A 56,339-nucleotide genomic window follows, 5' to 3' on the forward strand; every position below is an offset into this window, starting at 1 on the left:
GAGGGGAAATAGTCCGCCGGCCGGCCCGGCCGCTCGAACATGTCCCCCGCATCGTTCGGGCCGTCTTTGACCTTGTACTCGGATGCAAACGCCGCGGCTTGCGCCACCGAATAGCCGGGCCCGCCGGGCTCGGCGAGGTTACGGAAGGCGACGAAGGACAGGCCGTGGCAACTGGCGCAGACCTCCTTGTAGACCTTGAGGCCGCGCTGCAGCGCGCCGCGATCGAACTTACCGAAAGGGCCCGAGAACGACCATGTGTTGCCTGGCGGCTTATCGCTGCCTTCGGCTGCTTTCGCGCTGTCGATCGAGCCCGCGAACAGCGAGCCGGCGAGCGCCAGCACGATCGCGGTCGAGACCATCGGCGTCGACCGGCTGCCGGTCTTGGCCAGCACGGCATCCGAGATCGAGTTCGGCACCGGCCGCGGCTTCTCGATGCGCGCGAGCAGCGGCAGCACGATCAGGAAGTAGGCGAAATAGCAGAACGTCAGGATGCGGCCGGCGATGACGTAGATGCCTTCCGGCGGCTGTGCGCCGAGATAGCCGAGCAGGATGCAGACCGCGACGAAGATCCAGAAGAACTGCTTGGCGAGCGGTCGGTACTTCGAGGACCTGGTCTTGGCGGTGTCGAGCCAGGGCAGGAAGCACAGGATGATGATCGCCCCGAACATCGCGATGACGCCCGCGAGCTTGTCGGGAATCGAGCGCAGGATCGCGTAGAACGGCAGGTAATACCATTCCGGCACGATGTGCGGCGGCGTCACGCCCGGGTTCGCGGGAATGTAGTTGTCGGCGTCGCCGAGATAGTTCGGCATGTAGAAGATGAACCAAGCGTACAGCAGCAGGAAGCAGGCGACGCCGAACATGTCCTTGATGGTCGCATGCGGCGTGAACGGCACCGTGTCCTTTTCCGTCTTCGGCTCGACGCCATCAGGGTTGTTCTGGCCAGCGACGTGCAGCGCCCAGACGTGGAGCACGACGACGCCTGCGATCACGAACGGCAAGAGATAGTGCAGCGAGAAGAAGCGGTTCAGCGTCGGGTTGCCGACTGCATAGCCGCCCCAGAGCAGCGTCACGATGCTCTCGCCGACATAGGGAACGGCCGAGAACAAATTGGTGATGACGGTGGCGCCCCAGAAGCTCATCTGGCCCCAGGGCAGCACGTAGCCCATGAAGCCGGTCGCCATCATCAGGAGGTAGATGATGACGCCGAGGATCCACAGCACCTCACGCGGCTCCTTGTACGACCCGTAGTACAGACCGCGGAACATGTGGACGTAGACGGCGACGAAGAACATCGAGGCGCCGACCGCGTGCATGTTGCGCAGCAGCCAGCCGTAGTTCACGTCACGGACGATCAGCTCGACCGACTTGAAGGCGAGATCGGCGTTTGGCGTGTAGTGCATCGCCAGGATCACGCCGGTCAGGATCTGCATTCCGAGCATGAAGGAAAGAATGGCGCCGAAGGTCCACCAATAGTTCAGGTTGCGCGGGGTGGGATAGGCGACGAAGGAGGAATGGATGAGACCAAAAATCGGCAGGCGCCGCTCGATCCATTGCAGGGCCGGATTGCTCGGCTGGTAGTCGGATGGTCCGCTCATGATGCGATCCTGAGGAAATAGTACGACGAGACGGCGCGAAGCTTCGGACTTGAGTCCGAAGCTCAGCCGATCTGGATTTTGGTGTCGGAAACGAACTGGTACGGCGGCACGGCCAGGTTCGTGGGCGCTGGGCCCTGGCGGATGCGGCCGGACGTATCGTAGACCGAACCATGGCAGGGGCAGAAGAACCCGTCGTAGCTGCCTTCATGAGCGATCGGGATACAGCCGAGATGGGTGCAGATGCCGATCACGACCAGCCACTGCTCGTGGCCCGACTTGACCCGGGCCTCGTCGGTCTGGGGATCCGGCAGGCTCGCCACGTTGACGGCGCGCGCCTCGTCGATCTGCTTCTTGGTGCGGTGACTGATGTAGATCGGCTTGCCGCGCCAGAACACCTTGATGTCCTGGCCTTCCGCGATCGGGCTGAGATCGACCTCGATCGGCGCACCGGCGGCGATGGTCGAGGCATCCGGATTCATTTGGGAGATGAAGGGCCAGAGCGCAGCCGCGCCCCCTACTGCTGCAAATGCCCCTGTTGCAACGAATAAGAAATCACGGCGTGTCGGATGGTCCGCCGAAGACGCTGTCGTCACGATTCCAACCCTTTCTTCTTGCGCTACCGGTGGAACCGCTCCGAGGGGCGCCCAAGAGGTCCCCGGAAAGGCTGCCGGCACCCGCGGCCCCCCGCGGCGGCAGAACTTGGCTTGTTCACCTCTAAACGGGTGAAACAGCAGTCCAGAATCGTTCTATTGGCACCCTTGCCGGGCGAGCGCAAGCCCGCTAACGGCGTGAGAGCGTGCAATGCACGAATTCCCGGGCGGGCGATGTTTTATTGAGACATTTTGCGCCCGCAAGCCAACTCGCCGCCGCCCATGCAGATCGCACTTTTCCAGCCCGACATCCCCCAGAACACCGGCACGATTCTTCGCCTCTGCGCCTGCCTGGGGCTCGATGCCCATATCATCGAACCGGCGGGCTTCCCCATCTCGGACCGCCTGTTCCGCCGGGCGGGAATGGACTACCTCGACCATGTCAGGCTGGCCCGCCACGTCTCCTGGGCGACATTCGAGGACTGGCGTGCAAGCCAGGGCCACCGGCTGCTGCTGTTCACCACCAAGGCCGCCACCGACTACCTCGATTTTCATTACCAGAGCTCGGACATCCTGCTATTCGGGCGCGAGAGCGCCGGCGTCACCGACGCAGTGGTCGAGGCGGCCGATGCGCGTCTGGTGATCCCGATCAAGGCGGGGCTGCGGTCGCTCAATGTGGCCATGAGCGTAGCCATGGCCGCCGGCGAGGCGCTGCGGCAGACCCGGAACCCGCAAGATTTGACAGGTTGAGGAGAGAGGCTTGAGTTACGCGGTCAAGGAGATCTTCCTGACCCTGCAAGGCGAAGGCGCCCATGCCGGGCGCGCGTCGGTGTTCTGCCGCTTTGCCGGCTGCAACCTCTGGAGCGGGCGGGAGGCCGACCGCGCGGATGCGACCTGCAAGTTCTGCGACACGGATTTCGTTGGCACCGACGGCACGCTCGGCGGGCGCTATGGCTCGGCTGCGGAACTCGCCGATACCATCGCCGCGCAATGGACGGCGGCTGCCGCCAATCGCTACGTCGTGCTGACCGGCGGGGAGCCGCTGCTCCAGGTCGACGCCGCGCTGATCGAGGCGCTGCACGAAAGAGGCTTCGATATCGGCGTCGAGACCAACGGCACGATCGCAGCTCCTGATGGGCTCGACTGGATCTGCGTCAGCCCCAAGGGCGGCAGCGAGCTGGTCCTGCGCCAGGGCCACGAGCTGAAGCTGGTCTATCCCCAGGCCTTGGCGATGCCCGAAGCATTTGAGGATCTCGCCTTCGAGCGCTTCTCGCTGCAGCCGATGGACGGGCCTGAGGTCATCGAGAACACCGCGCGCGCGATCGATTATTGCCTGCACCATCCGCAATGGCGGCTCAGCGTGCAGACCCACAAATCGCTCGGCATCAGATAGGACGCGACCCGCGAATGCAGATGGACGTGACGACGATCGAAGCCCGCAAGGCCCGCGCCCGCGCCTGGTTCGAGCGCTTGCGCGACGACATCTGCGCGAGCTTCGAGCGGCTGGAGGATGACGCGCCGCAAAGCCTCTATCCGGGCGAGGTCGGCCGCTTCAAGCGCACGCTTTGGCAGCGCACCGACCATTCCGGCGCGGCCGGCGGCGGCGGCGTGATGTCGATGATGCATGGCCGGCTGTTCGAGAAGGTCGGCGTGCACTGTTCGACGGTGCACGGCGAGTTCGCACCCGAATTCCGGGCCCAGATCCCCGGCGCGGCGGAGGATCCAAAATTCTGGGCCTCCGGCATCTCGCTGATCGCGCATATGCGCAATCCGAACGTCCCCGCCGTGCACATGAACACGCGCTTCGTCGTCACCACGAAGACCTGGTTCGGCGGTGGCGCCGACCTGACGCCGGTGCTGGAGCGAAGGCGGACGCAGGACGATCCCGACAGCATCGCCTTCCATGCCGCGATGAAACAGGCCTGCGCGCAGCCGAGCGGCGTTGCCGACTACGACAAGTACAAGAAATGGTGCGACGAGTATTTCTACCTGCCGCACCGGAAAGAGGCACGCGGCATCGGCGGCATCTTCTACGACTGGCACGACAGCGGCGACTGGGACGCCGACCTCGCCTTCACCCAGGACGTCGGCCGCGCCTTCCTGAAGATCTATCCCGAGATCGTGCGGCGCAACTTCGCGAGCGCCTGGACGCCTGCTGACCGCGAGGAGCAATTGATCCGCCGCGGCCGCTACGTCGAGTTCAACCTGCTCTACGACCGCGGCACCATCTTCGGGCTGAAGACGGGCGGCAACGTGGACTCCATCCTGTCGTCGCTGCCGCCGGAGGTGAAGTGGCCATGAACGCCGTGCTGCCGCCGCTGCCCCGCGCCATGCTGATCGACATGGACGACACCATCCTGTCGGCCTATGGCCGGCCCGAGATCGCCTGGAACACGATCACGGCCGAATTCGCCGAAGAGCTCGCCCCGCTGCCGCCGCCGATGGTCGCCACCGCAGTGCTGGCCTTCGCGCGAAACTTCTGGGCCAATGCCGAACCGGCGTGGCGGATGAAGCTCGCCGAGGCGCGGCACCTGACCGTGAAGGGCGGCTTCGCCGCGCTTGCGGCCGCAGGCCACCGCGCCCTGCCCGATGACCTCGCCATTCGCCTCGCCGACCGCTTCACCGCCTATCGCGAGGAGGAGATGTTCGTCTTTCCCGGCGCGCACGAGGCGATCGACCAGTTCAAGGCGCTCGGCATCAAGCTCGCGCTGGTCACCAACGGCGCCGCCGACATGCAGCGCGCCAAGGTCGAACGCTTCGAGCTGGCGCATCGTTTCGACCACATCCAGATCGAAGGCGAGCACGGCTTCGGCAAGCCCGAGGAGCGCGCCTATCTTCATGCGATGCAGGCGCTCGGCGTCACCGCCGAGGATACCTGGATGATCGGCGACAATCTGGAATGGGAAGTGGTGACGCCGCAGCGCCTCGGCATCTATGCGATCTGGATGGACGTGCATGGCGAGGGCCTGCCCGAGGGCTCGACGGTCAGGCCCGACCGCATCATCCGCTCGCTCGGCGAACTGCTGCCGGACCGGGCATGATCGAGGGCCCAAAACAAAACCTCGAAAACAACCCCATGCACAGTAGCGCGCTGCTGTAAAATCAAGGACTTACCGATTTTACGAAAAATTTCTGACCCGTCGGGCAAAACAGGGGTATTGTGGCATCGTCGCGAGGGTTGCCATCGACCCTAGAGCGCGATGCGATGAGGATGAATCGGCATCGCGCTCTAGCTTATTGTTTGAGCATGATCTTTTCGGAAAACCGCTACGCACTTTTCCGGATCATGCTCTTGTCCCTCCCGCGAGAGGCTCGAGCACGCCCAAGGCAACCTATTCCACGGTGATATTGCCGGCCTCGATGACCCGCTTCCAGCGGGCCAACTCAGAGACCAGAAACTCCTGGAATTGCTCCGGGGTGTTAGCCACGATTTCGAGGCCGATATCCTCCATTCGTTTGCGTACGTCCGGTGCCTTCAGCGCCGCGACGATCTCGCCATGCAATTTTGCTTTCACGTCGGCAGGAAGGCCCTTCGGAGCAGCCACCGCCTGCCACGAAAAGACGTCGACACCTTCAATCCCAAGTTCCTTCAAGGTAGGCACTTCGGGCAAAAGAGGGGATCTGGCATCGCCGGTGATGGCGAGAACCTTGAGCTGCTTGGATTGAATTTGCCCGATGACGGCGTTGATGTTTTGAAACGATACGTTGACATGCCCCGCGAGGAGATCACTCACAGCGGGCGCCCCGCCGCGATACGGCACATGGAGACCGGTCGTCCCAGTGCGCTGCCAGAACAGCGCCGCCGTGAGATGATCGGACGAACCCGCACCCGAGCTTGCAAAAGTGATCTTGCCGGGGGCCTTCTTCAGTTGCTCCACCAATTCGGCGACGGTGTTTGCCGGAAAGTTCAAGTTGGCGACCAGGACGTTCGGTGCGCGCACGGCGACCGTCAAAAGGTCGAAGTCCTTCAGAGGATCATACTTCAGATTAGGCTGAAGAAATGGATTCGTCGCATAGACACCGATCGAGCCGACGAGAATGGTGTATCCGTCCGCTGGCGCCCGGGCCACCGCCGTTGCTCCAAGAGCGCCCGTTGCGCCGGAGCGGTTTTCGACGACCACCGGCTGCCCCAGCGTATCGGAGACCTTCTGTCCGATTGCGCGCGCGACCATGTCGGACGAGCCTCCCGCCGGGAATGGAACGATAAAGGTGATATTCCTTTCCGGCCAGGCCGCGTATGCCATCGAGGTTGCGGCAAGAAGCAGGATGCCAGCTGCACCAAATCGAATCTTCGATAAAAAAGTAGCATTGCCCTTTGTCGATCCTCCGTTGCGACATTTTTCTGAGGGCCTATTTTACGTGCTCATGCCATCCCGATTGATGCTCAGATTGTATTGATTGATCCACTATTTATCACGGGCGCTTTGTCGCTGTGAAATCGCCGATGTGCAAACCTGCCGAGGGGTGGCGCTTCGCTCTTCCAAGCGCTGTCGAGTTTTGCCTACGCGTTATCTCAACTCCCACGCTTCACCTTGAGCGTCAGCAGCGGCTTGCCTTTCTCGGCGATGTAGGTCGCGAGCTCCGCCGCGTTGCGGGCGCAAACGCGGTCTTTCACGCCCCAATCATTGCGCAGCGTATCTCGCGGTCAACGAATGACCGTGCAAGCTACCGGAGAAGACCACGATCGCCTTTGGCGACAGCTCGGCCTGCAGCTTTCCCGTCATCATGTTGGGATTGGCCGGCGCAAGCGGAACGGTGACCGTCTTGCCGCCATCCTGAACCGTTGCGCGTCCCCGCATATCCTTCGTCGACAGCGGCGATCCATCGTCGTCGCCAACGTAAAAGACGATGTCGGTCCCCTTGCTGACGAATTCGATCGGATGCCCCTGCGACTTGACGACGGGACCGCCGTTGCTGCCCTTCGTCTGCGCCGCGGCAACATCCAGCGTCGCGATCATCACAGCCGTCACGGCGAGGCCGATATAAGTTCTCATTGCAGGCTCCTCGGTGGTTGTCCGCGCGCATCAATAGGCTTCCGCGGGGGTGAACGTTGCGGCGTGTCCGGCCACCAGCCGCTGCAGCGGCTGCTGGCCGAACATCAGAAACAGAATCGGGGTCACGATTGTGTCGAGCACCGTGGCGCTGAGCAGGCCGCCGAAGATCGTCACGGCCACCGGGTGCAGGATTTCCCGGCCCGGCTCGTCCGCGCCGATCAAGAGCGGCGTGAGCGCTAGTCCTGCGCAAAGCGCCGTCATCAGCACCGGACTGAGGCGCTCCATGCTGCCGCGAATGACCAGCCCGGCCCCGAAACGCTCGCCTTCGTGGATGGCGAGATTGATGTAGTGCGAGATCTTCAAGATCCCGTTGCGCGCCGAGATGCCGGCCAGCGTGATGAAGCCGATCATCGATGCCACCGACAAGGGCTGCCCGGAGATCTTCAGCGCGGCGACGCTGCCGATCAGGGCGAGCGGAATACCACCCATGATGATCAGCGCCAGTGCGATCGACCGGTAGCGGCTGTAGAGGACCACGAAGATCATCGCCATCGAGGCCAGCGACAGAATGCCGATGCGCCAGATCGCCTCCTGCTGGGCCTGGAACGCGCCTTCGAGGCTGGTCGTGTAGCCTTGCGGGAAATCGAGCTCGCGAACCGACCTCTGAATGTCGGCCGCGATATCGGCGATGTCGCGGCGTCCGTCCCCGTTGCCGTACACGACGATCCTGCGCTGGGTCCCCTCCCGCTGAATCTGGTTCGGCCCGTCTGTCTCGACGATGTCGGCCAAAGCGCTCAGCGGGACGAACTCCGAGCCGGTCGGGATGAGCAAATTGTGCAGTCCCGTCGTCGAACGGTCTTGCTCCGACAGGCGCATCACGACGTCGAAACGGCGATTGCCGTCGACGATCTGGGAGACCTTCCGGCCATTGGACAGCGCGTCGAGTGCCTGGGTGACCGCAGCCGGCGTCAGGCCGTGAAGCGCGGCGCGGGCATGGTCGATTTGAACCCGCACTTGCGGAATCAATACTTGCTTCTCGACCTGGAGATCGACCAGACCCGGGATCGTCGATAGACGCTGGCGCACCGTTTCGGACAGCCGCCGCAACATCTCGATGTCCTGGCCGAAGATCTTGAGCACGATCTGGGCACGAATACCGGACTGGAGATGATCGAGGCGGTGGCTGATCGGCTGTCCGATGGCCACCGACGCCGGCAGCGCGGACAGGGCTTCCCGGATGCTCGCATAGATGTCCGCCTTCTGGCGCTTGGACGGTGTGAGATCGACATCGACCTCGCTGTAGTGCACGCCTTCGGCGTGTTCATCCAGCTCGGCGCGGCCGGTGCGGCGTCCAACCGATTTCACCTCGGGCACCTTTGCGAGCAACTGCTCCGCCAATAGGCCAAGACGGTTGGATTCCGCGAGTGAAATGCCTGGATTGTACTGCAGCGACAGGACCAGAGTCCCCTCGTTGAAAGGAGGAAGAAAGCTGCGGGGCATCTGGCTCGCGGCATAGCCTGCCACCGCGACCGCAGCGGCGACGAAGACCAGCACCAAACCCTGCCGCTGGAAGGCCCAGCCGAGCACCCGCCGATTGGCCTGCTTCAGCTTCGTGACGACAAAGCTCTCGCGGTCACCTGAATGAGCTCGTCCCGAAAGCAGATAATAGGACAGCACCGGCGTCACCGTGATCGAGGTCAGCAGCGAAGCCAGGATTGAGACCACATAGGCGACGCCAAGCGGCGTGAACAGCCGCCCTTCGATTCCCGGAAGGGCGAACAGCGGCACAAAGACGAGGACGATGATCATCGTTGCATAGACGATGCTGGAACGAACCTCCTGGCTCGCGCCGGAGGTCACGTCGAGAACAGGGCGCGGCGTGCTCGACGCGGCGTTCTCCCGCAGGCGCCGCAGGATGTTTTCGACGTCCACGACGGCATCGTCGACCAGCTCGCCGATCGCGATGGCGAGGCCGCCCAGCGTCATGGTGTTGATCGTGAGGCCGAAGGCGCGAAACACCAGGACCGTCACCAGGATCGATATTGGAATGGCCGTCAGCGACACGAACGCGGCGCGACCGTTCATCAGGAAGACGAACAGGACTATTGCGACGACGATCGCGGCCTCGATCAGGACGCGCTCGACATTGCCGATCGAGGTCTCGATGAAGGTGGCCTGCCGGAACTGCACGTTGGTGACGCTGATGCCCCCGCGCATAGTGCGTTGCAGCTCCCGCAGCGTTGATTCAACATTGCGCGTCAGTGCTACGGTATCCGCAGCCGGTTGCTTCATGACGCTGACGATGACGGCGGGCTTGCCGTTATATCCTGCGTCACCGCGCTTGGTCCGCGCGGCAAAATCCACAGAGGCAATCTGCTTCAGCAGGATCGGCTGCTCTCCGCGGTTGACGACGACGGTGTTGCGGAGGTCCTCGATACGCCTGGTGAGACCGACATTGCGGATCAGATATTCGCGGCCATGCTGGTCGACGAAGCCGCCGCCGCTGTTGGTGCCGAACCTTGCGACCGCCTGCTCGATCTGATCATGGGTGACGCCGAGTGCCTGCATGGTGGCGACGTTCGGCGTCACGCGATATTGGCGGACCTCGCCGCCGATGGGTATCACCTGGGCGACGCCGGGAATGGCGAGGAGTTGCGGTCGGACGACGAAGTCGGCGATCTCGCGCACGTCCATGGGTGAAGCCGTGCCATCGCTCGTCAGCGCGATCAGCATGATCTCGCCCATGATCGAGGTCACCGGGCCCATCTGGGGATTGACCGCGGACGGCAATTGCTCGCGGATCAGCGCCAGCCGCTCGGAGACGAATTGCCGGGCGCGGTAGACGTCGACGCCCCAGTCGAACTCGACATAGACGACCGACAGACCAACGCCCGAGACCGAGCGCACGCGAATGACGCCGGGCATGCCGTTCATCGACGTCTCGATCGGGAACGTCACCAGCTGTTCGACCTCCTGGGGCGCCAGTCCCTCTGCCTCGGTCAGGATGTTGACGGTCGGGCGGTTGATGTCAGGCAGGACGTCGACCGAAACGCTCGGCAGGATGAACAGGCCGTAGCCGACCAGGACGGCGGCGACCACCAGCACGAACAGGCGATTGCGCAAGCTTGTCTGGACGATGAGCTTGAACATGGTCGGCTACCGGATCTGGTTGATGAGGTCGGTGCCGCGAACGACGACATGTTCGCCTTCGTTGATACCGGCGGCCACGATCACGCGGGCTGCGTCTACCTGCACCACGCGAACCGGCCTCGGCTCGAAGCGCTCGGGCTCTGTGTGCAGCCAAACGATATTCTCACCGTTGCCGCTTCGAACGACGGCATTGCGCGGCACGACCAGGCCAGACACGGGCGCTCCGGCCTGGACCATCACATTCAACGGCTGACCGATGTTGAGACCTGCTGGTGGCTCCGGAATGGCGAACTGAACCACGGACGCATGCTGGCGCAGCGCCCGGCTCGTCCCGACGAAGCTCAGCGCAATCTGCTGCCCGTTCGGAGCCATTGCCGTTGCGGCTTCAGGCTGCTTCAAGCCGATTTCGTCATAGGCGAGCGCCTCGACCCAAAGACTGCTTGGGTCCGCGATCTGAAACAGGACGTCTTGGGGCTGTATGACCTGGCCCGGCGCGACCTTGGCTGCGGTGATGATGCCATCGGTCGATGCCCGCAGTTCCTCGAAGCCGGTGCGGGAATTGCGAACGGTCTCGCGGCGCGCCCGCAGACCCTCCAATTCGCTTTCGAGGTCGTTGACCTGCCCTTGCGGCACCGCGCCGCGTTCGGCCAGCGGCCGGAGACGCCGCAGCTTGTTGTCCGTGATCGCCATCAGCTGTTCGATCTCGCCGACCTTCTCGAGGATTGTCGTGCGGTCGGCGATTGGCAGATGCGGCTCGATCCGGATGAGCAGATCGCCCTTGCGGACGGTTTGCCCGATGCGGGGGATGCCGTCATCGCCGGGAACCACGCGGCCGCCGTAGATGCTCTGCACGATGCTGCTGCGGTTGGGGTCGGCCATGACACGGCCGATCAGGGTGACGGCGGGATGAATCGTCTGCGGCTCGGCTGCAGCGGTTCGTACCTCGAGCAGACGCTGCGTCGGCTTGGCCGCGAAGACGGTGCCGTCTTGCAGACGGCGCGGGGCATCGCTCAGCGCGGGAACATCAGGCGGACTTGGTTGCGTTGCATTGGTCCGGCCCTCGCCGAACATGACGGAGGCGAGAATGACGAAAGCCCCCGCAACCACCGCGGACATCGAGGCCGCCATGAAGCGGCCACGCCGCTTCCAATAGGCGAAGAGAAGGCCAAATCCCAAGGCGGCGAGCACGGACGCGGCGATGGCGGCTCGGGTCGAGAGAAGCCAGCCGGGCGCGTGCTTCTGCTGCGCGGGCCGGGCCTCTGCACGCGGTATGAACGAGTCGACCAGCAGATCATTTCCCCTGCTAGCGTTGATCGAGAAGATCACCTCGACCGATCCAGACGGCGTGCCGTTCGGAATCGGGGCGGTGTAGACGCCGTCCTCCCGGATTGACGCCTCGATCGGATCGGAATCGCCGACCGTGACTTGCAAGGCGGCGTCCGAAACCGGCTCGTTCGTCACTGCATCATCAATGAAGACGGACAGCCTGCCGTCTTTCAGGATGCCGACGACTTCGTAGAGTTCGGAACGCGCGGCAATCCTCGGATAGGCTGAGGACACGACCGCCGTCTTTTCGGCGTCGCCGTGATCGTGCCCTTCATGGCCAAAGGCGCCCGACAAGCCAAAGGCCAGGCTCGCCAACCAAAAAGCGCCAGCCAGCCCAAGAGCTGCGAGCCGCCCTTTCGGGCAGCGCTGATTCATCAACATCGAAAGATCCTTCAGACATGCGAAAAGGCGGCGGCCGAAGCGCCGCCGGGACTACGCGATGCTGAAGGTACTTGGTGGCCGGACGAGTCCGTCGGGGCGCACCCCGACAATGGCCCGCGCGAGCGGCAGGTCCATGGCGCCGAGCACGTCGAAGACGCTGAGCAGTTGACCGACCTGCGCTGAAGCGATCGAGGTGCCAAACATGTCCCAGGCCACGCCGGAAGCGCCGTCCTCGTCGTGATCCGGCCCGTCATGGACGTGGCCTTCCGCGTCGTCGCCGGCGTGGGAATGCACGTGGCCGGCCAACTGATCGTGGAAATGCAGGGAACCGCTGAGCGTGACGGACGGCATCGGCATGGCGCCAACAGCCGCCTTCACCTGCGAGACCGAAATCAGGGCCGCCTGAAGCACAAACGCAAAAATCGCCACGAACATGACCGTTCTGGCGAGTTGACGAAGATGGTGGCGGACACCGTGCGGCACGCCGAAAAACTAGGCGATGCCGACCGCGAATTCAAGGCGACGTTCGCATCGCGTGGGAGGTGGTCCAGACACCCTCCCCGCTCGATCGAGGAGCCACCGCCGCCCGATATCCGGCAGCCCGCCTGCCTTACTTGAAGTGAAATGCTTCACAAGCCGCAATCCGGGATTGCGGTAGCCTCGTGCCATGGGGCGTGGTGAGTTGGAGGCGACAATGGAGCAGGACCTTCCGAAGCAGACAGCGCGCACGCGATCCCCGGTGAAGGCGGCGGGTATCTGGCAGAGAATTCAATCCTGGGACAGCCGCCTCTCGGTCACCAAGGGACTGACGGCCGTGACCCTGCTGACCGGCTTCCTGGGCGGATATTTCCAGTACCTGAATTCCTATGAACAGAAGGTCGGCGAGCAGGCCAAGGCGGACATGCAGAAGGCGACCGACACCTTCCTCGAGATCTCGGACGCCTTCGCCGACGTGCAGATCCAGCAGGAGACCATGCTGCGCGAGCAGTTCGGCTCGCTGAAGGCGCAGGCAAGCCCCGCTTTCATTCCGGTGGACTCCAAGACATTCGGCTCGTTCTCGGACTATTGGAAGGCGCGCACGTCGCTGCGGCGGAACGGCGCCATCTTCGCGCGCAAGGCGGAGATCTACATCGACTGGCCCAGCGACCTCGGGCGCGACCCGGCCGCAGAGCACACGCTCGACCAGGATCCCCTGACGGCAACGCTGCTCACCAAGTACAATTTCGATTGCGATTCCGACGCCAACCTTCCGCAGTTCAAGGGTGCGATCTTCAATGGCGCCGATCCCGGACGCCCCAGCGACGAATTGTGCAACGACCCGACGGCCAATGGGCTCAAATCCTACGTCAACCTCTGTGCCAGGCGGGCGGATGGCGAGATCGATGCGTTGCAGAAGGTCGTGACCATCAACTGGTGGAGCGCCAAGCACCACGTCCTGGTGATGCACCATTGCTTCGAGGTGCTCCGCGGCGGACCGAATGCGTTGCAAGCTCCGGCCTCCGGCAACGACGTGCCGAACGATCGCAAGCTCGACAAACCACGCGACAGCAATGAGCACAGGCTACAGCTTCAGGCCCGCCGGCTGGACGCGTTCATGACGCTGACCATGGCGCAGCTGGATCGTATCAGGGTGCGATACCGCCCCACCGGCTTCTTCTGCCATGTTCCGCTCGCGCGCGATGCCATCGGCTATTTCAGCAACCAGTGCCTGCCGAACCAGCCGGTCACGAGCGAGCGCAGCTGAGTCGTACCGCGGAGACACCTTCCGGCGCCGGCAGCCGGCGTGATCGGCCTGTCATGACGGCCTGTTAGCGTCGGCCGTGTCGATCAACCCGAAAGGACAATCCATGGATCTGAAGGCCGGCGATGTCGTGATGCTGAAATCCGGCGGTCAGCCGCTGACCGTCGCGGAGGTGAAGGAGAACGAGGCGCTGTGCCTGTGGATGGGCATGGAAGGCGACCTGTTCCGCGAGACGCTGCCGCTCGCCGTGCTCGTGCAGGTGGAAGAAGACGACGAGGACGACGAAGACGAAGATGATGACGAGGAGTAGGCACTTCTCGGACTGCATTCTCGTGCGAGCCGAGTTCGGCTCCGGCGCGCCCGATGTCCGCTTCCCTGTCAACCACAGGGCGATAGCGGACATCGCTGGATGTCGCAGAAGCGCAAGCGATGGATTTCGCAAGCGAAGCTCGCCGCCAATGGCTCGACGGTGAAGGCGCTGTGCGTCGAGGGCCTCACCGCGGCCCCGATGACGGGCGCGGGTTGATCAGACGAGGATACGAGGCGCCGCCGTGGCCCTGTCTCCGGAATTCGGCGTCCCCGTCGGTTCGATCAAGAGGATGTGCACTTCCCCACGCGCCACCGGCCGGTGCTCGACGCCCTTCGGCACGACAAAAACCTCGCCGGGGTTGAGGGTGACCGTGCGGTCCCGCAGCTCGATGTCGAGCGTCCCGCTGAGCACGAGAAAGAAGTCGTCCGTGTCCTCGTGCTTGTGCCAATGAAACGGCCCCTCAAGCTTGGCCACCATGATGTCGTTGTCGTTATAGGTCGCCACCGTGCGCGGGGAGAAGCGATCAGTAAAGGTTGCGAGCTTCTCGGCGAGATTTGCGGGTGCTTTCATGGCGTCTCCCTGGACAAGCAGCAGTCTGGTCCGCGTTTGCAAGACGAGCTGCGCCGGTTAGCACGAGCTGAATCACAATACGAGACTGCTGCGACGCCGGGAGTGGCACAAGGATGGGTTTCGCAACGGCGAAACCCATCCCTACGAGCTGATGCCGATCGGATCAGAACCGATAGTTGATGCCGCCCTTGGCTGTATGAAGCTGAACCTCGGTGTCCGTGAAGGACGCTCCGGGGAATGCAAGAGCATTGCCGTTCGACTTTCCGAGATTGATGTAGATGTACTCGGCCTTGAACGTCCAGCGCGGGTCGAAAGCCCATTCAATGCCGCCACCCGCGGAGAAGCCGACCTGGACGTCGGACGATGACGCGCTTCGCGTCAGGGCCGGGAAGAAGCCGTTGAAATTGGCGATATTCGGCGTGGCGAGATTGGAGGTGAAGATGCTGTTCTTGACGTGGCCCCAGGCGAAGCCACCGGTACCGTAGATCAGCACATTGTTCGCCGCGTATCCGAGACGTCCGCGGATCGTGCCGAAGCCATCGATTTCCTGCTTGAGATTGAACACGCCGGTGAAGGCGCCATTGTCGCCGCCGATCGTTCCGGTGACGCTGAAGGGGCGGCTCGCCGTTTCCCTGATGGCAGCGCCGCTGACATCCGCTTCCAGACCATACACGAACGTGCCGGACTGCCAGTTATAGCCGATTTGGCCGCCGCCGAATCCGCCCTTGGGGCTCACATCCAGGGTGAACGGCCCAGTGCCACCCGTGACGACATAGCCGGGCACCGTCCCGGTTGCGAGCGCGCCGGGATCGAAGGTCGCCGTCGGATCGCTCCAGCCATAACCGCCATGCACGCCGGCGTAAAAACCGGTCCAGCTGAATGCGACCGGCGCGGGCGGCGCCTTGGTGTAGGCCCTGGCAAGATCGGCCGCGGAGGCGGCGTGGGAGAGACACACAGCCGAGGCCAGAAGGGCAGCAGAGACGATGGATTTGGAGACAATGGATTTCATGACTTCCCTCGAACGCTGTGCGCGTGACAAGGCGGCACCGCTTAAGCCAAGGTATAGAGGTGGTCTCGCAATATTGCTGTAGCGTCGGCGACACAGCGTGGAACTGCGGAACACGGTTTGTGCGCGCGAAGTTCGCCTGACGCGACGCCGCCAGATTTTCGCGACATCAGATGCTCCTCAGACGCCAAGAACGCCATTTCAGCCGGCGTCGTTAGACCACGAGCTGCCTCGCCGCTGCCGAGATCATCACCAGCCCGCCGGTGATCACGGCGGCATCGAGGATCGCGGTGCGGATGTGCACCGGCATCGACGAAGGCCTTGGCGAAGAACGCCGGGCACGGCCATACCGAAGTAGAAGCTGCAGAAGCGAGATATCGGCGAAGCCCGAGACGATGGTCAATCTTTCTGGTCGCCTCTGATGCGGGCCACGGCTTGATCGGCGAGCGTAGCGAGCGCGGCTTCTTCCAGCGGGAAATCCGCTGCGAGCCAGGCGTCTTCAGCGAGCGCCAACACATGGCCGAGCGCAGGTCCTTCGGCGAGACCGCGGGCGATGAAGTCGGCGGCCTTCAGCGGAAATTTCGGCGCGGTCCAGCGCTGCGGCAGCTCGGCAAGCGCGCGCCAGCGTATCGAGGTGACGTCGCCGCCGTTGCGTGCCCAGCCAAGCAATACGCGATCGTGATAGCTCTCGGGCCCGAGCCGGTACAGCAAGCGCCGTGCATTGGCTTCGTCCTTGGTGGCGAGGCGCCACCAGCGGTGCCCCATCGAATCCAGCGCCTTGGCCTCGGCATTGGAGAGCCGCAGGCGCACGGCGAGGCGCTTGGCGTCTTCGGTGACGGCGACCGAGAGCGCGGCCAGGCGCCGCGTGCTGCTGGGGCTGAGGCCGAGCTCGCGCTCGATCGCGATCATCGTGTCCAGGGGACCCGTATAGACGACGCCGCCAGTCAACGCCTGCAGCAATCCGCCCTCGGCCATGGCTCGCACGGCCGCAGCCGCACCACCGGCGACCAGCAGCTTGAGCATCTCCATGCGCACCCGCTCGGCCGACAGGCTGGCCAGGCCCGCGCGTCCGCGGATGCAGGCGAGATAGCCGTCGCGGTCGGGCTCGCCGACACCGAAGGCGGCGTGGATGCGGAAGAAGCGCAGGATGCGTAAGTAATCCTCGGCGATGCGCTGGTCGGGATCGCCGATGAAGCGCACGCGCCGCGCTTTGGCGTCGTTGATGCCGCCGACATGATCGTAAACCACACCGCGTACATCGACCGACAGGCCGTTCATCGTGAAGTCGCGCCGCTCGGCATCCTTCACCCAGTCGCGGCCGAACGCGACCTTGGCCTTGCGGCCGAAGGTCTCGGTGTCCTCGCGCAGCGTCGTGACTTCATAGGGGTGGGCATCGATCACCAGCGTGACCGTGCCGTGGTCGATGCCGGTCGGCACGCTCTTGATGCCGGCAGCCTTGGCCCGCCGTATCACCTCGTCGGGCAGCGCCGTGGTCGCGATGTCGATGTCACCCGGCGCAAGGCCGAGCAGCGCGTTGCGCACGGCGCCGCCGACCACACGCGCCTCCTCGCCATCGGTGCCGAGCAGCGCCAGGACGCGCGCGGTGCCGCCTGCGGTCAGCCAGGGCGCATCGGCGAGTAAAGGCTCCGCGCTCATGGACCCGCCCCTACTTTTCCGTGCCCGGCACGAGCTTGCCGTCCTCGATATGGGCGGGGACGTAGGTCGAATCCGGCGGCGCGCCGGAGAACTCCGCCAAGCCGATGAGGCCCGCGATGACCAGCACGATCGCCACCAGCGCAAGACGCGCGACGATCGCGACCGGCCATGAGGAGCGTGCGAACACACCGGACCGCGTCGCCGCCAGGAACAGCGCATAGACGGCAAAGGGGATGAGGAAGATTCCGATCTCGGTCAGAACCGTCCGGATCATGACGAATAGATCCGCTCATACAGCACACGCAGCATGCCCGCCGTCGCCCCCCAGATGTAGCGTTCCGCGAACGGCATCGCGTAGTAGGACCGCGGCGTGCCGCGGAATTCCTTGCTGTGCACCTGGTGGTTCACCGGATTCATCAGGAAGGATAGCGGCACCTCGAAGGCATCATCAACCTCGGAATGGTTGATGCTGAGCGAAAAGCCCGGCCTGACCCTGGCAACCGTCGGCAGGATGCGGAAGCCGAAAGCGGTGCCGTAGAGATCGAGATAGCCGAGCGGCTCGACGAAGTCGCGTGCCAGCCCGACCTCCTCCTCGGCCTCGCGCAGCGCCGCATCGAGCGGCGAGGCATCGATCGCGTCGATCTTGCCGCCGGGAAAGGCGATCTGGCCGGCATGGTCGTTGAGATGCGCCGAGCGCTGCGTCAGCAGGATGGTGGGCTCGGGATGGTCGACCACCGCGATCAGGACCGCTGCGGGACGCACCGGCTGCTCGCGCGCGATGATCTCGAGCATCTTGTCGGTGCCGGGATCGCCCGAGGCGGGGATGATGTTGGGATCATAGAGGCCGGGCGGCACGTCGAAGCCGAGCCTCGCCTTGGAGCGGGCGAAGAAATCCGCAGCGCCAAGCGCGACCGGCTCGTTCGTCAGGATAGGGTTGTTCAAATTCAAAGCGCCGCCCTCACCTGCTCCGCATCGGCCATGGCGAAGAACTCGCCGGCCGACTCGACACCGAACATCGGCTGGCCATCGACCATCCGCTCCTCGCCCATGTCAACCAGATCGTAATAGAGCGCGCGCGTCACCTTGGCCCAGAGGTCCGCGCGGACGTGCAGATAGGGCGTCAGCCCGCCATCCTCCGCCTGCTCGAAGCGCAGCCGGTGCGCCGCGTCGCAGGTGACCCAGTCGTCGACATTGGTGCGGAAGTGCAGCACGCGATGGCTGCCCTCGCCGTCCTTCTGCATCTCGACCGCCATGAACGGCGCATCGTCGACGCGGATACCGACCTTCTCCACCGGCGTGACCAGGAAATGCTTGTCGCCCTCGCGCTTGAGAATGGTCGAAAACAGCCGCACCAGGGCGGCACGCCCGATTGGCGTCCCCATGTAGAACCAAGTACCATCGGAGGCGATTCGGATGTCGAGATCGCCGCAAAACGGCGGATTCCACAGATGCACCGGAGGCAGGCCCTTCTTGGCGCCTTCGGCATTGGCAGCGCTTTTGGCGGCGGCAGTCAGTCCCTCGAGACCCCGATCGGCGCTCTGCCCTTGGTTCGCCATGGTTTGCCCTGACTTTGTGATTGGCACGATTGGTGCAGGTCTACGTTGTACTTAGGTGCGCGGTTCCATCCGGAATAGCCCGGTGTGGAGGTCGCCACTTCGTGATGCCGTACATACCCCGAAGCCGATAAGGTGGGGATAGGTTAATTCAACGAATACATGGCTTTCCTGCAAGTCTAGCATGGGGCCCATGATCTGGCGTGATGACCTGACGTGACAGGCTGACGATGCAAGCAAGCCGCGTTGCACAGGCTGAAGGAGCAAGCGAATGGCGGAGAGTGTCGAGAAACTCGAGGACGGGATCGTCCGATCGGCCGAGCAGGTGTCGAGCCAGGTTCGCGCGGCCAAGGACGCGATCGCCTCGGTCATCTTCGGCCAGGATCGCGTGATCGAGAACACGCTGGTCACCATCCTCTCCGGCGGCCATGCGCTCCTGATCGGCGTGCCCGGCCTTGCCAAGACCAAGCTGGTCGACACGCTCGGCGTCACGCTCGGTCTCGATGCCAAGCGCATCCAGTTCACGCCCGATTTGATGCCCTCCGACATTCTCGGCGCCGAAGTGCTGGACGAGAGCACCGCGGGAAGGCGCGCCTTCCGCTTCATTGCCGGTCCCGTGTTCGCGCAGCTCCTGATGGCCGACGAGATCAACCGCGCCAGCCCGCGCACGCAATCGGCGTTGTTGCAAGCGATGCAGGAGCAGCACATCACCGTCGCCGGCGCGCGTCACGATCTGCCGAAACCCTTCCACGTGCTCGCGACGCAGAACCCGCTGGAGCAGGAAGGCACCTATCCGCTGCCCGAAGCCCAGCTCGACCGCTTCCTGATGGAGATCGACGTCGACTATCCCGACCGCGATGCCGAGCGCCGCATCCTGTTTGAAACCACGGGCGCGGAGGAGACGCTGGCCAAGGGCGCGATGACGCCGGATGCGCTGATCACCGCGCAGCGCCTGATCCGGCGCCTGCCGGTCGGCGATTCCGTGGTGGAAGCAATTCTCTCGCTGGTGCGCTCGGCCCGCCCGGGTCCGGACTCCGGCGAAGCCGGCAAGTTCATTGCCTGGGGTCCGGGCCCGCGCGCCAGCCAATCCCTGATGCTGGCGGTACGCGCGCGTGCGCTGATCGACGGGCGCCTGGCGCCCTCGATCGACGACGTGCTCGACCTTGCCGAGCCCGTGCTGAAGCACCGCATGGCGCTGACGTTCCAGGCGCGCGCCGAAGGCCGCACGATTCCGGACGTGATCCGGCAATTGAAGACACGGATCGGTTGATGGCAGCGGAGAACGGGCGGGCAGCGAAGGAGATATTGGCGATCCGACGTGCAGATGGCGAAAGCCGCACGCTCGCCGCTTCGTTGCCGCGCTTGGTGCTCGAGGCCCGCCGCATCGCCGCCAACGTCATCCACGGCCTGCATGGACGGCGCCGCGCCGGCTCGGGCGAAAACTTCTGGCAGTACCGCCGCTTCGTCTCGGGCGAACCGTCGCAGAACGTCGACTGGCGCCGCTCGGCGCGCGACGACCATCTGTACGTGCGCGAGCTGGAATGGGAAGCCTCGCACACGGTCTGGATCTGGCCGGACCGCTCGCCATCGATGGCGTTCGCCTCGAAGACTGCGCGCGAGTCCAAGCTCGAGCGGACACTGATCGTCGCCTTCGCACTGGCCGAGCTGCTCGTCGCCGGCGGCGAGCGCGTCGGCATTCCCGGGCTGATGGCGCCGACCGCAAGCCGCAGCGTCATCGACAGGATGGCGCAGGCGATGCTGCATGACGATGCAGACCGACTGAGCCTGCCGCCATCCTTCGTTCCGGCCGCGCTGGCCGAGATCATCGTGCTGTCGGATTTCTGGTCGCCGATCGCCGAGATCAGGACGACGCTCGCCGGGCTGTCCAGCTCCGGCGCGCATGGCACGATGGTGCAGGTGGTCGACCCGGCCGAGGAATCGTTCCCCTATTCCGGCCGCGTCGAGTTCGTCGAGCCCGAAGGCTTTGGCGTGATCACCGCCGGCCGCGCCGAGAGCTGGGCGCAGGATTACACCGCGCGGCTCGCGCTGCACCGCGACCAGATCCGCGCCGAGACCAACAAGCTCGACTGGCTGTTCACGACGCACGCGACCGACCGCTCCGCCGCCGAGCTCTTGCTGTTCCTGCATGCGGGCATGCAGGTGAGCAAGTCCGGCGCACGCACCACGACGATCAAGGCGGGGCCGGCCGCATGATGGGATTGCCGCTCGCCTTCACGCAACCGCTGCTCCTGATCGGCCTCCTCAGCCTGCCCGTGCTGTGGTGGCTCCTGCGCGTGATGCCGCCGCGGCCGCGCCGCATCGAGTTTCCGCCGACGCGGCTGTTGTTCGACATCACGCCGCGCGAAGAGACGCCCTCACGGACGCCGTGGTGGCTGACCGCGCTTCGCCTGCTCGCCGCCGCGCTGGTGATCTTCGCCGCCGCCGGCCCGATCTGGAATCCGCAAACGGGCATCGCCGGCAGCAAGGCGCCGCTGATGATCATGTTCGACGACGGCTGGAGCGCCGCATCGCACTGGGACGTCAGGATCAGGACCGCCGACGAGCTTATCGCCAATGCCGACAATGACGGCCGCGGCATCGCGCTGGTGCCGCTGTCCGAGCCGAACCGCGACATCACCCTGATGCCGGCGGGTGCGGCGCGCGTCGCGCTGCGGCAGCTGGCGCCAAAGCCCTATTCGATCGATCGCGTCGAGACGCTGGCCGCGGTCGACCGTTTCCTCAAGGTCACCGGCGACTGCGAGATCGCCTGGCTCTCGGACGGCGTCGACACCGGCCGCGGCGAGGACTTCGTGGCCGGCCTCGGCAAGACCATCGGCGATCGCAGCCTGACCGTGTTCCAAGGCGGCACCTCCTCGCCGTTGGCCCTGGTCGCCGCCGAGAATGCCGCAGCGAAGATGACGGTGAAGGTGCTGCGCACCGACGGCGGGATTGCGGTCGGCACGGTACGCGCGCTGGACCAGAAGGCGTCGCCGATCGGCGAAGCGCGCTATTCGTTCGGCCCGCAGGACAAGGAAACCGAGGCGGCGTTCGACCTGCCGGTCGAGCTGCGCAACGACATCACGCGGCTGGAAATCTCCGGCGAGCGCTCGGCCGGCGCGGTGCAGCTGCTCGACAAGCGCTGGCGCCGCCGCGCCATCGGCATCATCTCGGGCGCGACCAGCGAGACCGCGCAGCCACTGCTGGCGCCGACCTTCTATCTCACCCGCGCGCTGGCGCCGTTCGCCGACGTCCGGCTCCCCGACAAGGGCTCGCCGCAGCAGGGCATCACGCAGTTTCTCGACCAGAAGCTGCCGATGATCATCCTCGCCGATGTCGGCACCATCGCCCCCGAGCTGCGCGAACGCCTCAATGCCTGGGTCGACCAGGGCGGCGTGCTGGTGCGGTTCGCTGGGCCCCGGCTGGCACAGGCGGAGGACGACCTCGTGCCGGTCAAGCTGCGCAAGGGCGGCCGCACGCTCGGCGGCAGCCTGACCTGGGAGAAGCCGCAGCATCTCGCCTCCTTCGCCGCCGACGGTCCGTTCGCCGGGGTCGCAGTGCCGAAGGACGTCACCGTGAGCCGGCAGGTGCTGGCCGAGCCCGACGCCGTGCTCGCCACCAAGAGCTGGGCCTCGCTGGAAGACGGCACCCCGCTCGTCACCGGCGAGCATCGCGGCAAGGGCCTCGTCAGCCTGTTCCACGTCAGCGCCGACATGCGCTGGTCTGACTTACCGATGTCGGGCACCTTCGTCGAAATGCTGCGGCGGGTGGTCGACATGTCCGGCTACACCGCGAAGCCCGGCGCTGGCGTTGCCGGCGAAGCGACCACTGAGACCGTGGCGCCGCTGCACATCCTCGACGGATTTGGCGCGTTTGGTCCGCCGCCCGCGACGGCCAAGCCGCTTCCTGCGGATTACCGCGACCGCGCCACATCAGATCATCCGCCCGGCTTCTACGGCCCGGCAGAAGGACCGCTCGCCGTGAACACGCTTGCCAGCGCCGACCGCATCGCCGCCCTGAACACCGCGAGCCTGCGCGCCCGGCACGCCACCTACACCAATGCCGAGCCGCGCGATTTGCGCGGCTGGCTGCTGTCGACGGCGCTCGCGCTGTTCCTGATCGACGCCATCATCATCGCGGTGCTCGGCGGCGGCATTGCCGCGCTGCTGCGCCGCCGCGCCGCGCCCGCGATGATCGTGCTCGCCCTGCTCGCGGGATTCGCGGCGCTCTCGCCGGCGCCGTCGCGCGCCGACGGCGTCACGGACGAGTTCGCGATGAAGTCGGTGTCGCAGACCCGCCTCGCCTATGTCGTCACGGGCAATGCGGATGTCGATTCCATCGTCAAGGCGGGAATGAACGGGCTGACGCTGTTCCTGGCCCAGCGCACGGCGCTCGAGGCCGGTGATCCCGTCGGCGTCGATCCCGCGCGCGACGAGCTCGCGTTCTTCCCGCTGATCTACTGGCCGATCGTGCCGGGCGCGCCGAAGCCGCCGCAGGACGCCATCAACAAGATCGACGTCTACATGAAGCAGGGCGGCACCGTGCTGTTCGACACCCGCGACGCGATCGAGGCGCCGCCCGGCGCCAACGGCGCGGCGCAGACGCCGGCGATGCAGACGCTGCGCGAGATCCTGTCCTCGCTCGACGTGCCCGAGCTCGAGCCCGTGCCGCGCGAGCACGTGCTGACCAAGACCTTTTATCTGCTGCGCGACTTCCCCGGCCGCTTCACCGCCGGCCAGACCTGGGTCGAGACCTTGCCGCGCGAAGACGACGATGAGAGCGCGCAGCGGCCGGCGCGCGGCGGCGACGGCGTCTCGCCGATCATCATCACCTCGAACGACCTGGCCGGCGCCTGGGCGGTGCGGCCCGACGGACAGGCCATGCTGCCGGTGACCGGCGGCGACCCCCGCCAGCGCGAATTCGCCTACCGCGCCGGCGCCAACATCGTGATGTACACGCTGACCGGCAACTACAAGGCCGACCAGGTCCACGCTCCGGCGCTGATCGAACGGCTGGGGCAATAGGATCGACATGAACTACGGCATCGCGTTCACACCGCTTGTTCCTACCATCGTGCTGTGGCTCGCGCTCGCCGCGATCGTCATTGTCGCGCTCGTGCTGCTGCTGGCGCGCGCGCGCGGCGCCGCGGTGCGCGTGGCCGCGCTGGCGCTGTTCCTGCTGGCGCTTTCCAATCCCTCCTTCACCCGCGAGGACCGCGATCCCCTCACCTCGGTCGCCGCTGTCGTCGTCGACAAGAGCCCGAGCCAGAACTTCGGCAACCGCAATCGCGAAGCTGCGCAAGCGCAGGAGGCGCTGGTCGACAGCCTGAAGAAGATCAAGGGCCTCGAGGTCCGCGTCGTCGAGGCCGGACAGGCCGACGGCGAGACCGACGGCACCAAGCTGTTCGGCGCGCTGGCCTCGGCCTTGGCGGACGTCCCGGTCGACCGCGTCGCCGGCGCGTTCCTGATCACCGACGGCCGCGTCCACGACATTCCCGCGAACGCCGCCGCGCTCGGCTTCCAGGCGCCGGTGCACGCGCTGGTCACGGGCCAGAAGGACGAGCGCGACCGCCGCATCGCGATCACCGCCGCGCCGCGCTTCGGTATCGTCGGGCAGAGCCAGACCATCTCCTACCGCCTCGACGACCAGGGTGTCACCGGCGAGCGCGCCAGGGTCATCGTCCGCCGCGACGGCGAGGTCATCAACGAGCGCACGCTCTCCAGCGGCCAGGCCGCGAGCGTCGACGTCGACATCAAGCATGCCGGGCCGAACATCGTCGAGATCGAGGCCTCGCCGCTGGAGCGCGAATTGACGCCGGTGAACAATCGCGCCGTCGTCGCCATCGACGGCGTGCGCGACAAGCTGCGCGTGCTGCTGGTCTCGGGCGAGCCGCATTCGGGCGAGCGCACCTGGCGCAACCTGCTCAAGTCCGACGCCAGCGTCGACCTCGTGCATTTCACCATTCTGCGCCCGCCGGAGAAGCAGGACGGCACGCCGATCAACGAATTGTCGCTGATCGCGTTTCCGACCCGCGAGCTGTTCCAGCAGAAGATCAACGAATTCCAGTTGATCATCTTCGACCGCTATGCCCGCCAGGGCGTGCTGCCGATCCCCTATTTCGAGAACATGGCGCGTTACGTGCGTGCAGGCGGCGCCGTGCTGGTCTCGGCCGGCCCCGACTATGCCTCGAACAGCAGCATCTGGCGCACGCCGCTCGATTCGGTGCTGCCGGCCGAACCCGTCGGCGTCACCGAGAAGCCGTTCTATGCGCATCTGTCCGACCTCGGCAAACGCCATCCCGTCACGCGCGGGCTGGAAGGCTCCGCCAGCGAGCCGCCGCGCTGGAGCCGGTTCTTCCGCACCGTCGATACCCGCAATGCGGTCAACCCGCCCGTCATGACCGGCGTCGACGGCAAGCCGCTGCTGTTCCTGTCGCGCTTCGGCGAGGGCCGCGTCGCGCTCCTGCTGTCCGACCACATCTGGCTGTGGGCGCGCGGCTATGAGGGCGGCGGTCCGCATCTCGACCTGCTCAGGCGGATGTCGCACTGGCTGATGAAGCAACCCGATCTCGACGAAGAGGCGCTGCGCCTCCAGGTCCAGGGCAAGGACCTCGTCGTGGTGCGTCAGACCATGGCGGACAGCGTCCAGCCCGTCAGCGTGACCTCGCCGTCGGGCGTGTCGCAGGATCTGACGCTGAGCGCCGGCGATCCCGGCGAGTGGCGCGCCAGCCTGCCGGCGAGCGAACTCGGCCTGTGGCAGGCCACCGACGGCACGCTGAAGGCGTTGATCAATGTCGGCCCGACCAATCCGAAGGAATTTTCGGAAGTCACCTCGACGGTCGATACGTTGAAGCCGCTGACACAGGCGACGGGCGGCGATGCCGTGCGCGTGGCCAGCAGTTCTAGCGTCGAGCTGCCGCGCATCCTGCCGGTGCGCTCGGTCGGCATGTTCCACGGCGACGGCTGGATGGGCGTGCGGATGCGCGACGCCAGCGTGGTCAAGGGCGTCGGCGTGTTGCCGATCTTCTCCGGGCTGATCGGTCTGTTGCTGCTGCTCGGCGCATTTGCGGCGACCTGGGTGCGCGAGGGGCGGTAGTTGCCCGAACGACACATCGGCTTGGCGGCTTGCATGCGCCGATCCCCCCGCCGTTGACATCGGTGAACCGGTCGGGCGATGTTATACTATAACATCGCGGCGTCCTGGGATTGACGCCTCGGTGTGGGGGTGGCGTTTTCCAGATGAAGTGGTTCCGGTCGAATAGCAGGCACGGCGCCCGGCTCGCGTTGTTCGCGATGCTGGTGCAGCTCGCGCTGACGTTCGGCCACAGCCATTGGTTCGCGCAGGCCGCGCCTTTTGCTCAATCATCGGTCCAGCACATCGAAGGCGGCGCCAAGGACGTTGCAGCAACCGACGGCGCCGCCGTCGAGAAGCAATCGCCCTCAAGTCCCGACCGCGAGCATTCGCGCGACGAGAGTTGCGCCATCTGCGCCATCATTGCGATGGCGGGCACGATCGTGTCGGCGACGCCGCCCGTGCTGTTGCTGCCGCAGGCGATCGAGCTGCTCCGGCGCAGCCTCGACGCCGAGTTCGCTCATCTGACATCGGCCCGCACGGCGTTCCAGCCGCGCGCCCCTCCTGCGTCCTGACTCCAACGCTTGATCACACCCAGCCTCGCCGCACATCGGCAAGTGCCTGGGAGAAGTTGAAGTCGAATTCCGTCGCGTCGCGACGGCAGGCCGCCTCCGATCAGCAGAGCATCATCCGGACGGCGCCTGAGTGGAATCAGGACCATGTCATTTCAATTGCGACGCGCGCAGCGCCTTGGCGGAGCAAGCCTGCTCCTGCTCGGCGCCGCCGCTACATCCGCGTTCGCCCAAGACTCGGCACAACGACCGGCACAAGACAAATCGTCGACCGAGCTCCCCGCCATCACCGTAACGGCGCCGAGCCCGATCGTACGCAGAGCAGTGGTGCCGACCCGCAACGCAGGCCGCGGCACGCGGACCGCGCGGGTGCGCAGCCGCGAGCAGGCAGCTGAAGCGGCACCGGCAGCTCCCGTGCCCGCCGCGCCTCAGCAAGGCGTGCTGCCTGTTGTGACCGATCAGTTCGCGACCGTCACCGTGGTGCCGAACGAGGAGATTCGGCGCAACGGCGGCGGCACGCTCGGCGATCTCCTGTTCTCCAAGCCCGGCATCACCGGCTCTGAATACGCACCCGGCGCATCCAGCCGCCCGATCATTCGCGGGCTCGACACCAACCGGGTCGGCATTATCGAGAACGGAACAGGCAGCAACGGCGCGTCCGATCTCGGCGAGGATCACTTCGTGCCGATTGATCCGCTGGCAGCCACCCAGGTCGAGGTCATCCGCGGACCGGCGACGCTGCGCTACGGCTCCACCGCGATCGGTGGCGTGGTCAGCGCAACCAACAATCGAATTCCGGATGCCTTGCCGTCCTGCACGGCGCCCTTTCCGACTTACGGACTCCCGACCAAGGCGCCGCTCGCAAACGTGGGATCGCCGGGCTGCATCACCGCGGAAACGCGGACGGCCGTAACTTCGGTCGATCGCGGGACCGAAGGTGCCGTGCTGCTCGATGCCGGCGGCGGCAACTTTGCCTTCCACGCCGATGCCTTTGGCCGCAAGGCCGGCGACTACAACATCCCGAGCTATCCGTTCTTGACGGACCCGACGCTGCCGTTCAACGGACGCCAGCCGAATTCGGCATCGCAGGCCTACGGCGGATCTGTCGGCGGCTCCTACATCTTCGACGGCGGCTACGTGGGCGCGGCGATCACGCAGCACAACGCGCTCTATCACATTCCCGGTATCGAGGGCAGCGAGTTCCTGACGCGGATCGACGGACGACAAACAAAGTTCACGACAAAAGGCGAGTATCGGCCGGATGCGGCGGCGATCGATGCGATCCGGTTCTGGGCCAGCGCCACCGACTATAAGCACGATGAGGTCGGGCTCGCCGACTCTGCCGACCTCGGCTCCCTCGGCGTGAGACAAACCTTCACCAACAAGGAACAGGAAGGCCGCGTCGAGGTGCAGCTTGCGCCGTTCGACGTCCGCTTTGCTGCGCTGACCACCGCTGTGGGCGTTCAGGCGTCGCATCAGAAGCTGACCGCGCCGAGTCCGGACGATCCAGGCAGCCCGATCAACGGACTGTTCGATCCGAACAAGAACACAAAGGTCGCCGGGTACATCTTCAATGAGTTCAAGTTCAGCGAAGCCACCAAGGCTCAGATCGCCGGACGCGTCGAGAGCGCAAGGTTGAGCGGCACGGCGCCGGCCTTCGTCCCCGATGTGTTCGACCTCGCCGTCGATCCGGCCGCGATCGGCCCCGCAACGGCGGTCAACCGCAACTTCACGCCGGTGAGCGGGAGCATCGGCCTGATCCACAGCCTTCCTTGGGATCTGGTCGCCAGCATCACCGGCCAATATGTCGAACGCGCGCCGAAACCGGCGGAATTGTTTTCGCGCGGCGGCCACGATGCCACCACCACTTTCGACATAGGCAATCCCAATCTCGGCATCGAGACCGCCAAGTCGGTAGAGGCGGGACTGCGACGAGCGGTAGGACCGCTTCGCTTCGAAATCACCGGCTACTACACCAAGTTCAACGGTTTCATCTACCGGCGCCTGACCGGCAACACGTGTGAGGACGGCGTTTGCCAGCTCGGCGCTGGCCTCGAACTGAATCAGGCGGTCTATTCGCAGCGCGACGCGACATTCCGGGGCGGCGAATTCCAGTTCCAGTACGACGTGATGCCGGTCTGGAACGGGATCTGGGGCATCGAGGGTCAATACGACATCGTGCGCGCGACCTTCGACGACGGCACCAACGTGCCACGCATTCCGCCCCAGCGGCTGGGCGGTGGTGTGTACTATCGCGACGCCGAATGGTTTGCCCGGATCAACCTGCTGCACGCGTTCGCGCAAAACGACATCGCACCGATCGCGGAGACGCCGACGCCCGGCTACAACCTGCTAAGGGCCGAGGTCAGCTACAAAACGCAGCTCGATCAACGTTGGTTCGGCGCGCGCGAGATGCATGTCGGGCTCGTCGGCAACAACCTGCTCAACGAGAATATCCGCAATGCCGTCTCCTTCAATAAGGACCAGGTGCTGTTGCCCGGCATCGGCGTCAGGGTGTTCGCGAACTTCAAGTTCTAGGTAACGACACGCGCCGTCATTGCGAGGAGCCCTTGCGACGAAGCAATCCAGACCGCCTCCGCGGAAAGACTCTGGATTGCTTCGCTGCGCTCGCAATGACGGAGTATGACGCGCGCAGCCGCGCGTCTTCTCGACGGTCTCTTAGCCGGATGAGATACGAGCAGTGTCGTAGCCCGGATGGAGCGTAGCGTAATCCGGGGTTCTCTCGTTGCGGAAGACCTTCCCGGATTGCGCTGCGCTCCATCCGGGCTACGGCGTTTCCAACGACGCGCGCCGCTCCTATGTCCGCGCTTTGCTCCAGTCGGGGCCGACCGCGCCCGACACGCCCTCGAAGGCGCCGTCGACGAGCTCGAACACCAGGATGCGCGCGGCATCGACCGGGCCGGGCATGGTGACGCGGCCCTTGGCGACCTGCTTGAAGCCGACGCGGCCGTAATAGGGCTCGTCGCCGACCAGCAGCACGAGGCGGTGGCCTTTTTCCCTGGCGTCCTTTAGCGCGCGCTCCATCAACTGACGGCCGATGCCGCGATCGCGGAACGGCGGCTCGACGGTGAGCGGCCCGAGCAGCAGCGCCGGCGTTTGGCCGATCAGAATCGGCAATTGCCTGACGGAGCCGACCAGGAGCGTGCCGATACGGGCCGTGAAGGACAGTTCGAGCAGATGGTCGACGTGCTCGCGGATCCGGTAGGCGCTCAGCACGAAGCGGCCGGGGCCGAAGGTGCGTTCGTGCAGCCGCTCGATCGCCTGAGCGTCGCCGGCGGCTTCGGGAAGAATGGTCAGTGAGAGATCGTTCATGTCAATTCGCGGAGTAGCACTTGCGCCTGCGAAGGTCCATGGGCGGCGGCGGTGCCCCGTTTACCTCCCGGCGGGAGAAGTGCAGGCCTGGCTCAACCTGCGTTCCGTTTCGACGCCGGCTGGGACAGATAGGCCAGCATCTTCATCTCCCGCCGCCCTCGCGTCACCGTGTCGAGCACGAGCCCTGATGACACCGACAGCAGGGCCATGATCATCAGGCCCATCGACAGCACCGCGGTGGGCAGGCGCGGCACGAGGCCGGTTTCGATGAAGGTGATCACGATCGGAATCGCGAAGATGATCGACGCCAGCGCCAGCAGGATTCCGATCACCGCGAAGAAGCGCAACGGCCGCTCGCTGCGATAGAGCTTCAGCATGGTGCCGAGGATGCGAAAGCCGTCGCGCCAGGTGTTGAGCTTGGAGAACGAGCCTTCGGGGCGCGCATAATAGGGCGTCTCGACCTCGGCGACCGGAAGCGACAATTCCAGCGCATAGACCGCAAGCTCGGTCTCGATCTCGAAGCCGTCGGAGAGGACGGGAAAGGATTTGACGAAGCGGCGCGAGAACACCCGGTAGCCGGACAGGAGGTCCTTAGCGTGGCCGAAGGTGTCGGACAGGAAGCCGGTCAGCATGCGGTTGCCGGTGCGGTGGCCGAGCCGGTAGGCAGCCTGGACCTGATCGACGCGAAGCCCGACCACCATGTCGAGATGCTCGTCGAGCAGCTTGTCGATCATGATGGGTGCGCTCGGCGCATCGTAGGTGGCATCGCCATCGACCAGCACATAGACGTCGGCCTCGACGTCCGCGAACATGCGGCGCACGACGTGACCCTTGCCCTGCCGGCGCTCGCTGCGCACGATCGCACCGGCTTCGCGCGCGACCGCGGCGGTCCGGTCGCGCGAATTGTTGTCGTAGACGTAGATCTCCGCCGCGGGCAGCGCCTTGCGGAAATCGGCAACGACGGTCGCGACCGCGGCCTCCTCGTTGTAGCAGGGCACCAGCACCGCGATACGAAGTTGCGTTGTGGTCATCAGGGCAGCACTCCGAGGCTTGTCGGCTCGCGCCCGAGCGGCGTGGCCTGCCGTGCGCGTCGAGCGGGTTACTAGCACAAGCCGCCCTCAGCGCCACGTCGCAATCACGGGCCTGCCATCGAGCACTTCGGCGATCCGCAGCCGCGTGCCGGGCGTGGTGCCCTCGGGCAATGCGGCATTGTCGAAGAATCCGCATTCGACGATCTCGCGGTTGGGCTCAGGGACGCGGTCCTGCCTGAACTGCCTGACGACGTAGACCGCGACGTGGTCGCGGCGGGAGACGTGGCTGTTGAGGAAGACGCCGTGCAGGATCGCCTCGCCGGTCAGATCGATGTCGCCCTCCTCCTTGAGCTCGCGCCGCAACGCCTCTTCCATGGTCTCGCCGAAATCGACGCCGCCGCCAGGCAAATACCAGCCGCTGACGTAGCTATGCCTGACCAGGAAGACGCGATTGTCGGCATCCAGCACCACGGCACGGACGCCGAGCGTCATGCCGCGGACGAGCAGGAAATAGCCGTGCAAGAACCGCCGCAGCAGCGGCTCGGCTTTCCGTCGGGCTCGGTTCAGACGTTCTCCCATCAGGCTCCTTGACGCCCCCTGTTTCAGGCCCTGCTTGCGCGGGGCGCGCGACCTTGCCATTACAGCGGAGCAATAGCGAGGCATTCGCGCGCCATGACTCCCTTCACGCTGGCTCCCTTCACGCTCGCCCACCTGTCCGATCCGCATTTGGCGCCTTTGCCGAAGCCGCGGCTGATCGAGCTCGCGGGCAAGCGCGCGTTCGGCTATGTCAACTGGACGCGCAACCGCCACAAGTACCAGCGCCGCGAGGTTCTCGACGCGCTCGTCGCCGACATGAAGGCGCAGGCGCCCGACCACATCGCAGTGACGGGCGATCTCGTCAACCTGGCGCTGGAGGCGGAGTTCGCACCGGCGCTGGCCTGGCTCGAAAGCGTCGGCCCGCCCGACCGCGTGACCGCGATCCCCGGCAATCACGACGCCTATGTCAGCGCGACGCGTCATCGCTTCGGCGAGACGTTCCTGCACTACATCGCCGCGGACACACCCGGCGGCGCAGCCTTCCCAGCGGTGCGCCGGCGCGGGCCGCTTGCCCTGATCAGCCTGTCCACGGCGGTGCCGACCCTGCCGCTGATGGCGACCGGCACGCTGGGGCGCGATCAGCTCGCCGCGCTTGCGGAGGTGCTCGAGCGGCTCGCCGCGGAAGACGTCTTCCGCGTGCTGCTGGTGCATCATCCGCTGAAGTCCAGCGCGCGGGCGAAGCGGATGACGGACGCGCCGGAATTGCTGGGACTGTTGAAGCGCCACGGCGTCGAGCTGGTCCTGCACGGGCACGACCACATTCATTCGACGATGTGGTTCGAGGGTCCGAACGGCAACATTCCCGCGCTCGGCGTGCCGTCGGCCTCCGCGCTGGCGCACGGACGTTATCCGGCGGCGGCGTATAATCTGTTCACCATCGAGAAGGACAATGCCGGCTGGCGCTGCGAGCAGACGGTGCGAAGCCTCGGGGCGGGGTTTCAGGTCGGGCAGATCAAGCATGTGCGGTTGATCTAGACCCCGGTCGTCATTGCGAGCGCAGCGAAGCAATCCAGGAATCTCTCCGCGGAGGCAATCTGGATTGCTTCGTCGCAAGGGCTCCTCGCAATGACGAAGGAGAGAGCCTCACCAGCTCCGCAAGACCGCAAGCACTGCCACCCCGAACAACGCGGCAGCGCCGAGCACGAAGCCGAACACGAATGGCCACAGGCGCGAGCGGCGCGGCGGCGCGGCGGCCGGGGCCTGCGGTTCGGGCGCGACCACCATCGCCCGCTCGCGCTCGACCATGCGGCGCGCGACATAGTCGGTGACGGCCTCGACGATCACGGCGGTGTCGTGCGATTCGGCGAGCACGATGCGGCCGAAGCGGGTGTCCTGGACGAAGCGGTACATCCGCTTGTCGCGGCCCATCACGATGTGGGCGACGACGTCGATCCACAGCCGCGGCGTATCGCCCTGGCTGATGCCGCGGTCGAACAGGTCGATCTGATCAGGCACCTGCGCGAACAGGGGATCGAGCGCGTCGTTGAGGATCTCGAGCCGTGCCACCTCGGCGTCGCGCAAATCGACGACGACGCCGGTGCGGTCGGCCGCCTCGATCCGCGCGCGCAGCAGCGCATCGCGCAGCCGCACCGGGCCCGGCTGGCCGGGATGGGTCCCGCTGGTCTCGGGCTCTGACATTGTCGGCCTCGTCCTCGACTTATCCCCATTAACCTATCAGCAACCAAACCCTCCGCAAAGGCCTACAATTCCAGAGACTTACGGCGCCCACAGCCGTTTCACCTGTGCCAAAAACAGACGATCCCACCCAGGCAGGGCCTGGATGGGACCATCCGTCCTTGGACGTCTTCTTAAGTCGGGGCGATCAGGCCGAGACCCGCGAGGGCTCTTCCACGATCGAGAAGCGGACGCCGGCCTTGTGACGGCTTTCTTCCGAGACTTCCTTCCAGCACTCTTCGGCTTCCTTGCGGGTCTTGAACGGACCTTTGACCTGGGCCGAGCCTTCCACGAGCTTGTGGAAGTTCATCGAACCGAACTCGCCGCCGATCACCCAGAAATTGCTGCCTTTGGTCATTGTCAGTCTCCTGTTGAGGTGCGTGACCGGCCTGGACTCCAACCTGGCTTCCAGACCGGTCCGATCCGCCGTTAGCCGAACTGGTTCATCGTGTTGTGGACGCCGCCCGCCTTCAGCGCAGCTTCGCCCGCGAAGTACTCCTTGTGGTCGTCGCCGATGTCGGAGCCGGCCATGTTCTGGTGCTTCACGCAGGCGATGCCCTGACGGATCTCGGCGCGCTGGACGTTCTTGACGTAGCCCAGCATGCCCTGCTCGCCGAAATACTCGCGGGCGAGATTGTCGGTCGAGAGCGCGGCCGTGTGATAGGTCGGCAGCGTGATCAGGTGGTGGAAGATGCCGGCGCGCTTGGCCGAATCCGCCTGGAAGGTACGGATGCGCTCGTCGGCTTCCTTCGCCAGCGGCGTGTCGTCGTACTCCGCCTTCATCAGCTCGGCACGGTTGTACTTGCTGACGTCCTGGCCCGCTTCCTTCATCGCGTCGTAGACCTGCCAACGGAAGTTGAGGGTCCAGTTGAACGACGGCGAGTTGTTGTAGGCGAGCTTGGCGTTCGGCACCACCTTGCGGATGCGGTCGACCATGCTGGCGATCTGCTCGATATGCGGCTTCTCGGTCTCGATCCAGAGCAGGTCGGCGCCGTTCTGCAGCGAGGTGATGCAATCGAGCACGCAGCGGTCTGCACCGGTGCCGGGGCGGAACTGGTAGAGGTTGGAGGGCAGCCGCTTCGGACGCATCAGCTTGCCGTTGCGGTTGATGATGACGTCGCCGTTCTTGGCGTTCTCCGCGGTGATTTCTTCGCAATCGAGGAAGCTGTTGTACTGGTCGCCGATGTCGCCGGGCTTGTGGCTGACGGCGATCTGCTGCGTCAGGCCGGCGCCGAGCGAGTCGGTGCGGGTCACGACGATGCCGTCTTCGACGCCGAGCTCGAGGAAGGCGTGGCGGCAGGCGCGGATCTTCGCCAGGAAGACGTCATGCGGCACCGTGACCTTGCCGTCCTGGTGGCCGCACTGCTTCTCGTCGGAGACCTGATTCTCGATCTGCAGCGCGCAGGCGCCCGCCTCGATCATCTTCTTGGCGAGCAGATAGGTCGCCTCCGCGTTGCCGAAGCCGGCATCGATGTCGGCGATGACGGGGACGACATGGGTCTGGAAGTTGTCGATCTTCTCGATCAGCTCCTTCTCGCGAGTCTTGTCGCCTTCCTTGCGCGCCTTGTCGAGCAGACGGAAGATGTCGTTGAGCTCGCGCGAATCGGCCTGACGCAGGAAGGTGTAGAGCTCCTCGATCAGCGCCGGCACCGCGGTCTTCTCGTGCATGGACTGATCGGGCAGCGGACCGAATTCGGAGCGCAGCGCCGCGATCATCCAGCCGGAGAGATAGAGATAGGTGCGGTCGGTCTTGCCGCCGAAGTGCTTCTTGACCGAGATCAGCTTCTGCTGGGCGATGAAGCCGTGCCAGCAGCCCAGCGACTGGGTGTACTTGGTGGGATCCTTGTCATAGGCGGCCATGTCGGCGCGCATCACGGCCGCGGTGTAGCGGGCGATGTCGAGGCCGGTCTTGAAACGGTTCTGCAGGCGCATGCGCGCGACGGCCTCGGCCGACACGCCGTTCCAGGTCGGCTGGGTCTCGAGGAGCGCCTGAGCCGCCTTGACCTCGTCCTGATATGAGGACGGACCCTGGAGGGTGCTGATACCGCGGGGCTGGTAATTCATGTGCCTGATCCTTTCGCTGACGATGGCGAGGCAGCCATCGACATTCTTGACAATGCATTGCGAGATGCGTGTCAGAAGCTAAACGCGAAAAGGAAAGTTCGTACAGATGGCTTGTTTTTTATTGGTGATGTCATGTAACATCTGAACGTGTAATACATGTCACTTTGTAAAATTTGTAAAAATAATAGGTCAACTATTCTGACCTTGATTGAGTCTGGAGATCTGAGACATGCCCGCCGATTCCGGCAAGAAACTCTTCGTCGGCCCGCGCTTCCGGCGAATCCGGCAGCAATTGGGGCTGTCGCAGACCCAGATCGCCGAGGGGCTCGGGATCTCGCCCAGCTATGTCAACCTGATCGAGCGCAACCAGCGCCCGGTCACGGCGCAGATCCTGCTGCGGCTGGCCGAGACCTATGACCTTGACCTGCGCGATCTCGCCACCGCGGACGAGGACCGCTTCTTCGCCGAGCTGAACGAGATCTTCTCCGATCCCCTGTTCCGGCAGATCGACGTGCCCAAGCAGGAGCTGCGCGACCTCGCCGAGCTCTGCCCCGGCGTCACCCATGCGCTGCAGCGGCTCTACGCGGCCTATACCGAGGCGCGTCAGGGCGAGACGCTGGCCGCGGCGCAGATGGCCGACCGCGACGTCGGCACGCGCTTTGAAGCCAATCCGGTCGAGCGCGTGCGCGAGCTGATCGAGGCCAACCGCAACTATTTTCCGGAGCTGGAGCAGGCGGCGGAAAATCTGCGCGACGAGTTGAACGAGCCCGCCGAAGGGCTGTATGCCGCGCTGATAACGCGCTTGCGCGAGAAGCACTCGATCCAGACCCGCATCATGCCGGTCGACGTGATGCGCGAGACGCTCCGCCGATTCGACCGCCACCGCCGGCAGCTGCTGATCTCGGAGCTGGTCGATCCGCCCGGCCGCGCATTCCAGCTCGCCTTCCAGCTGGGCCTGGCGGAATGCGCGCAGGCGCTGGAGACCATCATCGGCCGGGCCGGCCCGCTGGACGATGCGCCGCGGCGGCTGTTCCGGATCACGCTCGGCAATTACTTCGCGGCCGCCGTGATGATGCCCTATCCGGCGTTCCTCGCGGCCGCCGAAGCGCTGAACTACGACATCCACGTGCTGGCACAGCGCTTCAATTCCGGCTTCGAGCAGGTCTGCCACCGCCTCACCACGCTGCAGCGACCGAATGCGCGCGGCATTCCGTTCTTCCTCTTGCGCGTCGACAATGCCGGCAACGTCTCCAAGCGTTTCTCCTCCGGCACCTTCCCGTTCTCGAAATTCGGCGGCACGTGTCCGCTCTGGAATGTGCATTCGACCTTCGACACGCCGGATCGCCTGCTCAAGCAGGTGATCGAGCTGCCCGACGGCACGCGCTATTTCTCGATCGCGCAGATGGTGCGCCGCCCCGTGGCGCCGCATCCGCTGCCGCAGCCGCGCTTTGCCATCGGCCTCGGCTGCGAGATCCGCCACGCCGCCCGCCTGACCTACGCCACCGGCATGGACCTGGAGAAGGCCGAGGGCACCCCGATCGGCGTCAACTGTCGCCTCTGCGAGCGCGAGAACTGCGCCCAGCGCGCCGAGCCACCGATCACACGCACGTTGATCCTGGACGAGACGACGCGGCGGGTGTCGAGCTTTGCGTTCTCGAATGCAAGGGAGTTGTGAGGCACACACTCTCTCTTCCGTCATGGCCGGGCTTGACCCGGCCATCCACGCGCTTCCGCGTATGCAGAAAGACGTGGATGCCAGGGTCAAGCCCGGGCATGCCGACCAAGTGTGTGGTCGCCGCTCCGGTCATCAATAGCGCGCGCCCTCACGCCAGCGTATGCACGATCACCGGTCCCGCCATGGCGCGGGCGTCGCCGGCGAGCAGCGGGCCGAGATCCTTCTCGATCCAGGCGATGGCGCGCTTGTTCGCTTCCTCGGCCTGCTCGAACTTGTCGAAGATCGAGATCGCGGTGACCGTGTCGTCGCCGCCATAGACGACGTAATAGGCGCGGAAACCGTCGACGTCGCTGATGATGGGAACGGCGCCGTCCTTGATGCGGCGCGTCAGCTCTTCCGCGCTCCCGCTTTTCGCCTTGGCCTGACGGATGGCGGCATACATGGCATCCTCCCCTTCCGGCTATGATGTGAGGGCCTCGAGCCCGGGCGGATGTTACGCCGAAGCGCGCAGCCGATCCACGCTTGGTTAACCCGACCCTAATCCGCCCGCGCGATCTGCAACCAACGGTTAAGCACGCCTCAACATCGGTGCCTTAGTCTCGCCGCACTCACTTTTCGCAAACAAGGGCGGCTTAATCTGCTGGGCGAAGTGACATCAGGGGGTTCACCATGCGCATTGCGTTGCTGCTGACCGCGACCATTGTCGGCGCGCTATTCGCCAGTCCAACCATCGCCGGGTCGCTCGATGCCGGCGCGGCGCAGCCGCTGCCGCCGGGCTTCCAGAGCTACCGCGGCTACATGTTCGACATCTCCGAGAACCGCGACCGCAAGGATGTCGACAAGCTCACCGAGAACCTGAAGAGCCAGATCGACGTCGTCGAAGGCGTCGGCCTCTCCCCGCGCGTGCTGCGCTTCTTCCACACCGTTCCGATCGTCGCGAGCGAACTCGCCTGCCTCGACGAAGGCGCCGCCACCGCCTGCTACGGCCGGGTCACGCCGGACATGCAGCGCACCGCGCCCCGGACCCTGACGGTCTGGGACCCCGCCAAGCAGCGCTGGACCAATCCCAATGCCGTCGACCTCGCGGTCGATTCGGGCCTCGGCGTGATCATGCTGCGGCCGGACATGATGCGCTACGAGAAGGAGGCCGTGCTGCTGCACGAGATGCTGCACGCCTTCCACGCGCGGCTGCTGCCGGACGGCTACGCCAACAAGGGCGTGATCACCTACTACGCCCTCGCCAAGTCCAAGGACCTCTTGCCCAAGGAATCCTATGCGATGAAGAATCCCATGGAATTCTTTGCGGTGACCGCCAGCATCTTCCTGGCCGGCAAGAGCGAATTCCACGATCCGAAGTCGCGCGAGGCGCTTAAGGAGAAGATGCCGGACTATTACAAATATCTCGTCGGCGTGTTCGGCTTCGACCCCGAGCCGGCGGCCTCGAACGGCCCGGTCGCCTCGCTGAAATGAGCGGACGGCGCCAAGCCAAGCCAAAGAGCCGCGCGAACAGCGCGGCTTTTTTGTTTCGCAGACCGGAAGCTGCGGATGACGCACAGCCGGGAATTGCCAAGCCGGGGTCCGATCTGCATAGTCCCGCCCGCATCGATACCGTTTTTCGAAGGGGATGAGAGACCATGGCGGAAGCCGACCTGGATGTCGTGATCCGGCAACTGGCCAGACAGCTGCATACGGGCCTGATGACCCGTGCCAAGGAGCGGCGGGATCGCTTCAACAGCCTTGCGGCCAAGGCCAAGGGCAAGGAGACCGGCGAGCGCTTCAAGATGATGGCCAAGGCCACCATGGAGCAGGCGACCGCGGCCGCCAAGCGCCTGCAGATGTCCGCCGATAACGTCGCCGACAGCTACGCGCGGTCGATGCGCCTCGCCGCCAGCACGCCTGTTACGGTGAAAGCGGAGAAGAAGGCAAAGGACGAGAAGCCGGCGAAGAAGGCCGCAAAGAAAGCCAAAGCGAAAAAGAAGACGTAGTCGTTGCACCCAGGGCTATCGCATATGACTTGCGGCGGCGGCCTGCGCACGCGCCTCGTCCTTCGAGACGGCGCTGACGCGCCTCCTCAGGATGAGGCTAATCAGCATCGGTGCTCGTTGAAACTGCTGCCGCGCATTCCGCCCTCATCCTGAGGAGCCCGCCAAAGCGGGCGTCTCGAAGGATGGCCGCAAGGAAAAACTCCCAAATGCGATAGCCCTGCCGTTGAACCGATCGCCGCTACGGGATTGGCGATCTGGAGGCTCGCCGGCCTGTCTCCCAATTATCTCCGGCTTGATCGGATCGCCGCGTTGCGCGTTTGCGACGCGCTCCCTCGCGGCCGCCGCAATCGGGCCGGCCGCGACCTCAACGATTCCTCCGCCCCAGGCATGGGCTGGTCGAACAGTCGAGCGACATCCCTCACATGTATTGCCTCACACTTTGGAGAAAGCGCTCTTTCTCGCCAGGCGCGTAACCTTGGGATGCCCCATAATAGGGTTCATTGAAGTGATTATAGGGTACCGCCCGGTACTGGACCGGCGGCCTCGGTGGCGCGTAGGTCTGGCGATGATGCCGCCGAGCGTTTCCTCTCGCCGGAGGACCGGCGTAGTAGGGATTGAGGACGCACATCTGGCCGTTTGCCGACGCCCTGCATTGGTCCATCGTCGTGAAGCTGCATCGGTAGTATGGCGTCATTCCGCGAGAAATGACGTTCAAGCAAACGGGATAAGCCGGGTCATATTTTTGGGCTCGAGCCTGCCCCGCTGTCAGAGCGATACTCAGGGTCAGAATCGTCAAAGCCCATTTGCACATTGGAAGCTCCTCCAGGGGCGCACGACATGGATGCACTCTGGACCCTGCCAGTATTGATCCAACTCAATACTAGTTGAATTGGTTCATACGCGCAGCAGACAGCCGCGACAGTCTCGCTTTCCGCATCTCTCACCGATCTCGCCGCTATGCGGCAAGCCACCTGTCCTAAAGACGTGAGAGGGTGCCGCCGCAAATGCCGCGCCAGATCCTCATCTTCGCGGCGCGGCCACCAGTGTCGGCTCGGCGCTGGCGAGTTCCGCGAGCTTGGCGCGCGCGGCCTCTCGCGCGCGACCGTCCTTGCCGGCGGGCAGCGCCAGCGCGGCCTCGAAATCGGCGCGGGCGTCGTCCGTCTGGCCGCGGGCGAGGAACGCAAGGCCGCGGTCGAGACGGGCCTGCGCATCGGTGGGGTCGAGGCGGACCGCCGTGCTGTAGCTCAGGATGGCGCGGTCGAGATCGCCCATTGCGGCGAGCGCGAGACCGCGCTGGTGATAAGGTGCCGCGCGCTTGGGATCGTGCGCGATCGCCTCGTCGTAATCCGCAATGGCAAGCTCGAAGTCGCCGTTCTGCCGGCGCGCCAGCGCCCGGTCGCGATAGAGCGAAGCGCGGTTGGGATTGAGGTGGATGGCCTCGTCGAAATCGGCGATCGCCCGCTTGAAGTCGCCGTGACGCAGCGCGATCCGTCCACGTCCCGCATAGGCGAAGGCGATCAGCGAGCCGCGCAGCGGCGAGAAGCCGATCACGGCCGAGCAGATGTCGGGATCATCCTCGTCGCCGCAATTGACGACCATGTGCGTGGACAAGCCGACGAGCACGCAAAGGACGATCAGCAATGGTACGGCAATTCTGGTCATCTTCGACGGTGGCCGGCAGCGCGCCAGCCACCCATCCCCTTTCGAAGGAATGGTCACGCCGAGGAGTTAACACTGGTTGGGGACCCCCCTGTGTGCGCCAGATCACAAAGCCAGACGCAATCCTTGCCGGCTCCGTCAGCCCCAGGGACTACGACGTGAGGAGGAGCGGCCCCACGGCCCGCGCGGTGGATAGTTCTCGTTGGCGCCGACCGACGGCGCCGCGCGCGCGCCGAGCTCGGCCGCCAGTTGCTGGAGCGCGGCGACGCGATTCTGCGTCGAGGGGTGGGTGGCGAACAGGTTGTCCACCCCGTGGCCCGACAGCGGATTGATGATGAACATGTGCGCGGTCGCAGGGTTTCGCTCGGCCTCGTAGTTCGGGACCTGGTGCGCAGCGCCCTCGATCTTCACCAGCGCAGAGGCCAGCCACATCGGCTGTCCCACGATGCGCGCACCGAGATTGTCGGCGGCATATTCGCGGGTCCGGCTGATCGCCATCTGCACCAGCATGGCACCGAGCGGAGCAAGGATCATCAACAGGATCGAGCCGATGATGCCCGGACCGCTGTTGTTGTCGCGATTGCCGCCGAAGAACATGCCGAACTGCGCCAGCATCGAGATCGCACCGGCAATGGTCGCGGTGATCGTCATCAGCAGCGTGTCGTGATGCTTGATGTGCGCGAGCTCGTGCGCAATCACGCCGGCGAGCTCCTCGCGGCTGAGCTGGTTCATCAGACCGGTGGTGACGGCGACCGCGGCGTTTTCCGGATTGCGGCCGGTGGCGAACGCGTTGGGCTGGATCTCATCCATCACGAACACGCGCGGCATCGGCAGGCCGGCACGGCCCGCAAGCTCGGCGACGAGGCCGACCAGCTCCGGCGCGGTCGAACGATCGACCTCATGGGCGCCGTACATCGACAGCACCATGCGGTCGGAGTTCCAGTAGGTGAAGAGGTTGGTTGCGGCGGCAATGACGAGCGCGATCATGGCGCCCGAGGCGCCTCCGATCAGATAGCCGACGCCCATGAACAGGGCGGTCAGGCCAGCGAGCAGCATTGCGGTACGAAAATAGTTCATGGCCGTCTCCTGGGGCGGCCGCGGGCGAACCTCTGGCCGGCACCTTCGAAGTATGAATGCGGCCGCCGGCTGCAAGGTTCGTGCGTCGTGGAGCCGCAGACGCCAGCGGCGCCAGCCAGCCTTTCCGCCGCCACTAAAGCTTGACCGGGATTTGCGCAAAAACACACGCGGAGGCTTAGCAACCTGGAAAGCGCAATTTCCGCATAACTCGCGGTAACCGGGCACGCGGCATTGGCCTTGTGCATTGACCGGGTTCCCGTTGGCCTCCCGTCAGCAAGGTGACCGCCATGGTAGACCGCTCGAGCGCCGCCTCCGTCGCCCCCTCATCCGCCCCCTCCCCTCACGACGCCAGAACTGATGCGAAGGGTTTGCAGGACTCCCTGCACGAGCACCTCTTCACCAATGACGAGTCCGACCATGCTTCCACGACGCAGAGCGGGCAAGAATCGGGACGCCGCTGGCCGTATCTGCGGCGCGGAGCCAAGGTCGCGATCGGGCTCGCCATCGTCGCCGTGTTCGGCTGGCTGCCGCTGCGCGCGATCTGGGAAAATTCGAGCGTCGAAGCCGTGCTAAATTCCCGCCTCGTCACCTTGCGCACCCCGATCGGTGGCCGCGTCGCGGCCGCCCAGCGCGTCACTGACCAAGCCAAGCTCGAAGCCGGGACCGTCGTCCTGCGCGTCTTCAACTCGCGCGGCGATCGCACGCGGCTCGACGATCTCCGGCGGCAGAAATCGCGCCTGGAGAACGAACGGCCGAGCCTTGCGGCGAAGCTCGCTTCGGCGCAGGCGGCACAAAAGGATCTGGCGCGGCAGGCCGCGCTATTTCGCGACGGACGCGTGCTCCAGCTCGAGGCCCGCATCGCGGAGATCCAGACCTCGATCGAGGCGGCGGCGGCGCGGCGGGACGAGGCCAGTGCCGCCGTCGAGCGCGCCTCCTCACTGGCAAAATCGGGCAATGTCTCGACCGTCGAACTGGCACGTCTGACGCGCGAGCTCTCGGTGTCGCAACAGACCGAGCTCGGTGCGCGCAAGCGGCTGGACGCGGCCAAGGTCGAGCTCGCCGCGGCACGGAACGGATCCTTCCTCGGCGACAGCTACAACGACCGGCCAAGCTCGGTTCAGCGCGAGGAAGAGATGCGCCAGCGTGCCGGCGACCTCGAGGCCGATCTCGCGCGCACCGACACGGAGATCGCCTGGCTCGCCAACGAGATCATCGTCGAGGAGGTTCGGTTCGCGGATCTCACCGAAGCCAACATTACGACACCCGTCGCAGGCCGCGTCTGGGAAATGATGACATCGCCGGGCGAGGACGTGCAGGCAGGCCAGCCGTTGCTCAAAGTGCTCGATTGCAGCGGCGCCGTGATCACCGCCAATGTCACCGAGAACGTCTACAACCGCCTGCAGCTCGGCGACCACGCGACGTTCGAGCCCAATGACGGCGGCGAGCCGATCTCCGGCACCGTGGTCAACCTGACCGGCGCTGCCGGTGCGCCGGCCAATCTCGCCATCAATCCGGATGCGCTGAGCAAGGAGCCCTATCGTGTGACCGTGGCCTCGCGCGATGCCGCAGCTCGCGCCTGCACGGTCGGCCGCACCGGCCGCGTGGTGTTTGCGCGGCACGAGACCGCACCGTGACGGCGGCGCTGACGCCCGGCCTGATCGCGCTCGGCGCCTTCATGGCGATCGTACCGCTGCTGAGGCGCGACAGCACGATGGCACGCTCGTTCCTGGCCATTGTCTCGGTGACCTTGCTGCTGCGCTATCTCTATTGGCGGATCATGTCGACGCTTCCGCCGCCGCGCCTGACCGTCGATGCCGTGATCGGCTACCCCTTCATGCTGCTGGAGGCGGCCTCGCTCGTCGCGGTCGCGTTGTCGCTGCTGTTCCTGAGCCGGACGCGCGACCGCACCGGCGCAGCGAAGGTCGACGGCCGCACCACCGATCCGGGCGCACCGCTGATCGACGTCTTCATCTGCACCTACAACGAGGAACGAGGGATCCTCGAGCGTACGATCATCGGCGCGACGGGCATGGACTACGGCAATTACCGCGTCTGGGTGCTCGACGACGGAAGACGGCCCTGGCTGCGGCGGCTGTCCGGCGAGCTCGGCTGCCACTATCTGACGCGGCCCGACAACCAGCACGCCAAAGCAGGCAACATCAATCACGCACTGAGGCATGTCGGGGCGCTGCCGGAGCGGCCGCAGTTCGTCGCCATTCTCGATGCGGACTTCGTGCCGCGGCCCGATTTCCTTGCGCGCACCGTCTCGCTCATGGACGATGCGTCGGTCGGCGTGGTCCAGACCCCGCAGCACTTCATCAATCCCGACCCGATCCAGACCAACCTCGCCGCGACCGACGTCTGGCCCGACGAGCAGCGCTTCTTCTTCGACATCCTGCTGCCGGCCAAGGACGCCTGGGGCGTCGCGTTCTGCTGCGGCACCTCCTCCCTCATCCGCTATTCCGGACTGATGCGGATCGGCGGCTTTCCGACCGATTCGGTGACGGAGGACTATCTCGTCACGCTGCGCCTCAAGGAACGCGGACTCAATACGATCTATCTCAACGAGCGCCTGACGATCGGGCTCGCGCCGGAAGGGCTGAAGGAATACATCACCCAGCGCGCCCGCTGGTGCCTCGGCTTGATGCAGATCGTGCGCGGCCGCAGCGGACCGCTCTCGCGGGACTCGAAGCTGCCCTTCATCGACCGCCTCTCGCTGGCCGACGCCTTCATGAGCTGGTCCGCGGTCTACACCTCGAAAGTGGCGGGCCTTGTGGTGCCCTGGCTGTTCCTGCTGTTCGGCATCCAGGCGGTGCGGGCTGATCTGAGCGAGCTGTTGCGGGTCTTTCTGCCCTTCTATGTCTGGAACGGCCTCAGCATGGCCTGGCTTTCGCGCGGCCGCTCGCTCGCAATGATGACGGATGTCTCCCAACTGATTGCCGCGCCTGCCGTGCTCAAGGCGGTGGCGACCGGCCTGTTGAAGCCGAAGGGACACAAGTTCAAGGTCACCGCGAAAGGCGGCGACCGCGACCGACGCTTCGTCGAATGGCCGCTGCTGCGCATCTACGGCTGCGCACTTTTCATCACGCTCGCATCCATCGCTTATGCCTTCATCCTGCAGCAGCGCGGCGAGAACATCGCCTATGGCGGACTGGCGCTGGCCTGGAGCTTCTACAACGCGTTCATCCTCACCGTGGTCTGCTTCGTCTGCATCGAGCAACCGCGCAAGCGCAAGGCGGAGCGCTTCAATCGCAACGAGCCGGTGCTGCTGCGCCAGGACGGCAGGTCGCATCTGGCGCGGCTCGCCGATATCTCCATCACCGGTGCGCGGCTAATCGATCCCGATCCGCCGGCGCCTGGGAGCACGATCGAGTGCCAGATCTACGGCCGCTCGATCGCGGCCATCGTGGTGCGGCGTACCATTGATGGATTTGCCGTGCGGTTCGCGGAAGGCATGGACACGCGCGTGCATGCAATCAGGGCATTCTATGCCGGCGAATATGTTCGGGCCTATCGGGGCGTCAGGGCGCTCCCTGTCGGTAAGGCGCTGCTGATGCGGCTGTTCGGCTAGCGCCACCCACTGGTAGCGGCAAGGTCGGCTTACTCGCCGCTAGGGGCGGGATGCACCTCTCTCGAGCTATCCGACTCGACGCCTGTGGCCACTCGAGCGCTCTGGATATCGATCATCAATTGCTTCGCCATCTCCTGCAGGCGGTCACGATCCCGGTCGGTGAACTCCCGCGGCTGAGTATCAATCACACAAAGGCAGCCCACAACATGACCGGATGAAGTCCGGAGCGGGACCCCCGCGTAGAAGCGAATGCCTCGCTCCAGCACATGCGGATCGTCGGCGAAGCGCGGGTCTTCGGTCACATCCTCCGAAACCAGCATATCGCCTGCAGCGATCACATGCGCGTCGAGGGAGCCCTCGTGATTGCTCGGCAGACCTGCTTGAACTTCTTGGGCGCGGGCTTCAACGGCGGTTAGCTGAATATGATCGACCAATGTCACCAGCGCGATCGGAACGTTGAACGCTTGCGCGACCTTTCTGGAGGCCTCATCCAGGTCCTGGCGTTTCGAGGCGTCCAAGCCAAGTCCGCGCAGCGCGGCGAGCTGCGCACGTTCGGCGTCGGCCGTGAGCTGGGGCGTATCGCCGAGAGCTGCCGCGCGACCGACCCATGCTTCAACCTGCTCGACGCATGCTTGGAGAGAGGCGAATGTCGCGTCGGCCGCCATCTGGGTCTTGAGCTCTCCCGTCTGTTCCGTTCCGGCAATCAAATTCCAGCAGCAGGCGGCAAGCTTCACCTGTGGAGCCCGACGGCGCAGGCGACGAAAGACATAGCGGGCGTAGACCTGCGGCTGCGGGTGAAAGTAGGACAGACACACCACGTCGACCCCCTGGAGATCGAGTTGCTCCAATGCTCCCCGACTGACCGCGATCGGCGGCAAGACCTTGGCGCCGATGGTGCGTTCCTCGAGCACCTGCGCGAGCATCTCCGCCGCTGCATGATCGAGCTCCGTGCGTCCAGCGAGACAGAGGACGCATGGTCGCTGCGCAGTGTGATTTCCCTCGTCCACTGCATTCGCTTTTTCGCGGATATGGTCATCAACCTCCCGGACAACCGAAATAGCCGTATCCGCAACAAGACGCCGGTAATTGGTGTCGATGCCGCTGCGCTGACGATCATTCTCCGCCAGGCGCAGCGCCGGAATTCCGACGTTGTCGTACAGCTCGCGCGAGGAACACTCGTCGACATAGTTCTCGGCGAACTCAACCGCCTCCTCCAGGTTGCCGGCCAATAGGCGCTGGTAGAGTTGCTCCTCCGGCGCGAGCACAGGGTCGCTGCCGAGCAGAACGCCCAAGAACTCCAACTGCGGGACGTAGCGCCCCATGACGACGAGGCAGACGGTCAAAGGTGTCGCCAGAAACAGCCCGACGGGTCCCCACAGCATCGTCCAAAAGATCGCGGCGATGATAATTGCGAGGGACGACAGCCCGGTGCTGGATCCGTAAAGCCAAGGCTCGACAACATTGTTGCTGACGAGTTCAGCCGTAACGAACAAACCGACGACCCAGAACAGCATCGTCCAGCCGGGATCGACGGCGATGGCCAGGGCAACGGGAAATATAGCAGCCAGGAAAGGACCGAGGTAGGGAATGAATCGAAGTACCGCTGCGAGCAAGCCCCAAAGAATCGCGTTCGGCACGCCAACAAAGTAGAGTGCAACACCGATCGGCACGCCGTAAGTCAGATTGACAACAAGCTGCATCAGCAGATAGCGGCTGACCCGCGAGGCAGCATCGTTGATGGCCTGAGTACTCTTCTGAAGGTCACCGGCTCCGGCTAACTTGATGAATCGGTCGCGCAGGTCTTCGCGCTCGAGCAGCACGAAGATCACGAAAATGACGACCAGCCCGGAAGTCGCAAGCGGCGCCAGCAATGGACCTATGACCGATCGAATGAGCTCCAGCGGTCTCGGCTGTGGCGGCTCCACCCGCACGGTGACAGGCTCCCGACTCTCACTGCCGGTGCCAAGCCGGGAGGATGCAGCCGCCGACTTTTTCTCATCTCCCGAGATCTCTCTGCCGAGATCCTGCATCGTCGTGGTAACGGCGTCGACGACCCCGCCGCCCGGCGCGGAGCTTTGCAACGAGCGTATCTTCTCGGTGATGGTGGTCTGATAATTGGGAAGGTTGCTGGCGAGCTGGACCAGTTGGCGCCCAACGACCAAGGCGATCCCTGCGACGACGATAAAGGCAATGGAAACGGCAATTAGCACCGCTGCAATGCGGGGCACTTTCCAACGTCTCAGCCAATTGACCAAGGGCGTGAGAACGAAGCTCAGCAGGATCGCAAGGGCAAAGGGAACGAAGATTTCCCGGCCGAGATACAGGGCTCCGATGGCTAGGACGATGCCGCCGGCCGTGAGCATGGGCGAGGTTGCGGCTCGCACGGCCGGTGTTCGTTGCGTCGACGCCGGAGGCAACTCGGCCACAGAACGAGCCTTTCCGTAACGGGTTCGACAGGTCAACCCCGATTCGGCGGGATTGATCCAACCGAGCCGATCGCTTGATTCCTGAATACATGCCCCTGCGCACCAAGGCGGGCGACCTATCGTCCTCCAGATCAGGTGCAGGGTGGGGATGGCCTGGGGCGGCCGCTTCCCCTAAACTTCGGCCGAATCCACGCCTGCCCTTCCCCGCCGGAACCCCCATGGTCCAGACCCGATTTCCGATCGCGGCCCTCGCGCTTATCGCATGCACGGCCACGGCATCCGCCCAAATGCTTCCGCCTCCTGCCAAGCCCGCAGTGCCGAAGGCCCCCTCGCCGCGCGGGGCCTCGTGCCACAATGGCGCGAGCTTCGATCGCTTCCTGACGGAGGTGAAGCAACAGGCGGTGGCCGCCGGCGTGTCGCAGCGCACGATCGCGGAGGCCTCGCCCTATCTCGTCTACGACCAGGGCATCGTCAACCGCGACCGCGGCCAGCGCGTGTTCGGCCAGCTCTTCACCGAATTCGCCGGCCGCATGGCCGCGGCCTATCGCATGCAGAACGGGCAGCAGCACATCAAGCAATACGCCGCGGCGTTTGCGCGCGCGGAAAAGGAATACGGCGTGCCGCCCGCGGTGATCGCCGCGTTCTGGGGCCTCGAGAGCGATTTCGGTGCCAACATGGGCAATTTGCCGACGCTGAAATCGCTGGTGTCGCTCGCCTATGATTGCCGCCGTTCGGAGATGTTCGTGAACGAGACCATCGCGGCGCTGAAGATTATCGACCGCGGCGATCTGCATCCCGACGAGATGATCGGCTCCTGGGCCGGCGAGCTCGGCCAGACCCAATTCCTGCCCGTGCACTACGTCAACTACGCGGTCGACTTTGACGGCGACGGACGGCGCGACCTGTTGCGCTCGCCGGCCGACGTGATCGGCTCGACCGCGAACTACATCGCAAACGGATTGAAGTGGCGGCGCGGCGAGCCGTGGCTCGAGGAGATCAAGGTGCCGCCGAACCTACCGTGGGAGAAGACCGATCTCACGGTACGCGAGCCGCGCTCGACATGGGCGCAACTCGGCGTCACCTATCCCGACGGCCGGCCCTTGCCGAACGACAATCTCGCAGCCTCCGTGCTGCTGCCGATGGGACGCTTCGGGCCGGCCTTCATGGCCTATCCGAATTTCGCGGCCTACACCGAGTGGAACAACTCGCTGATCTACGCGACCACCGCGGGCTATCTCGCCTCGCGCATCGCCGGGGCGGCGCCGATGCGCAAGCCGGCTGCGCCGGTCGCGCAGCTGCCGTTCAACGAGCTCAAGGAATTGCAGCAGCTCTTGGTGCGCGCCGGCTTCAACGTCGGCAAGGTCGACGGTGTGCTGGGGCAGCAGAGCCGCGCCGCGGTGAAGGCGACGCAGATCAAGTACGGCCTGCCGGCGGATTCTTGGCCGACCGCCGAGCTGCTTGCGCGCATGCGCGGCGGCACGGCGCAGGTCCTGCCCCAGACGACGGTGCGGTAGAATTTTCGCATCGCACAAGCGGCTTTCCGCGATTGCAATTTTCCATGAGGCTCCCATGTGAGTGGCTCAGGTTTTCTCCTGAGATTTCCCACCCTTTGAAGCGAGCATCACATGTCCTTCTACGACGCCGTCGTCCCCGCCTATTTGCAGATGCTGAACAGCGTGACCGGGCTGCTCACCAAAGCTGAGGCGCATTGCGCGGCCAGGAAGATCGATCCCAGCGTCCTGCTTGGCTCGCGCCTCTTCCCGGACATGCTGCCGCTGTCGCGGCAGATCCAGCTGGTCAGCGACTATCCGACCAGAGGCTGTGCGCGGCTGACGCATAGCGAGGTCCCCTCGACGCCCGACACCGAAACCAGCTTTGCGGAGTTGAAGCAGCGGCTGGCGAAAACGATCGACTATGTCCAATCCTTCAAGCCCGAGCAGTTTGAGGGCGCCGACGCCAAGGACGTCACCTTTCCGATCGGCCCCGGCAAGACCATCACCATGACGGGACAGCAATTCCTGAGCTCGTTCTCGCTGCCGAACCTCTATTTCCACGCCGCGATCGCCCACGGCATCTTGCGTCACAACGGCGTTGAGATCGGCAAGCGCGATTTCCTCGGCGCGAACTGATTTCTGAAATCGCACGGCCGCGACAGTGGGATTTCGCTGTCGCAGCCGACATTGCACATGAACTATGCTACGCGCGCCCTGCCGCGTAGCTCGCCTGCACTTTGCGTATGGCTCATCCCTTGCGCCCGATGTCGCGATGCACAATTGTTCGAGACCTCTCACCGCCCGGAAGCATTCCCATGAGCCGTTCGACCAAATTGTTTGAGACCTACAAGCTCGGCCCGATCACGCTGGCCAACCGCCTGGTCATGGCGCCGCTGACGCGCAACCGTGCCGTACCCGGCACCTTCGTGCCCGGTCCGCTCGCCGCCGATTATTACGCCCAGCGTGCATCCGCGGGCCTGCTGATCACCGAGGCGAGCCAGGTCTCGCAACAAGGTCAGGGCTACCAGGACACGCCCGGCATCTATAGCAAGGAGCAGGTCGCCGGCTGGCGCAAGGTCACCGACAAGGTGCATGAACGCGGCGGCAAGATCTTCATCCAGCTCTGGCATGTCGGCCGCATCTCGCATGTCGATCTGCAGGCGAATGGCGCAGCCCCGGTGGCACCGAGCGCGATCCGAGCCAAGGGCAAGACCTTCGTCAACGGCGGCTTCGCCGACGTCTCCGAGCCGCGCGCGCTCGAGCTCTCCGAGATTCCCGGGATCATCGACGACTTCAAGCGCGCCACGAAGAACGCGCTGGAAGCCGGCTTCGACGGCGTCGAAATCCACGGCGCCAACGGCTATCTGCTCGAGCAGTTCGCCAAGGACGGCGCCAACAAGCGCACTGATGCCTATGGCGGCTCGATCGAGAACCGCGCGAAGCTGATGCTGGAGGTCTCCAAGGCCGTCGTCGCCGAGGCCGGCGCCGAGCGCACCGGCATCCGCATCTCGCCGGTGACGCCGGCCAACGACATCTCGGATTCCAACCCGCAGGCCCTGTACGATCACATCGTCGACGGCCTCAGCGCGTTGAAGCTGGTCTATCTCCACGTGGTCGAGGGCGCCACCGGCGGGCCGCGCGACATCGCGCCGTTCGACTATGCGTCGTTGCGCAAGCGCTTCTCGGGCGCCTACGTCGCCAACAATGGCTACGATTTCGACCTCGCCAGCAAAGTGCTGGAGGCGAACGCCGCCGACCTCATCGCCTTCGGCAAGCCGTTCATCTCCAATCCCGACCTGGTCGAGCGGCTGAAGCAGGGAGCGGCGCTGAACGATTGGGACAAGAACACGTTCTACGGTGGTGGTGCGAAGGGCTACACGGATTACCCGACGCTGGCGGCCGAGCCGGCGGAGTAGGTTCTTCTCCACACATGACGCTGTCATGCCCCGCGAAGGCGGGGCATCCAGTACGCCGCGGCTTCTCGGTTCAACCACGACCGTCTCTGGAATACTGGATTGCCCGCCCCTGTGCGCAATTGCGCACTAGGCGGGCAATGACACCGAGGGTGTGAAAAACCCTCGCACCACAACGACAAAACAAAAAGGCCGGGATCGCTCCCGGCCTTTCGTGTTTGATATCGCTCTAAGCGCCGCTTACTTCACTTCCGCGCGCTTGGGCGGAGTGGCGGGCCACGACTTGATCAGGGTGTCGTAGTCCACCGTCTCGCCCTTCGGCTTCTCGTTGGCGAGCTTGCGCTGCGGCGCGATGGTGCCGTCCTTCTGGGCCTTGGCGAACCAGTACTCGGCCGACTCCTTCTTGTGCAGCTTCGGACCGCAGGCGCCCTGCACGCCGGACTTCTCCAGACGCTCCAGCACGGAGTCCTGGGCCGCCGCGAGAGCATCCATCGCCTGCTGCGGCGTCTTCGCACCGGACGACGCATCGCCGATGTTCTGCCACCACAGCTGCGCGAGCTTCGGATAGTCGGGCACGTTGTTGCCGGTCGGGGTCCACTGCACGCGCGCGGGCGAGCGGTAGAACTCGATCAGGCCGCCGAGCTTCGGCGCACGCTCGGTGAACGACTTGTCCCAGATGTCGGATTCACGGATGAAGGTGAGACCGACATGGCTCTTCTTCAGGCTCACCGACTTGGAGACGATGAACTGGAGATAGAGCCAGGCTGCCTTGCGGCGATCCGGCGGAGTCGACTTCAGCAGCGTGGCGGAGCCAGCGTCCTGGTAGCCGAGCTTCATGCCTTCCTTCCAATAGGAGCCGTGCGGCGACGGAGCCATACGCCACTTCGGCGTACCGTCCGCATTCACCACCGGCAGACCCGGCTTCACCATGTCGGCAGTGAAGGCGGTGTACCAGAACATCTGCTGGGCGATGTTGCCCTGCGACGGCACGGGGCCGGACTCGGAGAAGGTCATGCCCTGCGCCTGCGGCGGGGCGTACTTCTTCATCCAGTCGAGATACTTCGTGATTGAGTAGACTGCGGCCGGACCATTGGTGTCGCCGCCACGCTCCACCGAAGAGCCGACCGGGCGGCAGCCCTCCATCCGGATGCCCCATTCGTCGACCGGCAGACCGTTCGGAATGCCCTTGTCACCGTTGCCGGCCATCGACAGCCAAGCGTCGGTGAAGCGCCATCCAAGCGAGGGGTCCTTCTTGCCATAGTCCATATGGCCGTAGACCTTGACGCCGTTGATCTCCTTGATGTCATTGGTGAAGAACTCGGCGATGTCCTCATAGGCGGACCAGTTCACGGGCACGCCGAGCTCGTAGCCATACTTGGCCTTGAACTTGGCCTTGTAGTCGGCATTGGTGAACCAGTCGTAGCGGAACCAGTAGAGGTTCGCGAACTGCTGGTCGGGCAGCTGGTAGAGCTTGCCGTCCGGCCCGGTGCCGAACGACTTGCCGATGAAGTCGTTCACGTCGAGCATGGGGTTGGTGACGTCCTTGCCCTCGCCGGTCATGTAGTCCGACAGCGCAATGGTCTGGCCGTAGCGGAAATGCGTGCCGATCAGGTCGGAGTCGTTGATCCAGCCGTCATAGACGTTCTTGCCCGATTGCATCTGGGTCTGGAGCTTCTCGACGACGTCACCTTCCTGGATGAGATCGTGCTTGAGCTTGATGCCGGTGAGCTCGGAGAATGCCTTGGCGAGCGTCTGCGCCTCGTATTCATGAGTCGTGATCGTCTCGGAGACGACGTTGATCTCCATGCCCTTGAAGGGCTCGGCGGCCTTGGCGAACCACTCCAGCTCCTTCTTCTGGTCTTCCTTCGACAGCGTCGAAGGCGTGAATTCCGCGATCCACTTCTGGATCACGGCCTCGTCGGCGGCGCGAACCGGCGCCGAGACGGCGAACGACACCGCGATGATCGCAGCGGCGCTGGACATGGTCAGAAAACTATTCTTGGTCAATGGACCTTTCCTTCTCCTAAACTGTCGCATGTTGTTCCTCCGTTGCAGCGACAAACTTTTATACAGGCCCGGGTTGGTCCCGGATCTGGCCGTCCCTTCGCAAGCTTCAGACCGTGCGGAAAATGAGCGCGGCCGTGACCAGCGAAATTCCTGATGCGAGCCACAGGCTCGAGATTTCAAACCCCTCCTCGCCGATAGGCAGCGTAGCGATCGCGTCGGTGCCGACGAGGCCGATCCAGGCGAGGTGGATGACGGCGGCCGCGATCAGCGAGATGAACAGACGGTCGCCGCGCGTGGTCGGGATGCGCAGCACGCCGACACGCTCGGCCTCGGGATAGACCGCGGCGAGCCAGGTCATCACGAGAAGCGTGCAGGCGAGCGCGGCGAAGAAGATCGCGGTCGGCAGCGTCCAGGCCATCCATGCGATGGATTCCATTGATGCCTCCTCAGACGCGGCCGAGCGCGAAACCGCGCGCGATGTAGTTGCGGACGAACCAGATCACCAGCGCGCCCGGAATAATGGTGAGCACCCCGGCGGCGGCGAGCAGGCCCCAATCCATGCCGGCCGCCGACACCGTACGCGTCATGATCGCTGCGATCGGCTTGGCATGCACCGACGTCAGCGTGCGCGCGAGCAAGAGCTCGACCCAGGAGAACATGAAGCAGAAGAAGGCGGCGACGCCGATGCCGCTCGCGATCAGCGGCACCAGGATCTTGATGAAGAAGCGCGGGAAGGAATAGCCGTCGAGGAACGCGGTCTCGTCGATCTCGCGCGGCACGCCGGAGACGAAGCCTTCGAGGATCCACACCGCGAGCGGCACGTTGAAGATGCAGTGCGCGAGCGCGACGGCCCAGGGGGTGTCGAACAGGCCGATCGCCGAATAGAGATTGAAGAACGGCAGCGCATAGACCGCCGCCGGCGCCATGCGGTTCGACAACAGCCAGAAGAATAAATGCTTGTCACCGAGGAAACGGTAGCGCGAGAAGGCGTAAGCCGCCGGCAGCGCCACGGCGATCGAGATGATGGTGTTGAGGACGACGTATTCGAGCGAATTGATGTAGCCCGAATACCAGCTCTCGTCGGTGAAGATGCGCTTGTAGTGCTGCAGCGTCGGAGTGTGCGGCCACAGCGTCATCGTCGAGACGATCTCGCTGTTGGTCTTGAAGCTCATGTTGACGAGCCAGTAGATCGGCAGCAGCAGGAAGATCAGGAACAGCCCCATGATGAGGCGACGGCCGGGGATCGAATGCATCAGGCCACTCCTTCCCTTGGCTCGAGTGCGGGCACGGGCTTGAGCGCGGCCGCGGGCTTGGGCTCCGCCGCCGGCTCGCTCGAAGCCTGGACTTTGCGTTCGACACCGGCATTGGTCATGACGGTGTAGAAGATCCAGCAGACGATCAGGATGATGAGGTTGTAGACCAGCGACAGCGCCGCGGCCTTGCCGAGGTCGAACTGGCCGAGCGCAATCTTGACCAGCTCGATCGACACGAAGGTGGTGGAATTGCCGGGCCCGCCACCGGTGACGACGAACGGCTCGGTGTAGATCATGAAGCTGTCCATGAAGCGCAGCAGCACCGCGATCAAGAGCACGCGGTTCATCTTCGGCAGCTGGATCGCCTTGAACACGGCCCAGCGCGAGGCGCCGTCGATTTGCGCGGCCTGGTAATAGGCTTCGGGAATCGACTTCAGGCCGGCATAGCACAGCAGCGCGACGAGGCTGGTCCAGTGCCAGACGTCCATCACGATGACCGTGAACCAGGCATCGACGTCGTTGGAGACGTAATTGTAATCGAAGCCCATGGCATTGAGGACGTAGCCGAGCAGGCCGATGTCGGGACGCCCGAAGATCTGCCAGATGGTGCCGACCACGTTCCAGGGGATCAGCAGCGGCAGCGCGAGAATGACGAGGCAGGCTGCGACGGTCCAGCCCTCGCGCGGCATCGACAACGCGACGACGATGCCGAGCGGCACCTCGATGGCCAGGATGACAAGCGAGAAGAACAGGTTGCGGCCGAGCGAGGCGAGGAAGCGGCCGCCGAGGTCGGTGGAGGGATCGAGCAGCTCCTTGAACCAGCCCACGCCGTTCCAGAAGAACTGGTTGTTGCCGAAGGTGTCCTGCATCGAATAGTTCACCACCGTCATCAGCGGCAGCACCGCCGAGAAGGCGACGACCAGGAACACCGGCAGCACCAGGAACCAGGCTTTTTGGTTGACGGTCTTGTCCATCAGGCGGCTCCCTCCACCAGAAGGCTGTCGGCATAGACGTGGACGTGCGACGGATCGAATTTCAGCCCGGCGGTACCGTCCGCGCTGGTGAAGCCGCCAGGAGCGCGCGCCGCGAGCTTGGCGTCGACGACGCGCACGCGCGCGAAGCGGATGCGGCCGAGATCGTCGATGCGCTCGATCCTGGCGGTGAGCAGGCCAGGTGCGGGCGCGACCACCTCGACGAATTCGGGACGGACGCCGATCTCGATCTTCGCCCCTGCAGGCAGGTTGTCGTAGCTGCGGTTCAGCGCGATGACGTGGCCGTCGATCCTGGCCTCGCGCCCCCTCACCTCGGCCGGCAGGATGTTCATGCCGGGCGAACCGATGAAATAGCCGACGAACGTATGCGCCGGCTTGTCGAACAGCTCGGCCGGCGTGCCGCTCTGCACCACGCGGCCGTCATGCATGACGACCACGGTGTCGGCGAAGGTCAGCGCCTCGGTCTGGTCGTGGGTGACATAGATCATCGTGAGGTCGAGCTCGCGATGCAGCGCCTTCAGCTTGGAGCGGAGCTGCCATTTCAGCTCGGGGTCGATCACGGTCAGCGGCTCGTCGAACAGCACGGCGGCAACGTCGTTGCGCACGAGACCGCGGCCGAGCGAGATCTTCTGCTTGGCGTCGGCGGTCAGGCGCGTGGCCTTGCGGTTCAGGTACGGCTCGAGATCGAGCAGGCGACCGATCTCGGCGACGCGCCTGTCAATGTCGGCCTTCGGCACGCCGCGGTTCTTCAGCGGAAACGCCAGGTTCTGTCCGACCGTCATGGTGTCGTAGATCACCGGAAACTGGAACACCTGCGCGATGTTGCGCTTCTGGGTTGACAGCGGTGTGATGTCCTTGCCGTCGAACAGGATCTTCCCCCGCGACGGCGTGATGATGCCGGAGATGACGTTCAGAAGCGTGGTCTTGCCGCAGCCGGAGGGGCCGAGCAGCGCATAGGCGCCGCCCTGCCGCCAGGTCATGGTGACAGGCTTGAGCGCAAAGCTCTCCTGCGGCGCATCGTTGCCGCCGTAGGAATGGGCGAGATCGACGAGGTCAATGCGGGCCATGGCGCAT

The 56,339-nt window shown here is 64.9% G+C and carries 50 protein-coding genes and 1 pseudogene; 21 read left to right on the forward strand and 30 right to left on the reverse strand.

Features of this window, described 5'->3' with window-relative positions:
* Window positions 1-1,598 (reverse strand): cytochrome b/c1 (fbcH, locus tag XF30_RS32890; RefSeq protein ID WP_109145943.1); only part of this gene is annotated, 1,598 nt, incomplete at its 3' end.
* A gap of 62 nt (window positions 1,599-1,660) precedes the next feature.
* Window positions 1,661-2,191, reverse strand: a complete 531-nt coding sequence (petA, locus tag XF30_RS32895) for a ubiquinol-cytochrome c reductase iron-sulfur subunit (protein WP_036006265.1) — start codon at window positions 2,189-2,191, stop codon at window positions 1,661-1,663.
* Between the two features lie 279 nt (window positions 2,192-2,470).
* Here petA and XF30_RS32900 point away from each other — a divergent pair, with 279 nt between their 5' ends.
* The 4 genes from XF30_RS32900 to XF30_RS32915 are packed head-to-tail and all read left to right on the forward strand — an operon-like array spanning window position 2,471 to window position 5,229.
* Window positions 2,471-2,938 carry a tRNA (cytidine(34)-2'-O)-methyltransferase gene (locus XF30_RS32900; protein WP_109144999.1) on the forward strand — a complete coding sequence of 156 codons (468 nt, stop codon included), beginning with the start codon at window positions 2,471-2,473 and terminating at the stop codon, window positions 2,936-2,938.
* A 10-nt stretch (window positions 2,939-2,948) separates the two neighbouring features.
* A complete protein-coding gene (queE, locus tag XF30_RS32905; RefSeq protein ID WP_109145000.1) occupies window positions 2,949-3,581 on the forward strand; it encodes a 7-carboxy-7-deazaguanine synthase in 633 nt (210 codons plus the stop codon).
* Between the two features lie 20 nt (window positions 3,582-3,601).
* A complete protein-coding gene (gene hemF, locus XF30_RS32910) occupies window positions 3,602-4,489 on the forward strand; it encodes an oxygen-dependent coproporphyrinogen oxidase (protein WP_192893320.1) in 888 nt (295 codons plus the stop codon).
* Window positions 4,486-5,229, forward strand: coding sequence for an HAD family hydrolase (locus XF30_RS32915; RefSeq protein ID WP_192893477.1), 744 nt, complete (start codon window positions 4,486-4,488; stop codon window positions 5,227-5,229). Before hemF ends, XF30_RS32915 begins: the two co-directional genes overlap by 4 nt.
* Before the next feature lie 291 nt (window positions 5,230-5,520).
* Here XF30_RS32915 and XF30_RS32920 read toward each other — a convergent pair whose 3' ends face one another.
* The 5 genes from XF30_RS32920 to XF30_RS32940 form a co-directional block, all read right to left on the reverse strand.
* Entirely contained in the window at window positions 5,521-6,432 is a 912-nt protein-coding gene (locus XF30_RS32920; protein ID WP_109145003.1) for a Bug family tripartite tricarboxylate transporter substrate binding protein, read from the reverse strand.
* Window positions 6,433-6,810: 378 nt separating this feature from the next.
* Window positions 6,811-7,182, reverse strand: coding sequence for a hypothetical protein (locus XF30_RS32925; RefSeq protein WP_036024835.1), 372 nt, complete (start codon window positions 7,180-7,182; stop codon window positions 6,811-6,813).
* Between the two features lie 30 nt (window positions 7,183-7,212).
* Window positions 7,213-10,332: an efflux RND transporter permease subunit gene (locus tag XF30_RS32930; protein WP_109145004.1), complete on the reverse strand. Its 3,120-nt coding sequence runs from the start codon at window positions 10,330-10,332 to the stop codon at window positions 7,213-7,215.
* 6 nt (window positions 10,333-10,338) lie between these two features.
* Window positions 10,339-12,039, reverse strand: coding sequence for an efflux RND transporter periplasmic adaptor subunit (locus XF30_RS32935; protein ID WP_244609061.1), 1,701 nt, complete (start codon window positions 12,037-12,039; stop codon window positions 10,339-10,341).
* A 51-nt stretch (window positions 12,040-12,090) separates the two neighbouring features.
* Window positions 12,091-12,474, reverse strand: a complete 384-nt coding sequence (locus tag XF30_RS32940; protein ID WP_036006232.1) for a hypothetical protein — start codon at window positions 12,472-12,474, stop codon at window positions 12,091-12,093.
* Between the two features lie 259 nt (window positions 12,475-12,733).
* Here XF30_RS32940 and XF30_RS32945 point away from each other — a divergent pair, with 259 nt between their 5' ends.
* Both XF30_RS32945 and XF30_RS32950 read left to right on the forward strand, forming a co-directional pair.
* Window positions 12,734-13,783: a hypothetical protein gene (locus XF30_RS32945; RefSeq protein ID WP_141697675.1), complete on the forward strand. Its 1,050-nt coding sequence runs from the start codon at window positions 12,734-12,736 to the stop codon at window positions 13,781-13,783.
* Between the two features lie 103 nt (window positions 13,784-13,886).
* A complete protein-coding gene (locus XF30_RS32950) occupies window positions 13,887-14,090 on the forward strand; it encodes a DUF2158 domain-containing protein (protein ID WP_036024831.1) in 204 nt (67 codons plus the stop codon).
* A gap of 216 nt (window positions 14,091-14,306) precedes the next feature.
* Here the strand turns inward: XF30_RS32950 and XF30_RS32955 are convergent, their stop codons facing one another.
* From XF30_RS32955 to XF30_RS32980, 7 genes and pseudogenes are all read right to left on the reverse strand, one after another.
* Entirely contained in the window at window positions 14,307-14,660 is a 354-nt protein-coding gene (locus XF30_RS32955; RefSeq protein WP_109145945.1) for a cupin domain-containing protein, read from the reverse strand.
* Between the two features lie 163 nt (window positions 14,661-14,823).
* Window positions 14,824-15,669: an outer membrane protein gene (locus XF30_RS32960; RefSeq protein ID WP_109145005.1), complete on the reverse strand. Its 846-nt coding sequence runs from the start codon at window positions 15,667-15,669 to the stop codon at window positions 14,824-14,826.
* Window positions 15,670-15,880: 211 nt separating this feature from the next.
* Window positions 15,881-15,976, reverse strand: a pseudogene (locus tag XF30_RS39980) (sulfite exporter TauE/SafE family protein); the annotation flags it as partial.
* A gap of 89 nt (window positions 15,977-16,065) precedes the next feature.
* On the reverse strand, window positions 16,066-17,322 hold the full coding sequence (locus XF30_RS32965; protein WP_109145006.1) for a CCA tRNA nucleotidyltransferase: 1,257 nt from the start codon (window positions 17,320-17,322) through the stop codon (window positions 16,066-16,068).
* A 10-nt stretch (window positions 17,323-17,332) separates the two neighbouring features.
* The gene (locus XF30_RS32970; protein WP_036013774.1) at window positions 17,333-17,596 is read right to left on the reverse strand and encodes a DUF6111 family protein; all 264 of its coding nucleotides are present in this window, start codon (window positions 17,594-17,596) and stop codon (window positions 17,333-17,335) included.
* Complete coding sequence (locus XF30_RS32975; RefSeq protein ID WP_057026264.1) at window positions 17,593-18,264, reverse strand: CoA pyrophosphatase; 672 nt, start codon at window positions 18,262-18,264, stop codon at window positions 17,593-17,595. Before XF30_RS32975 ends, XF30_RS32970 begins: the two co-directional genes overlap by 4 nt.
* Window positions 18,265-18,266: 2 nt before the next feature.
* Window positions 18,267-18,878, reverse strand: a complete 612-nt coding sequence (locus XF30_RS32980; RefSeq protein ID WP_057026263.1) for a DUF1285 domain-containing protein — start codon at window positions 18,876-18,878, stop codon at window positions 18,267-18,269.
* A 268-nt stretch (window positions 18,879-19,146) separates the two neighbouring features.
* Between XF30_RS32980 and XF30_RS32985 the strand changes: the two genes are divergently transcribed.
* The 6 genes from XF30_RS32985 to XF30_RS33010 all read left to right on the forward strand — a co-directional run bounded on the left by XF30_RS32985 (window position 19,147) and on the right by XF30_RS33010 (window position 29,053).
* The gene (locus tag XF30_RS32985) at window positions 19,147-20,145 is read left to right on the forward strand and encodes an AAA family ATPase (protein WP_109145007.1); all 999 of its coding nucleotides are present in this window, start codon (window positions 19,147-19,149) and stop codon (window positions 20,143-20,145) included.
* On the forward strand, window positions 20,145-21,089 hold the full coding sequence (locus XF30_RS32990) for a DUF58 domain-containing protein (protein WP_036013782.1): 945 nt from the start codon (window positions 20,145-20,147) through the stop codon (window positions 21,087-21,089). Before XF30_RS32985 ends, XF30_RS32990 begins: the two co-directional genes overlap by 1 nt.
* Complete coding sequence (locus XF30_RS32995) at window positions 21,086-23,896, forward strand: DUF4159 domain-containing protein (RefSeq protein WP_109145008.1); 2,811 nt, start codon at window positions 21,086-21,088, stop codon at window positions 23,894-23,896. Before XF30_RS32990 ends, XF30_RS32995 begins: the two co-directional genes overlap by 4 nt.
* A 7-nt stretch (window positions 23,897-23,903) precedes the next feature.
* The gene (locus tag XF30_RS33000) at window positions 23,904-25,967 is read left to right on the forward strand and encodes a hypothetical protein (RefSeq protein ID WP_109145009.1); all 2,064 of its coding nucleotides are present in this window, start codon (window positions 23,904-23,906) and stop codon (window positions 25,965-25,967) included.
* A 143-nt stretch (window positions 25,968-26,110) separates the two neighbouring features.
* Window positions 26,111-26,518: a DUF2946 domain-containing protein gene (locus XF30_RS33005; protein ID WP_036013788.1), complete on the forward strand. Its 408-nt coding sequence runs from the start codon at window positions 26,111-26,113 to the stop codon at window positions 26,516-26,518.
* Between the two features lie 144 nt (window positions 26,519-26,662).
* A complete protein-coding gene (locus XF30_RS33010) occupies window positions 26,663-29,053 on the forward strand; it encodes a TonB-dependent receptor (protein WP_109145010.1) in 2,391 nt (796 codons plus the stop codon).
* A 279-nt stretch (window positions 29,054-29,332) separates the two neighbouring features.
* Here XF30_RS33010 and XF30_RS33015 read toward each other — a convergent pair whose 3' ends face one another.
* From XF30_RS33015 to XF30_RS33025, 3 genes are all read right to left on the reverse strand, one after another.
* A complete protein-coding gene (locus XF30_RS33015) occupies window positions 29,333-29,848 on the reverse strand; it encodes a GNAT family N-acetyltransferase (protein ID WP_057026259.1) in 516 nt (171 codons plus the stop codon).
* A 92-nt stretch (window positions 29,849-29,940) separates the two neighbouring features.
* Window positions 29,941-30,879: a glycosyltransferase family 2 protein gene (locus XF30_RS33020; RefSeq protein ID WP_109145011.1), complete on the reverse strand. Its 939-nt coding sequence runs from the start codon at window positions 30,877-30,879 to the stop codon at window positions 29,941-29,943.
* A gap of 87 nt (window positions 30,880-30,966) precedes the next feature.
* Entirely contained in the window at window positions 30,967-31,458 is a 492-nt protein-coding gene (locus tag XF30_RS33025) for an NUDIX domain-containing protein (protein ID WP_036013806.1), read from the reverse strand.
* A gap of 108 nt (window positions 31,459-31,566) precedes the next feature.
* On the opposite strand from XF30_RS33025, the gene XF30_RS33030 reads away from it, so the two are divergent.
* Complete coding sequence (locus tag XF30_RS33030) at window positions 31,567-32,451, forward strand: metallophosphoesterase family protein (protein WP_036013809.1); 885 nt, start codon at window positions 31,567-31,569, stop codon at window positions 32,449-32,451.
* Window positions 32,452-32,559: 108 nt separating this feature from the next.
* On the opposite strand, the gene XF30_RS33035 is transcribed toward XF30_RS33030, so the two are convergent.
* The 3 genes from XF30_RS33035 to XF30_RS33045 all read right to left on the reverse strand — a co-directional run bounded on the left by XF30_RS33035 (window position 32,560) and on the right by XF30_RS33045 (window position 35,214).
* Window positions 32,560-33,114 carry a hypothetical protein gene (locus tag XF30_RS33035; RefSeq protein WP_109145012.1) on the reverse strand — a complete coding sequence of 185 codons (555 nt, stop codon included), beginning with the start codon at window positions 33,112-33,114 and terminating at the stop codon, window positions 32,560-32,562.
* A 184-nt stretch (window positions 33,115-33,298) separates the two neighbouring features.
* On the reverse strand, window positions 33,299-33,508 hold the full coding sequence (locus XF30_RS33040; protein ID WP_036013800.1) for a DUF4170 domain-containing protein: 210 nt from the start codon (window positions 33,506-33,508) through the stop codon (window positions 33,299-33,301).
* Between the two features lie 71 nt (window positions 33,509-33,579).
* The gene (locus XF30_RS33045; protein ID WP_036013803.1) at window positions 33,580-35,214 is read right to left on the reverse strand and encodes an isocitrate lyase; all 1,635 of its coding nucleotides are present in this window, start codon (window positions 35,212-35,214) and stop codon (window positions 33,580-33,582) included.
* A gap of 229 nt (window positions 35,215-35,443) precedes the next feature.
* On the opposite strand from XF30_RS33045, the gene XF30_RS33050 reads away from it, so the two are divergent.
* Complete coding sequence (locus tag XF30_RS33050) at window positions 35,444-36,889, forward strand: helix-turn-helix domain-containing protein (RefSeq protein ID WP_036013804.1); 1,446 nt, start codon at window positions 35,444-35,446, stop codon at window positions 36,887-36,889.
* Window positions 36,890-37,037: 148 nt separating this feature from the next.
* On the opposite strand, the gene XF30_RS38720 is transcribed toward XF30_RS33050, so the two are convergent.
* A complete protein-coding gene (locus XF30_RS38720; RefSeq protein WP_036024810.1) occupies window positions 37,038-37,331 on the reverse strand; it encodes a hypothetical protein in 294 nt (97 codons plus the stop codon).
* A 227-nt stretch (window positions 37,332-37,558) separates the two neighbouring features.
* On the opposite strand from XF30_RS38720, the gene XF30_RS33065 reads away from it, so the two are divergent.
* Entirely contained in the window at window positions 37,559-38,359 is an 801-nt protein-coding gene (locus tag XF30_RS33065) for a hypothetical protein (protein WP_036024809.1), read from the forward strand.
* Window positions 38,360-38,523: 164 nt separating this feature from the next.
* The gene (locus XF30_RS33070) at window positions 38,524-38,874 is read left to right on the forward strand and encodes a hypothetical protein (protein WP_036013820.1); all 351 of its coding nucleotides are present in this window, start codon (window positions 38,524-38,526) and stop codon (window positions 38,872-38,874) included.
* A gap of 418 nt (window positions 38,875-39,292) precedes the next feature.
* Here XF30_RS33070 and XF30_RS39985 read toward each other — a convergent pair whose 3' ends face one another.
* From XF30_RS39985 to htpX, 3 genes are all read right to left on the reverse strand, one after another.
* Entirely contained in the window at window positions 39,293-39,685 is a 393-nt protein-coding gene (locus tag XF30_RS39985; protein ID WP_081494629.1) for a DUF3551 domain-containing protein, read from the reverse strand.
* A 209-nt stretch (window positions 39,686-39,894) separates the two neighbouring features.
* The gene (locus tag XF30_RS33080) at window positions 39,895-40,536 is read right to left on the reverse strand and encodes a tetratricopeptide repeat protein (RefSeq protein ID WP_192893321.1); all 642 of its coding nucleotides are present in this window, start codon (window positions 40,534-40,536) and stop codon (window positions 39,895-39,897) included.
* 135 nt (window positions 40,537-40,671) lie between these two features.
* Window positions 40,672-41,610 (reverse strand): zinc metalloprotease HtpX, encoded by a 939-nt coding sequence (gene htpX / locus XF30_RS33085; RefSeq protein ID WP_036037078.1) that lies wholly within the window; start codon window positions 41,608-41,610, stop codon window positions 40,672-40,674.
* Between the two features lie 287 nt (window positions 41,611-41,897).
* On the opposite strand from htpX, the gene XF30_RS33090 reads away from it, so the two are divergent.
* Together XF30_RS33090 and XF30_RS33095 are read left to right on the forward strand one after the other, a co-directional pair.
* Window positions 41,898-43,244 (forward strand): HlyD family secretion protein, encoded by a 1,347-nt coding sequence (locus XF30_RS33090; protein ID WP_036037076.1) that lies wholly within the window; start codon window positions 41,898-41,900, stop codon window positions 43,242-43,244.
* On the forward strand, window positions 43,241-45,181 hold the full coding sequence (locus XF30_RS33095; protein WP_074448122.1) for a glycosyltransferase: 1,941 nt from the start codon (window positions 43,241-43,243) through the stop codon (window positions 45,179-45,181). Before XF30_RS33090 ends, XF30_RS33095 begins: the two co-directional genes overlap by 4 nt.
* A 29-nt stretch (window positions 45,182-45,210) precedes the next feature.
* Here the strand turns inward: XF30_RS33095 and XF30_RS33100 are convergent, their stop codons facing one another.
* Window positions 45,211-47,544, reverse strand: a complete 2,334-nt coding sequence (locus XF30_RS33100; protein WP_109145013.1) for an AI-2E family transporter — start codon at window positions 47,542-47,544, stop codon at window positions 45,211-45,213.
* Between the two features lie 281 nt (window positions 47,545-47,825).
* Here XF30_RS33100 and XF30_RS33105 point away from each other — a divergent pair, with 281 nt between their 5' ends.
* The 3 genes from XF30_RS33105 (at window position 47,826) to XF30_RS33115 (ending at window position 51,016) form a co-directional block, all read left to right on the forward strand.
* Window positions 47,826-49,121: a lytic murein transglycosylase gene (locus XF30_RS33105; protein WP_109145014.1), complete on the forward strand. Its 1,296-nt coding sequence runs from the start codon at window positions 47,826-47,828 to the stop codon at window positions 49,119-49,121.
* Between the two features lie 111 nt (window positions 49,122-49,232).
* Window positions 49,233-49,736 carry a DUF1993 domain-containing protein gene (locus XF30_RS33110; RefSeq protein ID WP_036037060.1) on the forward strand — a complete coding sequence of 168 codons (504 nt, stop codon included), beginning with the start codon at window positions 49,233-49,235 and terminating at the stop codon, window positions 49,734-49,736.
* Window positions 49,737-49,915: 179 nt separating this feature from the next.
* Window positions 49,916-51,016 (forward strand): alkene reductase, encoded by a 1,101-nt coding sequence (locus XF30_RS33115; RefSeq protein WP_109145015.1) that lies wholly within the window; start codon window positions 49,916-49,918, stop codon window positions 51,014-51,016.
* A 237-nt stretch (window positions 51,017-51,253) separates the two neighbouring features.
* Here XF30_RS33115 and XF30_RS33120 read toward each other — a convergent pair whose 3' ends face one another.
* The 5 genes from XF30_RS33120 to XF30_RS33140 all read right to left on the reverse strand — a co-directional run bounded on the left by XF30_RS33120 (window position 51,254) and on the right by XF30_RS33140 (window position 56,332).
* Window positions 51,254-52,996, reverse strand: coding sequence for an ABC transporter substrate-binding protein (locus tag XF30_RS33120; RefSeq protein WP_036013842.1), 1,743 nt, complete (start codon window positions 52,994-52,996; stop codon window positions 51,254-51,256).
* A gap of 130 nt (window positions 52,997-53,126) precedes the next feature.
* On the reverse strand, window positions 53,127-53,456 hold the full coding sequence (locus XF30_RS33125) for a DUF2160 domain-containing protein (protein ID WP_036013844.1): 330 nt from the start codon (window positions 53,454-53,456) through the stop codon (window positions 53,127-53,129).
* 10 nt (window positions 53,457-53,466) lie between these two features.
* Window positions 53,467-54,273 carry a carbohydrate ABC transporter permease gene (locus XF30_RS33130; RefSeq protein ID WP_036013847.1) on the reverse strand — a complete coding sequence of 269 codons (807 nt, stop codon included), beginning with the start codon at window positions 54,271-54,273 and terminating at the stop codon, window positions 53,467-53,469.
* Window positions 54,273-55,247 (reverse strand): carbohydrate ABC transporter permease, encoded by a 975-nt coding sequence (locus XF30_RS33135; protein WP_036024799.1) that lies wholly within the window; start codon window positions 55,245-55,247, stop codon window positions 54,273-54,275. The genes XF30_RS33130 and XF30_RS33135 overlap by 1 nt, the downstream gene beginning before the upstream one ends.
* Complete coding sequence (locus XF30_RS33140) at window positions 55,247-56,332, reverse strand: ABC transporter ATP-binding protein (RefSeq protein ID WP_036024798.1); 1,086 nt, start codon at window positions 56,330-56,332, stop codon at window positions 55,247-55,249. The genes XF30_RS33135 and XF30_RS33140 overlap by 1 nt, the downstream gene beginning before the upstream one ends.
* Window positions 56,333-56,339: the final 7 nt, after the last annotated feature.

Source organism: Bradyrhizobium sp. SUTN9-2, from assembly GCF_003122645.1.
In the GTDB taxonomy this organism is placed as follows: Bacteria; Pseudomonadota; Alphaproteobacteria; order Rhizobiales; family Xanthobacteraceae; genus Bradyrhizobium; species Bradyrhizobium yuanmingense.

What these genes read in the sequence shown, in the direction of transcription:
- XF30_RS32920 (WP_109145003.1), bottom strand. Translation starts at nt 6,432, where the DNA reads ATGGCATACGCGGCCTGGCCGGAAAGGAATATCACCTTTATCGTTCCA.
- XF30_RS33015 (WP_057026259.1), bottom strand. Translation starts at nt 29,848, where the DNA reads ATGAACGATCTCTCACTGACCATTCTTCCCGAAGCCGCCGGCGACGCT.
- XF30_RS32965 (WP_109145006.1), bottom strand. Translation starts at nt 17,322, where the DNA reads ATGAGCGCGGAGCCTTTACTCGCCGATGCGCCCTGGCTGACCGCAGGC.
- XF30_RS33040 (WP_036013800.1), bottom strand. Translation starts at nt 33,508, where the DNA reads ATGACCAAAGGCAGCAATTTCTGGGTGATCGGCGGCGAGTTCGGTTCG.
- XF30_RS33025 (WP_036013806.1), bottom strand. Translation starts at nt 31,458, where the DNA reads ATGGGAGAACGTCTGAACCGAGCCCGACGGAAAGCCGAGCCGCTGCTG.
- XF30_RS32930 (WP_109145004.1), bottom strand. Translation starts at nt 10,332, where the DNA reads ATGTTCAAGCTCATCGTCCAGACAAGCTTGCGCAATCGCCTGTTCGTG.
- XF30_RS32995 (WP_109145008.1), top strand. Translation starts at nt 21,086, where the DNA reads ATGATGGGATTGCCGCTCGCCTTCACGCAACCGCTGCTCCTGATCGGC.
- XF30_RS33065 (WP_036024809.1), top strand. Translation starts at nt 37,559, where the DNA reads ATGCGCATTGCGTTGCTGCTGACCGCGACCATTGTCGGCGCGCTATTC.
- XF30_RS33125 (WP_036013844.1), bottom strand. Translation starts at nt 53,456, where the DNA reads ATGGAATCCATCGCATGGATGGCCTGGACGCTGCCGACCGCGATCTTC.
- XF30_RS32915 (WP_192893477.1), top strand. Translation starts at nt 4,486, where the DNA reads ATGAACGCCGTGCTGCCGCCGCTGCCCCGCGCCATGCTGATCGACATG.
- XF30_RS33050 (WP_036013804.1), top strand. Translation starts at nt 35,444, where the DNA reads ATGCCCGCCGATTCCGGCAAGAAACTCTTCGTCGGCCCGCGCTTCCGG.
- XF30_RS33130 (WP_036013847.1), bottom strand. Translation starts at nt 54,273, where the DNA reads ATGCATTCGATCCCCGGCCGTCGCCTCATCATGGGGCTGTTCCTGATC.
- XF30_RS32955 (WP_109145945.1), bottom strand. Translation starts at nt 14,660, where the DNA reads ATGAAAGCACCCGCAAATCTCGCCGAGAAGCTCGCAACCTTTACTGAT.
- XF30_RS33035 (WP_109145012.1), bottom strand. Translation starts at nt 33,114, where the DNA reads ATGTCAGAGCCCGAGACCAGCGGGACCCATCCCGGCCAGCCGGGCCCG.
- XF30_RS33135 (WP_036024799.1), bottom strand. Translation starts at nt 55,247, where the DNA reads ATGGACAAGACCGTCAACCAAAAAGCCTGGTTCCTGGTGCTGCCGGTG.
- XF30_RS32945 (WP_141697675.1), top strand. Translation starts at nt 12,734, where the DNA reads ATGGAGCAGGACCTTCCGAAGCAGACAGCGCGCACGCGATCCCCGGTG.
- XF30_RS32950 (WP_036024831.1), top strand. Translation starts at nt 13,887, where the DNA reads ATGGATCTGAAGGCCGGCGATGTCGTGATGCTGAAATCCGGCGGTCAG.
- XF30_RS32990 (WP_036013782.1), top strand. Translation starts at nt 20,145, where the DNA reads ATGGCAGCGGAGAACGGGCGGGCAGCGAAGGAGATATTGGCGATCCGA.
- XF30_RS32970 (WP_036013774.1), bottom strand. Translation starts at nt 17,596, where the DNA reads ATGATCCGGACGGTTCTGACCGAGATCGGAATCTTCCTCATCCCCTTT.
- hemF (WP_192893320.1), top strand. Translation starts at nt 3,602, where the DNA reads ATGGACGTGACGACGATCGAAGCCCGCAAGGCCCGCGCCCGCGCCTGG.
- XF30_RS39985 (WP_081494629.1), bottom strand. Translation starts at nt 39,685, where the DNA reads ATGTGCAAATGGGCTTTGACGATTCTGACCCTGAGTATCGCTCTGACA.
- XF30_RS33120 (WP_036013842.1), bottom strand. Translation starts at nt 52,996, where the DNA reads ATGTCCAGCGCCGCTGCGATCATCGCGGTGTCGTTCGCCGTCTCGGCG.
- XF30_RS33100 (WP_109145013.1), bottom strand. Translation starts at nt 47,544, where the DNA reads ATGCTCACGGCCGGCGGCATCGTCCTAGCCATCGGAGCCCTGTATCTC.
- XF30_RS32960 (WP_109145005.1), bottom strand. Translation starts at nt 15,669, where the DNA reads ATGAAATCCATTGTCTCCAAATCCATCGTCTCTGCTGCCCTTCTGGCC.
- XF30_RS33080 (WP_192893321.1), bottom strand. Translation starts at nt 40,536, where the DNA reads ATGACCAGAATTGCCGTACCATTGCTGATCGTCCTTTGCGTGCTCGTC.
- XF30_RS32935 (WP_244609061.1), bottom strand. Translation starts at nt 12,039, where the DNA reads ATGTTGATGAATCAGCGCTGCCCGAAAGGGCGGCTCGCAGCTCTTGGG.
- XF30_RS33045 (WP_036013803.1), bottom strand. Translation starts at nt 35,214, where the DNA reads ATGAATTACCAGCCCCGCGGTATCAGCACCCTCCAGGGTCCGTCCTCA.
- htpX (WP_036037078.1), bottom strand. Translation starts at nt 41,610, where the DNA reads ATGAACTATTTTCGTACCGCAATGCTGCTCGCTGGCCTGACCGCCCTG.
- XF30_RS32940 (WP_036006232.1), bottom strand. Translation starts at nt 12,474, where the DNA reads ATGTTCGTGGCGATTTTTGCGTTTGTGCTTCAGGCGGCCCTGATTTCG.
- XF30_RS33115 (WP_109145015.1), top strand. Translation starts at nt 49,916, where the DNA reads ATGAGCCGTTCGACCAAATTGTTTGAGACCTACAAGCTCGGCCCGATC.
- XF30_RS33010 (WP_109145010.1), top strand. Translation starts at nt 26,663, where the DNA reads ATGTCATTTCAATTGCGACGCGCGCAGCGCCTTGGCGGAGCAAGCCTG.
- XF30_RS33005 (WP_036013788.1), top strand. Translation starts at nt 26,111, where the DNA reads ATGAAGTGGTTCCGGTCGAATAGCAGGCACGGCGCCCGGCTCGCGTTG.
- XF30_RS33070 (WP_036013820.1), top strand. Translation starts at nt 38,524, where the DNA reads ATGGCGGAAGCCGACCTGGATGTCGTGATCCGGCAACTGGCCAGACAG.
- XF30_RS33140 (WP_036024798.1), bottom strand. Translation starts at nt 56,332, where the DNA reads ATGGCCCGCATTGACCTCGTCGATCTCGCCCATTCCTACGGCGGCAAC.
- XF30_RS32900 (WP_109144999.1), top strand. Translation starts at nt 2,471, where the DNA reads ATGCAGATCGCACTTTTCCAGCCCGACATCCCCCAGAACACCGGCACG.
- XF30_RS33105 (WP_109145014.1), top strand. Translation starts at nt 47,826, where the DNA reads ATGGTCCAGACCCGATTTCCGATCGCGGCCCTCGCGCTTATCGCATGC.
- XF30_RS38720 (WP_036024810.1), bottom strand. Translation starts at nt 37,331, where the DNA reads ATGTATGCCGCCATCCGTCAGGCCAAGGCGAAAAGCGGGAGCGCGGAA.
- XF30_RS32925 (WP_036024835.1), bottom strand. Translation starts at nt 7,182, where the DNA reads ATGAGAACTTATATCGGCCTCGCCGTGACGGCTGTGATGATCGCGACG.
- XF30_RS32985 (WP_109145007.1), top strand. Translation starts at nt 19,147, where the DNA reads ATGGCGGAGAGTGTCGAGAAACTCGAGGACGGGATCGTCCGATCGGCC.
- XF30_RS33110 (WP_036037060.1), top strand. Translation starts at nt 49,233, where the DNA reads ATGTCCTTCTACGACGCCGTCGTCCCCGCCTATTTGCAGATGCTGAAC.
- XF30_RS33020 (WP_109145011.1), bottom strand. Translation starts at nt 30,879, where the DNA reads ATGACCACAACGCAACTTCGTATCGCGGTGCTGGTGCCCTGCTACAAC.
- XF30_RS32980 (WP_057026263.1), bottom strand. Translation starts at nt 18,878, where the DNA reads ATGGCGAACCAAGGGCAGAGCGCCGATCGGGGTCTCGAGGGACTGACT.
- XF30_RS33090 (WP_036037076.1), top strand. Translation starts at nt 41,898, where the DNA reads ATGGTAGACCGCTCGAGCGCCGCCTCCGTCGCCCCCTCATCCGCCCCC.
- XF30_RS33000 (WP_109145009.1), top strand. Translation starts at nt 23,904, where the DNA reads ATGAACTACGGCATCGCGTTCACACCGCTTGTTCCTACCATCGTGCTG.